57 protein-coding genes and 1 tRNA gene (2 of these 58 cut by a window edge) are annotated in these 55,908 nt (G+C 61.5%); 44 read left to right on the top strand and 14 right to left on the bottom strand.

What is annotated here, in order from left to right:
- From leuC to M8523_RS15270, 6 genes are all read left to right on the top strand, one after another.
- A protein-coding gene (gene leuC, locus M8523_RS15295) for a 3-isopropylmalate dehydratase large subunit (RefSeq protein WP_282585744.1) crosses the window boundary here: on the top strand, positions 1-918 show its 3' portion. 495 nt of this gene lie to the left of the window's left edge; 918 of the gene's 1,413 nt are visible here — the last part of the coding sequence; its start codon lies beyond the left edge, outside the window; the stop codon is at positions 916-918.
- 61 nt (positions 919-979) lie between these two features.
- Positions 980-2,014, top strand: coding sequence for an aspartate-semialdehyde dehydrogenase (locus M8523_RS15290; RefSeq protein ID WP_282585743.1), 1,035 nt, complete (start codon positions 980-982; stop codon positions 2,012-2,014).
- Positions 2,015-2,731, top strand: a complete 717-nt coding sequence (locus M8523_RS15285; protein ID WP_345894252.1) for an SIMPL domain-containing protein — start codon at positions 2,015-2,017, stop codon at positions 2,729-2,731.
- A 214-nt stretch (positions 2,732-2,945) separates the two neighbouring features.
- The gene (locus M8523_RS15280; protein WP_282585742.1) at positions 2,946-3,419 is read left to right on the top strand and encodes a hypothetical protein; all 474 of its coding nucleotides are present in this window, start codon (positions 2,946-2,948) and stop codon (positions 3,417-3,419) included.
- A gap of 206 nt (positions 3,420-3,625) precedes the next feature.
- Entirely contained in the window at positions 3,626-5,080 is a 1,455-nt protein-coding gene (locus tag M8523_RS15275; RefSeq protein ID WP_282585741.1) for a COG4223 family protein, read from the top strand.
- 109 nt (positions 5,081-5,189) lie between these two features.
- Positions 5,190-6,614: a heme biosynthesis protein HemY gene (locus tag M8523_RS15270; RefSeq protein ID WP_282585740.1), complete on the top strand. Its 1,425-nt coding sequence runs from the start codon at positions 5,190-5,192 to the stop codon at positions 6,612-6,614.
- A 94-nt stretch (positions 6,615-6,708) separates the two neighbouring features.
- On the opposite strand, the gene M8523_RS15265 is transcribed toward M8523_RS15270, so the two are convergent.
- Positions 6,709-7,323, bottom strand: coding sequence for a TetR/AcrR family transcriptional regulator (locus tag M8523_RS15265; protein WP_282585739.1), 615 nt, complete (start codon positions 7,321-7,323; stop codon positions 6,709-6,711).
- Positions 7,324-7,470: 147 nt separating this feature from the next.
- Here M8523_RS15265 and M8523_RS15260 point away from each other — a divergent pair, with 147 nt between their 5' ends.
- Genes M8523_RS15260 through M8523_RS15250 form a run of 3 tightly spaced genes read left to right on the top strand, consistent with a single transcriptional unit; the run spans position 7,471 to position 12,013 of the window.
- The gene (locus M8523_RS15260) at positions 7,471-7,692 is read left to right on the top strand and encodes a hypothetical protein (protein ID WP_282585738.1); all 222 of its coding nucleotides are present in this window, start codon (positions 7,471-7,473) and stop codon (positions 7,690-7,692) included.
- Positions 7,689-10,850: an efflux RND transporter permease subunit gene (locus M8523_RS15255; RefSeq protein WP_282585737.1), complete on the top strand. Its 3,162-nt coding sequence runs from the start codon at positions 7,689-7,691 to the stop codon at positions 10,848-10,850. The genes M8523_RS15260 and M8523_RS15255 overlap by 4 nt, the downstream gene beginning before the upstream one ends.
- An 11-nt stretch (positions 10,851-10,861) precedes the next feature.
- Positions 10,862-12,013, top strand: coding sequence for an efflux RND transporter periplasmic adaptor subunit (locus tag M8523_RS15250; protein WP_282585736.1), 1,152 nt, complete (start codon positions 10,862-10,864; stop codon positions 12,011-12,013).
- Between the two features lie 36 nt (positions 12,014-12,049).
- On the opposite strand, the gene M8523_RS15245 is transcribed toward M8523_RS15250, so the two are convergent.
- Entirely contained in the window at positions 12,050-13,528 is a 1,479-nt protein-coding gene (locus M8523_RS15245) for a mannitol dehydrogenase family protein (protein ID WP_282585735.1), read from the bottom strand.
- Positions 13,529-13,747: 219 nt separating this feature from the next.
- Here M8523_RS15245 and uxuA point away from each other — a divergent pair, with 219 nt between their 5' ends.
- Positions 13,748-14,935 (top strand): mannonate dehydratase, encoded by a 1,188-nt coding sequence (gene uxuA, locus M8523_RS15240; RefSeq protein WP_282585734.1) that lies wholly within the window; start codon positions 13,748-13,750, stop codon positions 14,933-14,935.
- A gap of 36 nt (positions 14,936-14,971) precedes the next feature.
- Here uxuA and M8523_RS15235 read toward each other — a convergent pair whose 3' ends face one another.
- A complete protein-coding gene (locus M8523_RS15235; RefSeq protein ID WP_282585733.1) occupies positions 14,972-15,859 on the bottom strand; it encodes a glucose 1-dehydrogenase in 888 nt (295 codons plus the stop codon).
- 379 nt (positions 15,860-16,238) lie between these two features.
- Between M8523_RS15235 and M8523_RS15230 the strand changes: the two genes are divergently transcribed.
- Positions 16,239-16,481 (top strand): GCG_CRPN prefix-to-repeats domain-containing protein, encoded by a 243-nt coding sequence (locus tag M8523_RS15230; RefSeq protein ID WP_282585732.1) that lies wholly within the window; start codon positions 16,239-16,241, stop codon positions 16,479-16,481.
- A gap of 48 nt (positions 16,482-16,529) precedes the next feature.
- Here the strand turns inward: M8523_RS15230 and M8523_RS15225 are convergent, their stop codons facing one another.
- Positions 16,530-18,353, bottom strand: coding sequence for a CHASE2 domain-containing protein (locus M8523_RS15225; protein WP_282585731.1), 1,824 nt, complete (start codon positions 18,351-18,353; stop codon positions 16,530-16,532).
- Between the two features lie 11 nt (positions 18,354-18,364).
- Positions 18,365-18,940: a FecR domain-containing protein gene (locus M8523_RS15220; protein WP_282585730.1), complete on the bottom strand. Its 576-nt coding sequence runs from the start codon at positions 18,938-18,940 to the stop codon at positions 18,365-18,367.
- 352 nt (positions 18,941-19,292) lie between these two features.
- Here M8523_RS15220 and M8523_RS15215 point away from each other — a divergent pair, with 352 nt between their 5' ends.
- The 6 genes from M8523_RS15215 to M8523_RS15190 all read left to right on the top strand — a co-directional run bounded on the left by M8523_RS15215 (position 19,293) and on the right by M8523_RS15190 (position 25,084).
- Positions 19,293-19,727: a c-type cytochrome gene (locus tag M8523_RS15215; protein ID WP_282585729.1), complete on the top strand. Its 435-nt coding sequence runs from the start codon at positions 19,293-19,295 to the stop codon at positions 19,725-19,727.
- Entirely contained in the window at positions 19,724-20,449 is a 726-nt protein-coding gene (locus M8523_RS15210) for a cytochrome b/b6 domain-containing protein (RefSeq protein ID WP_282585728.1), read from the top strand. The genes M8523_RS15215 and M8523_RS15210 overlap by 4 nt, the downstream gene beginning before the upstream one ends.
- Positions 20,450-20,648: 199 nt before the next feature.
- Complete coding sequence (locus M8523_RS15205; protein ID WP_282585727.1) at positions 20,649-21,614, top strand: OmpA family protein; 966 nt, start codon at positions 20,649-20,651, stop codon at positions 21,612-21,614.
- Positions 21,611-23,158 (top strand): caspase family protein, encoded by a 1,548-nt coding sequence (locus M8523_RS15200; protein ID WP_282585726.1) that lies wholly within the window; start codon positions 21,611-21,613, stop codon positions 23,156-23,158. Before M8523_RS15205 ends, M8523_RS15200 begins: the two co-directional genes overlap by 4 nt.
- 181 nt (positions 23,159-23,339) lie before the next feature.
- Positions 23,340-24,611, top strand: a complete 1,272-nt coding sequence (locus M8523_RS15195; RefSeq protein ID WP_282585725.1) for a caspase family protein — start codon at positions 23,340-23,342, stop codon at positions 24,609-24,611.
- A gap of 26 nt (positions 24,612-24,637) precedes the next feature.
- On the top strand, positions 24,638-25,084 hold the full coding sequence (locus tag M8523_RS15190) for a hypothetical protein (protein WP_282585724.1): 447 nt from the start codon (positions 24,638-24,640) through the stop codon (positions 25,082-25,084).
- A gap of 36 nt (positions 25,085-25,120) precedes the next feature.
- Here M8523_RS15190 and pncA read toward each other — a convergent pair whose 3' ends face one another.
- Positions 25,121-25,756, bottom strand: a complete 636-nt coding sequence (gene pncA, locus M8523_RS15185) for a bifunctional nicotinamidase/pyrazinamidase (protein ID WP_282585821.1) — start codon at positions 25,754-25,756, stop codon at positions 25,121-25,123.
- 179 nt (positions 25,757-25,935) lie between these two features.
- On the opposite strand from pncA, the gene M8523_RS15180 reads away from it, so the two are divergent.
- Positions 25,936-26,160 (top strand): hypothetical protein, encoded by a 225-nt coding sequence (locus M8523_RS15180; protein ID WP_282585723.1) that lies wholly within the window; start codon positions 25,936-25,938, stop codon positions 26,158-26,160.
- Positions 26,161-26,164: 4 nt separating this feature from the next.
- Here the strand turns inward: M8523_RS15180 and purB are convergent, their stop codons facing one another.
- A complete protein-coding gene (gene purB / locus M8523_RS15175; RefSeq protein ID WP_282585722.1) occupies positions 26,165-27,472 on the bottom strand; it encodes an adenylosuccinate lyase in 1,308 nt (435 codons plus the stop codon).
- 229 nt (positions 27,473-27,701) lie between these two features.
- Here purB and M8523_RS15170 point away from each other — a divergent pair, with 229 nt between their 5' ends.
- The 6 genes from M8523_RS15170 to M8523_RS15145 all read left to right on the top strand — a co-directional run bounded on the left by M8523_RS15170 (position 27,702) and on the right by M8523_RS15145 (position 33,330).
- Entirely contained in the window at positions 27,702-28,619 is a 918-nt protein-coding gene (locus M8523_RS15170; protein WP_282585721.1) for a branched-chain amino acid ABC transporter permease, read from the top strand.
- 4 nt (positions 28,620-28,623) lie between these two features.
- Entirely contained in the window at positions 28,624-30,015 is a 1,392-nt protein-coding gene (gene livM / locus M8523_RS15165; RefSeq protein WP_428350620.1) for a high-affinity branched-chain amino acid ABC transporter permease LivM, read from the top strand.
- Positions 30,015-30,941, top strand: coding sequence for an ABC transporter ATP-binding protein (locus tag M8523_RS15160; RefSeq protein WP_282585720.1), 927 nt, complete (start codon positions 30,015-30,017; stop codon positions 30,939-30,941). Before livM ends, M8523_RS15160 begins: the two co-directional genes overlap by 1 nt.
- Before the next feature lie 5 nt (positions 30,942-30,946).
- On the top strand, positions 30,947-31,705 hold the full coding sequence (locus M8523_RS15155) for an ABC transporter ATP-binding protein (protein WP_282585819.1): 759 nt from the start codon (positions 30,947-30,949) through the stop codon (positions 31,703-31,705).
- Positions 31,705-32,058, top strand: coding sequence for a DUF6867 family protein (locus tag M8523_RS15150; protein WP_282585719.1), 354 nt, complete (start codon positions 31,705-31,707; stop codon positions 32,056-32,058). The genes M8523_RS15155 and M8523_RS15150 overlap by 1 nt, the downstream gene beginning before the upstream one ends.
- A gap of 153 nt (positions 32,059-32,211) precedes the next feature.
- Positions 32,212-33,330 carry a branched-chain amino acid ABC transporter substrate-binding protein gene (locus M8523_RS15145; RefSeq protein ID WP_282585718.1) on the top strand — a complete coding sequence of 373 codons (1,119 nt, stop codon included), beginning with the start codon at positions 32,212-32,214 and terminating at the stop codon, positions 33,328-33,330.
- 105 nt (positions 33,331-33,435) lie between these two features.
- Here M8523_RS15145 and M8523_RS15140 read toward each other — a convergent pair whose 3' ends face one another.
- The gene (locus M8523_RS15140; RefSeq protein WP_282585717.1) at positions 33,436-34,167 is read right to left on the bottom strand and encodes a cytochrome c biogenesis CcdA family protein; all 732 of its coding nucleotides are present in this window, start codon (positions 34,165-34,167) and stop codon (positions 33,436-33,438) included.
- Positions 34,168-34,239: 72 nt separating this feature from the next.
- Here M8523_RS15140 and M8523_RS15135 point away from each other — a divergent pair, with 72 nt between their 5' ends.
- A complete protein-coding gene (locus M8523_RS15135) occupies positions 34,240-35,235 on the top strand; it encodes a P1 family peptidase (RefSeq protein WP_282585716.1) in 996 nt (331 codons plus the stop codon).
- A 58-nt stretch (positions 35,236-35,293) separates the two neighbouring features.
- On the opposite strand, the gene M8523_RS15130 is transcribed toward M8523_RS15135, so the two are convergent.
- Together M8523_RS15130 and M8523_RS15125 are read right to left on the bottom strand one after the other, a co-directional pair.
- A complete protein-coding gene (locus M8523_RS15130) occupies positions 35,294-36,361 on the bottom strand; it encodes a COG4705 family protein (protein WP_282585715.1) in 1,068 nt (355 codons plus the stop codon).
- 169 nt (positions 36,362-36,530) lie between these two features.
- Positions 36,531-37,775, bottom strand: a complete 1,245-nt coding sequence (locus M8523_RS15125; protein ID WP_282585714.1) for an NAD(P)/FAD-dependent oxidoreductase — start codon at positions 37,773-37,775, stop codon at positions 36,531-36,533.
- A gap of 149 nt (positions 37,776-37,924) precedes the next feature.
- Here M8523_RS15125 and M8523_RS15120 point away from each other — a divergent pair, with 149 nt between their 5' ends.
- The 8 genes from M8523_RS15120 (at position 37,925) to M8523_RS15085 (ending at position 43,201) form a co-directional block, all read left to right on the top strand.
- Positions 37,925-38,386: an SRPBCC family protein gene (locus tag M8523_RS15120; RefSeq protein WP_282585713.1), complete on the top strand. Its 462-nt coding sequence runs from the start codon at positions 37,925-37,927 to the stop codon at positions 38,384-38,386.
- 7 nt (positions 38,387-38,393) lie between these two features.
- On the top strand, positions 38,394-39,332 hold the full coding sequence (locus M8523_RS15115; protein ID WP_282585712.1) for an oxidoreductase: 939 nt from the start codon (positions 38,394-38,396) through the stop codon (positions 39,330-39,332).
- Between the two features lie 70 nt (positions 39,333-39,402).
- Positions 39,403-39,954: a CxxCxxCC domain-containing protein gene (locus tag M8523_RS15110; protein ID WP_282585711.1), complete on the top strand. Its 552-nt coding sequence runs from the start codon at positions 39,403-39,405 to the stop codon at positions 39,952-39,954.
- Positions 39,955-40,055: 101 nt separating this feature from the next.
- The gene (locus tag M8523_RS15105; RefSeq protein ID WP_282585710.1) at positions 40,056-40,379 is read left to right on the top strand and encodes an XdhC family protein; all 324 of its coding nucleotides are present in this window, start codon (positions 40,056-40,058) and stop codon (positions 40,377-40,379) included.
- 27 nt (positions 40,380-40,406) lie between these two features.
- The gene (locus M8523_RS15100; RefSeq protein ID WP_282585709.1) at positions 40,407-41,123 is read left to right on the top strand and encodes an XdhC family protein; all 717 of its coding nucleotides are present in this window, start codon (positions 40,407-40,409) and stop codon (positions 41,121-41,123) included.
- Entirely contained in the window at positions 41,120-42,184 is a 1,065-nt protein-coding gene (locus tag M8523_RS15095) for a molybdopterin-binding protein (protein WP_282585708.1), read from the top strand. The genes M8523_RS15100 and M8523_RS15095 overlap by 4 nt, the downstream gene beginning before the upstream one ends.
- A complete protein-coding gene (locus M8523_RS15090) occupies positions 42,181-42,816 on the top strand; it encodes a nucleotidyltransferase family protein (RefSeq protein ID WP_282585707.1) in 636 nt (211 codons plus the stop codon). Before M8523_RS15095 ends, M8523_RS15090 begins: the two co-directional genes overlap by 4 nt.
- A 100-nt stretch (positions 42,817-42,916) precedes the next feature.
- Complete coding sequence (locus tag M8523_RS15085) at positions 42,917-43,201, top strand: usg protein (RefSeq protein ID WP_282585706.1); 285 nt, start codon at positions 42,917-42,919, stop codon at positions 43,199-43,201.
- Positions 43,202-43,207: 6 nt separating this feature from the next.
- Here the strand turns inward: M8523_RS15085 and radC are convergent, their stop codons facing one another.
- Both radC and map read right to left on the bottom strand, forming a co-directional pair.
- A complete protein-coding gene (radC, locus tag M8523_RS15080) occupies positions 43,208-43,915 on the bottom strand; it encodes a RadC family protein (protein WP_282585818.1) in 708 nt (235 codons plus the stop codon).
- 84 nt (positions 43,916-43,999) lie between these two features.
- Complete coding sequence (gene map, locus M8523_RS15075) at positions 44,000-44,821, bottom strand: type I methionyl aminopeptidase (RefSeq protein ID WP_282585705.1); 822 nt, start codon at positions 44,819-44,821, stop codon at positions 44,000-44,002.
- A 367-nt stretch (positions 44,822-45,188) separates the two neighbouring features.
- Between map and M8523_RS15070 the strand changes: the two genes are divergently transcribed.
- The 11 genes from M8523_RS15070 to mazG all read left to right on the top strand — a co-directional run bounded on the left by M8523_RS15070 (position 45,189) and on the right by mazG (position 54,427).
- Positions 45,189-45,839, top strand: coding sequence for an FkbM family methyltransferase (locus tag M8523_RS15070; RefSeq protein WP_282585704.1), 651 nt, complete (start codon positions 45,189-45,191; stop codon positions 45,837-45,839).
- A 70-nt stretch (positions 45,840-45,909) separates the two neighbouring features.
- A complete protein-coding gene (locus M8523_RS15065) occupies positions 45,910-46,662 on the top strand; it encodes a competence/damage-inducible protein A (protein ID WP_282585703.1) in 753 nt (250 codons plus the stop codon).
- Between the two features lie 25 nt (positions 46,663-46,687).
- Entirely contained in the window at positions 46,688-47,191 is a 504-nt protein-coding gene (gpt, locus tag M8523_RS15060) for a xanthine phosphoribosyltransferase (RefSeq protein WP_282585702.1), read from the top strand.
- 58 nt (positions 47,192-47,249) lie between these two features.
- Positions 47,250-47,336 (top strand) — tRNA-Leu (locus M8523_RS15055).
- A 290-nt stretch (positions 47,337-47,626) separates the two neighbouring features.
- A complete protein-coding gene (locus M8523_RS15050) occupies positions 47,627-48,259 on the top strand; it encodes a DUF1275 family protein (protein ID WP_282585701.1) in 633 nt (210 codons plus the stop codon).
- A 303-nt stretch (positions 48,260-48,562) separates the two neighbouring features.
- Positions 48,563-48,874: a hypothetical protein gene (locus M8523_RS15045; RefSeq protein ID WP_282585700.1), complete on the top strand. Its 312-nt coding sequence runs from the start codon at positions 48,563-48,565 to the stop codon at positions 48,872-48,874.
- A gap of 136 nt (positions 48,875-49,010) precedes the next feature.
- Positions 49,011-50,393 (top strand): cysteine--tRNA ligase, encoded by a 1,383-nt coding sequence (cysS, locus tag M8523_RS15040; RefSeq protein ID WP_282585699.1) that lies wholly within the window; start codon positions 49,011-49,013, stop codon positions 50,391-50,393.
- 39 nt (positions 50,394-50,432) lie between these two features.
- Complete coding sequence (locus M8523_RS15035; RefSeq protein WP_282585817.1) at positions 50,433-50,903, top strand: GNAT family N-acetyltransferase; 471 nt, start codon at positions 50,433-50,435, stop codon at positions 50,901-50,903.
- Positions 50,903-52,492 (top strand): citramalate synthase, encoded by a 1,590-nt coding sequence (gene cimA, locus M8523_RS15030; protein ID WP_282585698.1) that lies wholly within the window; start codon positions 50,903-50,905, stop codon positions 52,490-52,492. The genes M8523_RS15035 and cimA overlap by 1 nt, the downstream gene beginning before the upstream one ends.
- Before the next feature lie 331 nt (positions 52,493-52,823).
- Positions 52,824-53,477 (top strand): cold-shock protein, encoded by a 654-nt coding sequence (locus M8523_RS15025; protein WP_282585697.1) that lies wholly within the window; start codon positions 52,824-52,826, stop codon positions 53,475-53,477.
- Between the two features lie 80 nt (positions 53,478-53,557).
- A complete protein-coding gene (gene mazG, locus M8523_RS15020) occupies positions 53,558-54,427 on the top strand; it encodes a nucleoside triphosphate pyrophosphohydrolase (RefSeq protein WP_282585696.1) in 870 nt (289 codons plus the stop codon).
- Here mazG and hflX read toward each other — a convergent pair.
- Both hflX and hfq read right to left on the bottom strand, forming a co-directional pair.
- Entirely contained in the window at positions 54,369-55,760 is a 1,392-nt protein-coding gene (gene hflX / locus M8523_RS15015) for a GTPase HflX (RefSeq protein WP_282585695.1), read from the bottom strand. The genes mazG and hflX overlap by 59 nt on opposite strands.
- 22 nt (positions 55,761-55,782) lie before the next feature.
- A protein-coding gene (gene hfq / locus M8523_RS15010) for an RNA chaperone Hfq (protein WP_282585694.1) crosses the window boundary here: on the bottom strand, positions 55,783-55,908 show its 3' end. 135 nt of this gene lie beyond the right edge of the window; 126 of the gene's 261 nt are visible here — the last part of the coding sequence; its start codon lies beyond the right edge, outside the window — the gene reads right to left on this strand; its stop codon occupies positions 55,783-55,785.

Genomic DNA, 55,908 nt, shown 5'->3' with positions numbered 1-55,908 from the left:
AAGGCCAAGAACATGCTGGTGCAGGTGGATAACACCTTGCCCCATGGTGTCACGGCCAAGGACATCATTCTGGCGATCATCGGCGAAATTGGAACGGCCGGTGGAACAGGCCATGTCATCGAATATGCCGGTGAAGCCATTCGCGCCTTGTCGATGGAAGGCCGCATGACGGTCTGCAACATGTCCATCGAAGGCGGCGCTCGTGCCGGCATGGTCGCCCCCGACGAGAAGACCTTTGCTTATCTCAAGGATCGTCCTCGCTCGCCGAAAGGCGACACCTGGGATCGGGCGGTTGCCTATTGGCAGACACTGCAGACAGATGAAGGCGCGCATTACGACAAGATCGTCCGGCTCGACGCGTCCCAACTCCCGCCGATCGTGAGTTGGGGGACCTCGCCGCAGGATGTCGTCTCCGTGACGGGACTGGTGCCACGCGTCGAAGATGCCGCAACTGAGGAGCGACGCGACACGATTGCCCGTGCGCTCGACTATATGGGTCTACGTGGCGGTGAGCGCATCCAAGATATCACGCTTGATCGCGTGTTTATCGGGTCTTGCACCAATGGCCGTATCGAGGATCTGCGCGCCGTCGCCAAGATCGTCGAGGGCCGTAAGGTCGCCTCCACGATCGGCGCCATGATTGTCCCAGGCTCAGGCCTCGTGAAGCTGCAAGCCGAAGCCGAAGGGCTCGACCGCATCTTCAAGGAAGCAGGCTTCGATTGGCGCGAACCCGGCTGCTCCATGTGCCTCGCCATGAACCCGGATAAGCTGAAGCCGGGTGAGCGTTGCGCCACGACCTCGAATCGCAATTTCGAAGGGCGACAGGGATATAAGGGTAGGAGCCATCTGGTGTCTCCGGCCATGGCGGCTGCGGCGGCGATCGCAGGCCATTTTGTGGACGTGCGCGAACTCGCCTGATTGATCAGGAGGTTCGTCGGGCGAGGGACGACAATTCGGGCATGCCCGAGCGGAGAAGACCATGGGTTTCAGGGTTGCAGTCGTGGGAGCGACCGGGAATGTTGGGCGCGAGATGCTCAATATCCTGGCCGAGCGCGCCTTCCCGGCCGACGAGGTCATCGCACTCGCGTCGTCGAGATCTATCGGAACGGAAGTCTCTTTCGGCGATAAAGTCCTGAAGTGCCGCAATCTCGAGCATCATGACTTCTCAACGACAGACATCTGTCTCATGTCGGCCGGCGGGGAGGTGTCGACCGCCTGGTCGCCAAAGATCGGCGCGCAGGGCTGCGTTGTCATCGACAATTCATCGGCCTTCCGCATGCACCACGACGTGCCGCTGATCGTTCCGGAGGTGAATGCCGATGCGATCGTTGGCTTCACCAAGCTGAACATCATCGCCAACCCGAATTGCTCGACGGCGCAACTCGTGGTGGCATTGAAGCCGCTGCATGACGTTGCGACAATCAAGCGGGTCGTGGTCGCGACCTACCAGTCTGTTTCCGGCGCCGGTAAGGATGCGATGGACGAACTATTCGCCCAGACGCGGGCCGTTTTCGTGTCGGACACGATGGAGATCAAGAAGTTTCCCAAGCGGATTGCATTCAATCTCATTCCGCAGATCGACGTCTTCATGGAAGATGGGTCGACCAAGGAAGAGTGGAAGATGATGGTCGAGACGAAAAAGATCCTCGACCCGAAGATCAAGCTGACCGCGACTTGCGTACGCGTCCCCGTCTTCATCAGTCACTCCGAGGCTGTGAATATCGAATTCGAAAATCCGATCTCGGCGGAAGAGGCGAAAAATATCCTGCGTGAGGCACCTGGCTGCCTTTTGATCGATAAGCATGAGCCGGGCGGTTACATCACCCCGCACGAGGCGACCGGTGAAGATGCCACGTATATTTCTCGTGTGCGCGAGGACCCGACGGTCGAGAACGGCTTGTCCCTCTGGTGCGTCTCCGACAACCTTCGCAAGGGTGCCGCTCTGAACGCCGTGCAGATCGCTGAGGTGCTCATCAATCGCAAGTTGATCGCTCCCAAGAAGCTAGCCGCCTAAATGCGCGGGCTGTTCAGTGGCCTCGTCTTTGGGCTGGTGGTCACTGTCGGTCTGAACAACATGGCGCTGGCGCAGGATGGATCGCCGTCGCGTGACACTCCCTCCATCATCGTGGACGGGAGTGCGTCCGCCGAGGTCACTCCGGATCTCGCCTTTGTGACGCTGGGCGTGTCCACTGCCCGGCCTCTTGCGGGCGACGCCGCTTCCGACAACAACGCTGCGGCGGCGGCGATGCTCGACCAGGTCCGATCCGAAGGAATTGCGGCTGCGGACATCCAGACCTCGCAGACCAGCCTCACGCCGGTCTTCGATCAGCGAGACGGGGCCAAGATAAAGGGATTCACGGCCAGCAATCGCATCATTCTCCGTCTGCGGGATCTTCCGAAAGTGGGTGGGATCATCGGTCGCCTTGTCGGGAAGGGTGCAAATAACCTGGAGGGGGTCGAGTTCGTCGTTGAACATCCCGAGGCGATGCTCGACAAGCTGCGGGCCGATGCAACGCGAGATGCGTTTTCGAAAGCGCGCGTTTATACCGGTGCGGCAGGCGTGAAGCTTGGCCGTATCCTCCAGATCATGCCCGAGTCCGCTTCTCCTGCGCCCGTTTTTCGCGCGATGAAATCAACTGCCGCCGCGTCCGATGCCGCATCGGTGCCACTCTCGCCCGGCACGCAGACACTTGAAGCGCGGGTGCGGATAAGTTGGGAAATCACTCCTTAAAACAACGATGCGTGCGCCAACAGTGCCCTTGCTGAAGGCGCAAGGACTGGGCGCAATAGTTGCTCGCCAGCTGCAGGGATCTAGGTACGCTGGCTTGGTGCGTCTAGCGCAGCGAGTTTGGCTCAGCCCAACGTCTCCCGGCCTTGCCGCGGGGGAATGACGCGTTAGATCCCTAGAAGGTGTGGGGGCACCGATCTGATTTTGGAGTGAAATCATGAATCGGCTAACCCTCGCTGCAGCTGCCCTTTCTTTCGTGCTGCCAATTTCCCCTGCCCCTGTAGAAGCCCGTCCGGATGTGTCCTCCGGATTCTGGTCCTCGCTCGATCGAAATGGAGCCTTGTCGGCCGGCTGGGTGCAAGTGCTCCCTGTCCTCGCATCCGCTTGCAACCTCAAGCTCGATAGTCGGGAGTTGAACGCGAAACTCGTCGATCTCAGCCAGGATACCGGCAACTCGTCTTACGCCACCAACCTCTATTGGACGCTCTACCTGATGGACAAACACCGGGCGACCAACAACTTCGTCAAGGCGTGGAATGCTAGGTTTATGGGCCGCCAAAAGGAGGCTTGCGAAACAGCCGAAGCACTTTGGGGGAGTTCAGGTCATCAATTCCCCGGTGTGCTCAAAAGGGAAGCTCTGCTCGACTCGACCGGCACGGTTCCTCCAAACGCCACAAATGGTTGCCACTGAAGACTCCTGATCTTACCCTTCAGCCCATGTTTCGAGGCTCCTTCATGCTGCCGCTTTTCGAAAACACTTTCCTGGGGCGCCGCGTGGGTGCATAGGGCCTAGGAAAGAATGGCGGCAGCGCTGGAAACGCGAGGCTGGCTTTTTGATCGGACCGCCCCAAGATCAGCTCTGGGCAGTCTTGGAAGTTCGAGAGGAGAAGAGTAGGCATGGGCGAGGAGGACGAACGTCGGGAGGAGCGCTCCAGGTCCGGCCGCCGAGATGCCACGCGTCAGATGCGGCGGGATGCGCCCGTGATCGAAGGCAAGGCGACCGAGGTGTCTTCTCCGCCCATCGAGACGGCCGAGACCCCGGCGTTCGACAGTTCAAAATCCCACTTGGATGTGCCGCCGACTGTTGTCGACGAGGTCATCACACCGCCAGTCACGGGCGAGTCGGAACCCTCCACACGCGCGGATGAGTTCCTGACCGGGGGTGGATCAGACCCCACTGCAGAATTTGATCGCCCGGCCGAAACAATGGCGTCCGACACGACGTCTATCGGAGGGTTGGGCGAACCTTCGTTGGGCGAGCAGGGGCGCCCATTGGTGCCTGCGCTCGCGACGGTGGCGTTCCTGGTGCTTCTGGCGGCGGTAATTTACCTGCTCTATCAGGTGTCGAATGATCGGTCCCAAGTTGCGGATCTCCAATCCAGACTGGCTGGGTTGGAGGCCCGTCCTTCTTCCGACATGACCGAGATCAGCCAGCGGATCTCGACCCTTGAGTCGGCGCAGGCGCAAGCTCATGAGACGCTGGGATCGCTCTCCAAGCGTGTCGATGGTTTTGAATCGACGCCCTTTGGCACCTCGGCCCAGCTCGACAAAGTCGAGGCACAAACCGGTGAGTTGAAATCTGCCGTCGCCGGTGTTCAGTCGGCTTTGGCAGCCTTGCCTAAGCCGGAGACCGACCGTATCGACGCTCAAATCGGCAAGATCGATGTACACCTGGGTGAGGTGGATCAGCGGGTGTCCGCCTTGCAGAATACGGTCAGCGCCATCCCGCGCGTCGATCTCGGGCCGTTGACTTCGAAGGTCGATGCATTGGAATCCCGTCTGAAGCCTGTCGAGGCGGAGGTAAACTCGTCCAAGTCGCCGCAGCGGGTAGCTGAGCGCCAAGCCGCACCGATGGCCGTAACGGCCCAGGCCATCGTGGCCGCGATCGAGACCGGCCAAGCCTTCCCTCAGGAATTCAAGGCTCTCCAGGTTCTTGGTGCCGATCCATCCAAGCTAGCTCCGTTGCAGACGGTAGCGGCGAGCGGGGCTCCCGGACTCCAGGATTTGCAGGCGGAACTCGCCGGACTTCGAGATCGAATTGTGGCCAAAGGCGCATCGCCGCCGACCGGTTCCTACCTCGATCGCATCATGTCAGGGGCGAGCCAGCTTGTGCAGGTGCGTCCGCTTGGCTCGATTGCCGGCGATACGCCTTCGGCGATCGTGGCCCGGATGAGCGACGATATTGGCCATGACGATTTGTCGATGGCCTTGGCCGAATTGCAGAAGTTGCCCGAGACCTCTCGAACCGTCGCCAATGGATTGGCTGACCGGATCAGGCTTCGCCTTGAAGCCGAGAATGCCGCGAAGGCCATTGCGGCCAATGCGATTGGAGCGATGGCGCCCCGCGGATGACGGTCTGCCGTCAGTCTCAGGTGGAAAGTGGACAGACGATCATTAGTCGGTTCCGCGTTATGAAACGGCACGGCCGCGTTGGGGCCATAGGGAAAAGGTGTTCCGGCCGATGATCCGTGTATTGATCTTCCTGGCGGTCATCCTCTTGCTCGCCTTTGGGGCGAGCTGGCTGGCCGATCATCCCGGTACGGTCGCCATAACGTTTGGTGGTCAGGAGTATGTTTTCTCGACCTTGTTCGGGCTTGTGGCTCTTCTGGCCGCCGCAGCCGTTCTGCTCGTTGTGTGGACTGTGCTTCGGTTTGTCCTGCGGGTTCCATCGCTGATGTCGATCGCTTCGGCGACTCGGCGCCGGCAGCGGGGCTATGCCGCCTTGTCGCGCGGCATGGTCGCGGTAGGCTCCGGCGACGCCGACAACGCGCGGCGGCATGCCAGCGAGGCGTCGCGGTTGCTTCGTGGCGATCCGATGGCTCTTCTTCTCAAGGCCCAGTCGGCCCAATTGTCTGGGGATCGGGAGCAGGCCGAACAAGTCTTCACGGCCATGTTGGAGCATCCGGAAACCCGGACGCTTGCCTTGCGGGGCCTTTACATGGAAGCCGTCCGGCGAAAAGACCCCTCAGCCGCCCTGGCGCATGCCGAGGCCGCTCAGAAGATCGCCACCCTTCCCTGGTCTGCGACGGCTGTGCTTCAAGCTCGGGCCGCGCAGGGCGATTGGGCAGCGGCGCTCCGGCTTGTCGATCGAAATGTCGGGGGCCGCATCACAGATCGGCTCACGGGAAATCGCCTCCGCGCGGTCTTGCTCGCAGCTTTGGCGATTGATGTGGCCGATCGCAACCCTGAGGAAGCACTCGATGCAGCCAAGGATGCGCTGAAACTCGCGCCCACCCTCGTTCCCGCCGCGGTGGTTGCAGGACGTCTGCTGGCGCGAAAAGGTGAGGTTCGAAAGGCGACCAAGATCATCGAGACCGCATACAGCGCGATCCAGCATCCTGATCTTGCCAATGTCTATCTGCAGGTGCGGCCCGGCGATTCCGCGGCCGATCGCTTGTCGCGAGCGGAGGCTTTGGCGCGTTGCGCGCCCCATGCGGTAGAGAGCCGCCTGGTTATGGCTCAAGCCGCGCTCGACGCTCGCGAAATTGCCATGGCTCGGGCCGTCATGGCTCCGCTTATTGACCCTGAAGCTGGGCGGCCAACACGCCGCACATGCCTCACGATGGCTGACATTGAAGAGGCGGAGAATGGCGAGACGGGCGCGCTGCTCGAATGGCTACAGCGCGCGTCCCGAGGTGCACGGGATCCCGCCTGGATTGCGGATGGTGTGGTGTCAAACACCTGGGCGCCGGTCTCGCCTGTGACAGGACGGATCGATGCCTTTGTGTGGGAGACGCCACAAGACCAGCTTTTTCTTGAGCAGGAGCATCGCCCCGTCTCGTTAGCGAGCAGGAGCACGCCCGCTTTGGCGGCCGAGAAGGTGACTGAGGAGCCTCGTTTAGAACAGGCCGAGCGCGCAGTGGAATCTGCAGGCGTGGAGGCCTAAGCCGCGGACGGCAAATCCTGGGGATGGCACGAAGCTTGTTCTGGACCAGCTTGAATCTGAGGAGTTGCTAAGCGTCGCCAGTGTGGCTGCGACTTCAGTGGGTCCGATCCGCAAAGGCGGAGATCACAGCTTCACTCATTCGCACGAAGCGGGCACTAGGCCCTTCCGCTCCGACACTCTGCCGGCTGACACGGGCGCCTTCGAACAGCAGAGACAATGCATCGGCAAGGAGTTCGGGCTGGGCGACACCCACGGCCCGACAAAGATCGACCAAATGGATATAGTACGTCCGTTTGACACCCTCGATCACTTTACGGGCCGGGTGGTCGGCCTCCGTCAGTTCGACGGCGGCATTGGCTAAATCGCAGCCGCGTCCATCGTTCACGACACATTCGGCGCTACGCCGCACCCATTCTTGCAACTGCGCACGCGGGTCGTTTGGGTTCGATGCCGTGATCTCGCCCCACATCGTTTCGACATCGCGCGCGACCTCCTGGAGGCACTCGCAGATGAGATCGTCCTTCGAGCCAAAGTGGCGGTACAGCGTCATCTTGTTGGTACCGGCGGCCTCGGCGATCGTGTCCACCCCGATGCTTCGGATGCCGAATTTGTGAAAGAGGTCGCGTGCGGTCGCTACTATTCGCTCACGGGGTCGCGAGATACGGCATGACTGAACTGGGGCATTAAGGACTGGAGATTTCTCGCTCATGGCTCTTGACGTTGATGTTACTGACCGGTAACTCTGGTCCCGTTACTGACCGGTAACATGCGTCTTCTGCTTGGTCAACGAGCGGAGTGCAGAGCCGGAAAGAACAGTGAAGATAGGGTGTCGCGAGACACTCGACGAGGAGGCACCATGAGCCCCGAGAGCCGAGACCTGACGATCGAAAGCGTGCTGGCAGATCCTATCATTCTTGCGGCCATGAAGGCCGATCGGGTGAACCCACGCGATTTGGAGACGCTGCTTCGCGCGACTGCGCGTCGGATCGAGCCCGCTCCGCAACGCAAGTGGGCTGCGATGACGGCCTTTCTACCGCGCCAGATCTGCGGCGCCGATCGGGATCCCTGCCTCGCATGATCGCCTTCTTTACGCAGCGCCCCATCTTCGCCTCAGCGGTCGCCATCATCATGGTGCTGGCTGGGGCGATCGCCTATGTGCTTCTGCCCGTCTCGCAATTTCCCGATGTCACCCCGCCCCAAGTGGTCGTGAGCGCGGTTTATCCCGGTGCCAGCGCGCAGGTTGTGGCTGATACAGTCACGACGCCGCTTGAGCAGCAGATCAATGGTGTCGCCGGGATGACCTACATGGCGTCGTCGAGCTCGAACGACGGCTCCTCGACAATCACGGTGACATTCGACGTTGGCTACCCTCTGGCCATAGCGGCGGTCGATGTTCAAAACAGGGTCGCTCAGGCAGCTTCGTCATTACCTCCGATCGTCAACCAGGCTGGTGTGACGATCAAAAAACAGAACCCGAACTTCGTTCTTATTGTGAACCTCACCTCGCCGGACGGGTCCGTCGATCCTGTGGCGCTGAGCAACTACGCCTATCTCCAGATCGTCGATCCGCTCAAGCGGCTCCCCGGGGTCGGCGACGTCAACATTTTCGGCGAGCGACGCTATTCGATGCGCGTCTGGCTCGACCCTGACAGGCTGTCCGATCTGGGTATTACGGCAACCGACGTGCAAAGCGCGATCGCCGAGCAGAACGTCCAGGTCGCGGCCGGCAAAATCGGCCAGTCGCCGGCCCCAAAGGGCACGGCCTTCGAGATGCAGGTCAATGCTGTCGGACGACTCAGCGATCCGGCTGAGTTCGGTGACATTGTGGTTCGGGCCAACCCCGCGAATGGGTCGGTGGTACGGCTCCGCGATGTCGCGCGCATTGAATTGGGCGCGCTGCAATATGCCTCCTCGGCCTTCTTCGGCAAGGATCCGACGGTGGTGCTGGCTGTGTATCAGACCCCCGGGTCGAACGCGTTGGCGCTGCAGGCGGGCGTGAAGGCCAAGATGGACGAACTGGCCAAGCGGTTTCCGAAAGGTATCGCCTATGCGATGCATTACGACACGACACGTTTCGTGTCGGCCTCCATGCACGATGTGGTGATCACGCTCGGCGAAGCGCTCATTCTCGTTGTTCTGGTCGTCTTCATCTTCCTGCAGAGCTGGCGCACCACAATCATTCCGACGATCGCGATACCGGTCTCCCTTGTGGCGACCTTGGCGGTCATGATGGCGATGGGATTCTCGCTCAACATGCTGAGCCTTCTCGGCATGGTGTTGGCGATCGGCCTTGTGGTCGACGACGCCATCGTGGTGGTGGAGAACGTCGAGCGCCAGCTCGAAGCCGGTCTGCCTCCATTGGAAGCCACCCGTAAGGCGATGGCGGAAGTCACGGGCCCGATCATAGCGACGACGGCGGTGCTGATGGCCGTTTTCGTTCCGGTCGCGTTCATTCCTGGAGTGGCCGGGCGTCTCTACAACCAGTTCGCATTGACAATCGCGATCTCGGTCGGAATTTCCGCCTTCAATTCGCTCACACTTAGTCCGGCGCTCAGCGCGGCTTTCCTGACACACCGGCACGGCAAGCCGTTCATTCTGTTCCGTTGGTTCAATGCCGGTTTCGACTGGATGTCGCATGCCTATTCCAGTCTCGTGCGGTTCTTTATCCGGATCCGTTGGGCCTTGCTGGTGCTCTTTGCCCTGGGCCTCTTCGGTACCTACTCGCTTTGGACGAGGCTGCCGAGCACATTCCTACCGGTCGAGGACCAAGGCTACTTCTTCGTCGTCGTGCAAGGGCCGGACGGTGCCTCGCTGGAACGCACCGATGAGGTGGCCAAACAGGTACGCGACGTTTTGCAGAACGAGCCCGGCGTCGACATTGTCGGCTCGATCAGTGGCCTCAACTTCCTCACCAATGCCGCGCAGTCGAATTCGGCCGTCGAGTTCGCGATCCTTAAACCCTGGGATGAGCGGCCACCGGAGCAGATGGCCTCCCGCATTGTGTCGGCCGTCCGCATGAAGCTCCTCGGCATCCCCGGCGCCTTCGTGTTGAGCTTCGATCCGCCCTCGATTCCTGGTCTTGGCACGACCGGCGGTTTCGAGTTCCAGGTCGAGGATCTGACAGGCCGTGGTCCGGTCGCATTGAACGACGCCACACAGGCCCTTCTGGCGGAAGCCCGAAAGCAACCGGAATTGAACCCGCAGGCCTTGTTCTCGTCCTTCAGCACGTCGACACCGCAGTTCAACTACGATCTCGACCGTAACAAAGCAAAGCTTCTGGGTCTCAGTCTGCCGGATGTCTTCAGCACCCTGCAGATCTATCTCGGTTCGCTCTATGTGAATGACTTCAACATGTTCGGGCGAACCTTCCGGGTGACCATCCAGGCCGACAAGGATGCGCGCGCCAATGCGACGGATATCTCCCGTCTCTATGTTCGCAATAGTACCGGTGGGATGGTGCCTCTGTCGACGTTGGGCTCCCTCAAGCCGATCGTGGGACCCGAGACCGTGCCGCATTACAACAGCTACGGTTCGGCGTTGATCAACGGCGCGCCGGCAGCGGGCTTCAGCTCAGGTCAGGCGGTCGCAGCGATGCAGCGCGTGGCGCAGAACGTTTTGCCGCGCGACTTTGCTTATGAATGGACCGGCATCACCTTCCAGGAGCTCAAGGCCGGGTCCGCCGCAAGCATCATCTTCAGGCTCGCGATCGTGTTCGTGTTCCTGATCCTGGCGGCCCAATACGAGAGTTGGTCCATGCCGTTCATGGTGCTGCTGGCCGTGCCGCTTGCGCTCGCGGGTGCGCTCGGCGCGCTGTACATCCGGCAGATGCAGATCGACGTCTATTCGCAGATCGGCTTCGTGATGCTGATCGGCCTCTCGGCCAAGAATGCGATTCTGATCGTCGAATTTGCCAAGCGCCGGCGCGAGGAGGGCTTGAGCATCGTGGAAGCCGCCATGGAAGCTGGACGACTTCGCCTGCGTCCGATCCTGATGACGGCCTTCGCGTTTATTCTCGGCGTGCTTCCGCTCATGATCGCGACCGGCGCCGGTGCAGCAAGCCGCCAGTCGATCGGCACCACCGTCTTCGGCGGCATGTTGGCCGCCACATTCCTTACCCTGATCTTCGTGCCGGTCTTCTATGCCGTCATCGAAGGGTTCCGCGAACGCGGATCCGCGCATGGCGCCACGGCTGAACCTGCCGCCGCCGCCGATCCTTATCGCGAAGCCGCCGAATAACGGAGCTCTTCATGCGTCCCCGCCACCTTCTGCTCGGCGTCGTCGCGGTAGCGGCGATCGCCATTCCGGCCATCGACCATTTCAATCTCGTCGTGAAACCCGAACCTGCGCGTGCCGCATCGGCTCAGGGGGCCCCGCCCGCAATGCCGGTTCCGGTGACCTCCGTCGTCAAAGCCACCGTGCCGGTTACTCTCGATTATGCGGCCCGCACGGAATCCATTCGTGCCATCACGCTACAAGCCAAGGTTTCGGCCTATTTAAAGGATCAACCGGTAGCCGATGGCGCGGACGTCAAAGCCGGAGACCTGCTCTATCACCTCGATCCGCGCGACTATCAGGTCGCGCTCGATCAAGCCAATGCGCAGATCGACCGCGATGCGGCATCGCTTGCCTATCAGCGCGCGAATTTCCAGCGGAGCGACTCACTGAGCAAGAGCGGCTGGCTCGCAAAGGACTCGCTCGACGAGCGGACCAGCAGCCTGCGGCAAGCCGAGGCCGCTTTGGCGGTTTCTCACGCCACGCTTCGAGGCGCACAGCTGAACCTCGACTACACAGACATCCGGGCGCCTTTTCCCGGCCGGCTCGGACGCAATCAGGCCGCCGTCGGCACCTTGGTCGGAGCAGGGACCACTGTGCTCAACACGCTGGTGCAACTCGACCCGATTTATGTGACGTTCAACCCGAGCGAGATCGACTTGCGGGCCATCACGACCGCGCGACAAGGGGGCACTGTCGAGGCGGTCGTCACGGTGCCGGGCCAGCCCGAAACGGCGGTGCACAAGGGCGAACTCACCTTCATCGACAATACGATCGACCGCGCCACCGGAACAGTCACGGCTCGCGCGACCATCGCCAATGCCGATTTCGGGCTGCTGCCCGGTCAGTACGTTCGCATCAGCCTGCATGTCCGAGACATGCATGACATGCTGCTCGTGCCTCAGGCCGCGGTCGGGTCAAGCCAGCTCGGCAAATACGTCTTCGTCGTCAGCCCGAGTGGGACGGTCGACCAGAAGCTCGTGTCGCTCGGGACGACGCAAGGCGATCGCGTCGCGGTCCTGACGGGGCTCCAAGGCGACGATCAAGTCATCACCGGCAATCTGCAGAAGATCGGTCCCGGCATGCCCGTGCAAGCGATGCCGCCGACGCCGCCCAAGGCGCCCTAACTCACCCTAGCGTGCCAGTGACGGCGGAAAGGTGAGTTACTGACGGGCGAGGCGCGCCACGGTTGCGGCCGCGCCTTCCGCGAGAAGTAGCGAGAGCGCTCGCTCCACGGTACTGCGGAAGATGGGCTCGCGTGGCAGATCGCGTCCAAAGACGGACTCGACGCCAATCACAGACTCCACCAGGGCGCCAGCCTCAATCATGCCGGCGGTGCGGCGCTTCAAATCTGCGGCCAAGGGATCGCGCACATCGATGGGAGCGCCTTTGTCGTCCACGCCGGTGACATACCGCAACCAGGCTGCGACCCCCAGGGCGAGGCGCTCAAACGGCGCCCCACGGACGATCCGCCCGCGGATGGTGCCAAGCAACCTTTGGGGCAGCTTCTGCGAGCCGTCCATCGCGATCTGCCAGGTTCGATGCCGAAGCGCTGGATTCTGGAAACGGGCGATCAGCGATGCCTTGTAGCCGTCGAGGTCGAAGCCGGCGAGCGGCGGGACCTCGGTCGTGATCTCCTCATCCATCATGCGACGGATCAAGGACGTGTAGCCGGGCGCCGCCATGGCCTCGGCCACTGTCTCGTGCCCGGCGAGATAACCCAGATAGGCCAACGTCGAATGGCTCCCGTTGAGCAGCCGCAGCTTCATCAGTTCGAACGGTGCCACATCACGTACGAAGGTGGCCCCGGCTTCGTCCCAGGCCGGACGGCCGGCGCCAAAGTCATCTTCGACCACCCATTGCGAAAATGGCTCAGTGACGATTGGCCAGCTGTCCTGCAGGCCTATCGCCGCCGCGACACTCGCTCGATCGGCTTCAGTCGTGGCAGGAACGATCCGATCCACCATGCTGGAGGGGCAATGGACCGTATCGGCGACAAAGCGCCCAAGATCGACGTCTCGCCGTGAGGCGAAGCGGGTGATGATCCGGTGCAATGTCGCGCCGTTGGCCGGGAGATTGTCACAGGATAGAAGCGTGAAAGGCGTTGCGCCGGCAAGGCGGCGGCGGTTCAGCGCCTCGGCGATGAAGCCGAGGGCTGAACGTGGCTTGTCGGGATGTGCGAGATCGTGGCGGACATCCGGATGCGACTCGTCCAGTTCGCCGCTCGCCGGATCGTGGCAATAGCCTTTCTCGGTGACGGTAAGCGACACGATGTGGGTCTCGGGGCGGACCAAAGCCTGCAGCAATGCCTCGGGGTCTTCGGGCGCCACCAAGACCTTGCCCACGCTGCCAACGACCTGGACCCGCTCTCCCGCCCCGTCCCGCACCGAAACAGTGTACAGCCCGTCCTGGGGCGAAAGCGCATCCCTGGTGTCGGAACTTCGAAGCGAGGCGCCCAGAATTCCCCAGCGAGTATCCCCGGCGCCGAGCGCGGCATCCGTATAGACGGCCTGATGGGCCCGATGAAACGCGCCGATTCCCAAATGGACGATGCCGGTCTTGACCGCGGCACGATCATAGGACGGCCGAACAACGGACGGCGGCAGGTCAGGAAGAGTTTCAGTGCTAAGACGCGCGTGCATGGTCGGGTTGGCCTCGCTGCAGGACCACTGCCAGATTTCCGGCTCGGTCTACCAAAGCGGTGGCATCCCTGGCGGCGACAGATCGCATGGAAGTGCCACAAGGCTCAGGATGCGTCGAGGCTCCTTTTGAGCGAGGACTGGCATCCGACATGGCATCACATCGCTTGGTGCTTGCGGACGAGCCGCTTATGTACCCATCACAAAAATAGGAGGTGACGCATGCGGCAGGGCTGGCGGTGGTTTGGGCAGCAGGATCCTGTAACCCTCGATCATGTGAGGCAGGCCGGTGCGACCGACGTGGTCACGGCTCTGCATGATGTTCCGATTGGTGATGTCTGGACGCGCGAAGCCGTACAGGCCCGCAAGGACTTGATCGAAGTAGCGCCAATGAGGCGGCAACCTCTGACGTGGTCGGTCGTCGAAAGCATTCCGATCCCGGACGTGGTGAAGCGTCAGGGTGCCGCCGCCAGGGCCGAGATCGCAACCTGGATCGCCAGCCTTGAAGCGGTCGCGGCCTGCGGCATTCGGCTCGTCTGCTACAATTTCATGCCGGTCGTCGATTGGACCCGCACGGATCTCGACTTCCCGCTGCCGACCGGCGCCACTGCGATGCGGTTCGGGCATGACCGTTTCGCGGCGTTCGACCTCTGTATCCTGGCGCGCCCCGGCGCGGAGGCCGACTATTCTGCGGATGATCAGGCCCGCGCGAGGGCTCTTTTCGAGTCCATGAGTGATGGAGAGACGGCGGAGCTGGCTCGAACCATCGTGAGCGGCCTTCCCGGATCCACAAGCGATGCCCTCACGCTACCGGCATTTCGCGAGCGCCTGCTCGCCTATCGCGACGTCGATGCGCGGCGCCTACGTCGGAATTTGATCGCGTTTCTCGAAAAGGTGACGCCTGCCGCGGAAGCCTGTGGCGTCACACTGACGCTTCATCCCGATGATCCACCACGACCGCTGCTCGGCCTGCCGCGCGTCGCTTCGACGGCGGAAGACTATGCGGCTCTGTTCGATGCGGTTCCGTCTGGGGCGAACGGCATGTGCTTCTGCACGGGCAGCCTTGGCGTTCGAGCCGACAACGACCTGCCCGCCATGGCGGCCCGTTTCGCGGGGCGCATCCACTTCGTGCATTTGCGGGCGACGCGTCGCGAACCTGATGGCCGCAGTTTCTACGAGGCCGATCACCTCGACGGAGATGTCGACATGGTCGGCGTCATGCGTGAACTTGTGGCCGAGGAGCGCAAGCGGCAGCCCTCGCGCTCCCTGGTCTTTCGACCCGACCACGGCCATCGCATGCTCGACGACCTCGATAAGCGCATCACGCCCGGCTATGCAGGCATCGGCCGCCTCAAGGGACTCGCGGAATTGCGTGGCATCTTGTACGGCCTTGGCGCGCCACCGAACTAACCGGAGATACTGCGGTATCTCGTTTTCGTTCCAGGCTCAGCCGCCCGTGGCGAAGCCGGGATAGAGCGTCATGCCGCCGTCGACGAACAGGGTCGTCCCCGTGACATAGTCCGAGGCGTCCGAGGCCAACCACACTGCGGCACGCGCAATATCATCGGGCTCGCCGATCCGTTTGTAAGGCACGAGCGTCATGAGGCTCTTATAGGCTTCGGGGGTGCTCCAGGCTTCGGTATTGATGGGCGTCCGGATCGCCCCCGGCGCGATGCTGTTCACGCGGATGTAAAATGGCGCCAGTTCCTGAGCCAGGCTCTGCATCATCATCATGATGCCGCCCTTGGACGACGCGTAGTTGACGTGCCCGGCCCAGGGGATCTGCTGGTGCACGGAACTCATGCAGATCAGCTTGCCGGCCGCCACCGACAGGGTTTTGTCGACGCCGCGTCGTCTGAACTCACGCGCGGCCGCCCGATTGCACAGGAACTGACCCGTGAGATTGATGTTGATGACCGTGTTCCATTGTTCGAGCGTCATCTCGTCGATGGTGGCATCGCGCTGCAGCCCGGCGTTGCTCACCGAGATATGCAGCGTCCCGAATTCCTTAATGGCGGCGGCGTACATCGCCTCGACCTGATCTTCCTGGCTGACATCGGCCTTCAACACGATGGCACGACGTCCGAAACCCTCGATCCGATGCGCCACATCCTCGGCCGTTTCGGGATGGGTGATGTAGTTGATTGCGACATCGGCACCGGCCTGGGCAAGCCCGAGCGCCACCGCCTCTCCGATGCCCGAATTGGCACCGGTCACAAGCGCGGGCTGGCCTGTCAGAACAGGATAGTAGGGGATCCGCGGCAGACGGTTGCCGTCTGGAAGCGCGGGTTCGCTAGGGGTTTTTGGTGTGCCGGGAGGCGGGGTGTCGACCATGTGGCTCTCGCTGGTTGGAGGTGGATGAGTTGCCCGGCGCTACTGCCGTCCGCCCAAGGTTGCAGCAGTGCAGCCTTGTTGAACTTGGGGACGCATGGCGACAAACGGCATTGTAGCAACTTCACCAAGAACAGTGCGGAGGCGATACCTCACGCCGAACATCGGCGCCGGATTGAAAGGTTGCCGGTACACCCGCCGGCAAACGACCGAATTCGGCCAATGTTCCGGGGCAGCCGGCGGATCTTCGATATCGCCACATTCCAGGGGGGCTCAGCTTGGATGGATGCTGCGGCGGCAGATGAACAAACTCGCGGCATCGCTGTTCAGCCCGCGTTCAAGGCGGTAGGTTCAAAGTCTCCCTCATCAATAGGAGGCAGACATGAAAGCATTTGTTCTTGCTGGCCTGAGCATCGCGGCTCTCGCCGTCACCGCAGTGGCGCCGGCGCAAGCCCAAGGGGGATGCGGGCCATATGGGCACCGCGGATGGGATGGTTATTGTCGCCCCGGTGGTTGGGCGCGGCCCCGCCCTTACGCATTTGGCTACGGCTATGGCTGGCACCGGCCACATCCCTACGGGTATGGCCGTGGCCCCTGGGGCTACCATCGTCACTGGGGGTATTGATTAGGTAAGACGCACAGGCGGACGTGGGATGAGGCAGCATCACTGTCCTCATCCCACGTCTTCCGACGATCGAGGAGCGGCCATCTCGGACCAAAGGCACACATCTAACGGATGGCCGCGCCCCCTGATGTCCGTGGATTTCGGGCGGCCGAAGTTCGCTCCTTCCCAACCTTGTGCATGTGCGGTGGAGAGGAGCAGCGCGCTGACCGCGATGGTGGAGTTGAACTCCGCCGCGACCTCCATCAGCCGCGCCGCGACATTCACGGTATCGCCGATAGCCGTGATGTGTTGATGCGTCCTGTGGCCGAGTCGCGACAGGATCGCGGGGCCATAGTGGCCGCCGAGCTTGATGCCGAGCGTTCCCGTTTGTGCGGCGACGGTTTCTAGCCACTGAAGCGTTCTCGCTTGCAGGATTGCGGCGGTTTGCAACGCCCGGGCAGCATCGTCGGCGCCGGATCCTGTCATGCCCCAAACGATCATCGCGCCATCGCCCATGAAGCTTGCGACGAGCCCACCACCTTCGGCAGCCGCCGTCTCGACGATCGCATGCCATTGCTCCAGCAGGTCACGCGCCTGCTGGTGCCCCAGGCGTTCACTGAGGCCGGTGAACCCCGACAGATCGATGAAGATCACCGCGATGTCCCGCTCCTCAGGTCGTGCGAGATAATCCGGATTGTCGGCGAGCTTCGCCCGCATGGCCGGTGCGTGGAAGACACTCAAGGCATCTTGCTGGCGTTGTAGCCGGCCTTGTGTCAAACGGTCGAGCATCAGCCGGCCCGCACCTGCCAGCACGGCGACGGGGGCCAGGGCGGCGAGTGGGATCGCCATCGCGAACCATATGCCGTGGCCGAAGCTGACGAAAACAAACACAAGCCACGTCGTCACCAGTGCGGCTAGCAAGACAAGGGCGACACCAATGTTGCCCATCGACAGACAAATTGCGCCGCCCAGAGCCAGCCCAGTTGCCACCCCGGCATCGATCCGGCGCGTCACTGTCGTTCGGACCAGCGTGTCGCCCGATTGAAGATTGGCAATGCTGGTGGCTAAAACCTCGACACCCGGGAGAACGGAGTCGAATGGGGTCGCATAGGTGTCACCGGCGCCGCTGGCTGTGACGCCGACAAGCACGATCTTGCCCCGGATGTCCGGGGTTGACGTTCCATCGAGAATGTCATTGGCAGACACTGTCGGGATCGACCCTTGCGGGCCATAGTACCGCAAGGCGATGTGCCGGCCCATGTCGAGGGCGCTTGAGACCCTGCCGATCGTAACGGCGTCCCGCTGGAAACTCGGGTCTGCCTGCGCTGCCAAACTTACGCTGCGCACAGCGAGCGAGGGCAGCAAGGTATCGCCACAGGAGAGCAAGGCCGGAGCGTATCTTACGACACCAGACCGATCGAGCGAGATATTCACGATGCCGGACGCGGAGGCTCGCGCCAACACAGCGATTGCTCTCTGACAGGCCGGCTTGCTTGGATCGGTAGAGTAATCGGCCATGGCCGCGACCACCGTTTTGCCTTGCCCGAGCACCTGCGCAAGGGCGTCATCGTCGGCAGGTGATCCGAGATCGAGGAACAGCATGTCGAGCGCGACGGCACTGGCCCCATGGGCAAGCGACCAACGCACGATCTCGGCCACCTGTGATCGCGGAACGGGAAAACGTCCGGCGCGACGCGCCATCGCGTCATCGATCGCGATGATCAACATCGAGCCGGGAGCGGGGCGTCGGCCGAACGCCAGAATGCGAAGGTCGAGCAGGCTCGATTCCAATCGGTCCAGAACTGTCGCCTGGCCGGCAAGATGACCCACGTCGAGGAAAGCCGACCAAGCCACGGCTAGCAAAACCGACGTGCCGAACAGAAGGCGCCTCAACCAGGATCCCGTCACCGCCCGAAACGGGCCAATAAAGCTGCCGCTCGCGAGGCCGGCCAGCGCGACACGTGCAAAGGCCGCCCGTCACCGAGGACGTCGACCCCTTCTCCCTTGTGCAAGGCAACCGCACGCGAGGTTCCGGTTTGCCGGACCAGAACCTCACCCCTCAGCACGAAAACCGATGTCTGCGCCGGGCTTACGTCCACGGCCCACGCTGTTCCCCGCACAGAGGCGATTGCACGCGGCGCCAAGATCTGAAAGCCTCCGGGATAGCCCGGGGGAACGTCGACCAGCACGGCACCGGCGCCGATCTTGGCCCCCGTCGGCTTCCCTTGGCTGCCGGGATCGATAACGTGAACATCGGCCGCCTTTTCAGCCTCGATCGTCGGTCCAGACGCACAGCGCAAGATCTGCCGCTCGGGGCCTGACTCGCTATCGAGAAGTCGACATCCGCCGTCCTGGGCCCGCACCGACCCCGGCTGCACAAGGGCTACAATCCCGACCTGAAGCGCAAAGGCAAAGGCGACAAAGCCCCGGCGGGGCCGGACCGCGCTCACCGCCACGAGCGTTTTGCTTCGCTCCATCATGCACATGCCGCCATGGGTCGACGAGCGAGTCACCACTCGATGAGACCAAACCTGAAACTCCGGATACTCATACCGGCCGTTTGTGGAATTCGGAACGATTTCCTTGGATCAAGCGATGGGCTGCCGCGAAGAGGTGCAGCCACCTCAGCATCGACATCAAAATCATCGAGCAATCTGGTGCAGATGCACCAAGCTTTTTGCGACAAGAAGATCTAGGTCAGGATTGCTGTCCTGGTGACAGGTTTGGAGTGACGAACCCTTAAGTGTGCTTTGACAAAGACTTGATCACCGCGCTAGGTTCGAGTTGCTCGGAAATTTCAACGAAGACCGATTCATCAGAGGAGCGCCTTTCTTGCGAAATTTGGCGGCAATTTGCCTACTCGTGTCCCTGACGACCGTCGTCGCAGCCCAAAACTTGGATGTGATCGACGCACGGCAAACAATCTATAAAGGGTTCGGCAAAGCCACGAAGCCGATCGGCGGCATGCTGAAAGGCGACACGCCGTTTGATGCGGCTGTCGTGAAGGCGGCGCTGACGACCTATGTCGAAGGTACCAAGAAGCTGCCGGCCTTGTTTCCCGATGACAGCAAGACGGGGCACGACACTGAAGCGCTGCCCGGCATCTGGGCCCACAAGGAGGACTTCAACGGTCGTCTCGGCAAATTGTCCGCCGATTCGGAGGCGGCCCTCGCCTCGATCACCGACAAGGCAAGTTTCATGGCGACAATGCCGAAGGTGCTCGGCCAGTGTGGCGCCTGTCATAAGGAATATCGCGCCAAGTCATGAGTGCTGCGTCACCCGCACCTGAAACGCAGTCCGATCCAGCTGCACAAGTGCCCGTCTGGGACGTAGCCACCCGGGCGTTTCACTGGTGTCTCGTCGGCCTGATAATTTCCGCCTATGTGACGCGCAACTACGTTCAGGACCCGACGCTCTACCTGCACCGGCTCAACGGCTACGCGATCCTTACCCTCCTGCTTTTCCGGCTACTGTGGGGCATGGTCGGATCGAGTACGTCGCGGTTCGCGGCTTTCTTCCCGATGCCGCTTCCTGCGATACGCTATGCCGTTTCGCTGATGAAGGGTCGGCGACTGCATTATCTCGGCCACAATCCGCTGGGCGCCGTCCTTATCTTCCTTATGCTGTTGGCGGTCGCGGCGCAGGCGCTCACAGGACTCTTCACGAGCGACGATACGCTGGCGCAGGGGCCGTTATACGATCACGTTTCGGAGGCTGTCAGCCACAAGGCCGGGAGCTATCATGCAAAGGGCTTCTGGATTATTCTCGGACTTGCTGCGCTCCACATCGCGGCAAACCTGATCTATCAATTCGTCTTCCGTGATCATCTCGTCACGGCAATGGTCCATGGTCGCAAGCCGGCTTCGACCTACGTGGATCAGCAGCACGCACGGTTCGCACCAATCTCTCGAGCGGCACTTTGTTTTCTGCTCTCTGCCTTCGTGGTGGGTTGCGGAGTCATCCTCTCGGGAGACAGTCTGCTTCACTGAGTTCTTCTGTCACTTTTCCAACATCGTTGTTTCAATGACGCCCTTTTTCAGGCTCTTTGTCAGATCTCTTTATCCAACTTCTCAGGCCGAGATTTTTCGGCCCGCGACCGTCATGGTTCAACCAACGCGGGGCTGGAAGCCTGTATCCAGCGCGGGAATAGTTGCTGACCGACGGTTAGCCCGATCGATCAAATGGTGGGTGACAGCGGCACTTCTGGGAGGATTGGCGTGTTCACCAGCCGTGGCCGAGAACAACGCCTTTTGTCGAGATGCGCAGCTCGACCAGGAGGTTCAGGCGCTCACGCGCGAGGAACTTCCCGCCGACCGGCTTGCGGCCCTGGCGGCACGGCTCGATGATGCCGGCCAACCCGACCAAGGCTGCGGACCGCAGACCGCCTATTGTGTCGGCCTCAGGGTGGCCCTCGCTGCAGTCGATGCCGCCTATGTGCAATTGCGGAGGCCTGCGCCGGATCTGGCTGCTGTCCGCGCCACCCTCGAGCAAGGGCATCGGCACGGCTCACCGTGGCAATTGCTGGTTGCACTCGGCGATGTGGAGGCCGCCCAAGCGCATGGGGCGGCCGGCGCGGAGGCGTTCCGTGACTCGGCCGTGAATCTTCAGGGCGCCCTCAATGCCATTAGCGAGCCTCCACTCTGCGTCGCGTTCGGCGAGATCCGGCCGGAGCCGGACGACATTCGCCGTATCCGCAAGCGCGCTGAAGAATCGGTCTTGTTGTCCCCGAGCTTCGACGTCACCCGTACGCGATCGGGCGAGTGTGGCGGCATTCTCCTCAGCAAGGTTCGGGGTATCGTCGTTGAAAGCACTCCTCTGCCGATCACTTTTGCGTCCGGCAAGGCGGACCTCACACCGGCCGGCCGGAAAGCCGCGGATGCACTGTTGCAATGCCTGAAGGAAAAAGGCCTGCCGGCCGTGACCCTGACCGGGCACACGGATGACCATGGACCCGATGGCTACAATATGCAGCTCTCCGCAACCCGTCTCGCAACAGTCGACTCCTATCTCAAAGCAGGAGGCTATGGCGGGTCGGTGCGGCTGATCCCCAAGGGCAAGCGCGAACCGTTCCAGCCGGATGATCCGAGCCAACATTCCACGGACGAGCTCGATCAGATGAACCGGCGTGTGGAATTACGGGACGCCGCACCTTGATTCGCGCCGCCGCCCTGTGGCTGGCAGCGTTGCTGTGCGGCACCGCACCAGCGGAAGCTGCAATCCATGCGCTTGTCATGGGATTCGACACCTACCGCTTCAAGATCTCTCTGGAGGGGTCGCGCAACGACGCGGCCGATCTGGCCAAGGTGCTGCGCCGGCATGGCGTCGAAGATCTCACAATGCTGGATGAACACTCGGGGCGGCGCTCCGATTTCGAGGCGGCCTGGGCCGCCATGATGAATCGAAGTGCGTCGGGAGACCTCGTGTTCATGTCCTTTTCGGGCCACGGCAACCGTTCCCCGGAACCAGGCGAGCCGAAACACACGCCGGACGGTATGGAAAAGGGTTTCCTTCTGCCGGCTTACGACGAGGCCAAGTTCCCTGAAGAACAGCTCCGGTTTGAGCATCTTTACGATCTCTTCGACGATGCGTCCAAAAAGGGCGTGAAGGTGGTCTTTGTGGCCGACGCTTGCCATGCCGGGGGCACGGTTCGAGCCGTGAGAGCCTCTTCGGTCGTGCCGAAATTCCAAACATTCCAAACGCACGGACAGAAGCTGCCGGATCCTCCGCTAGCGGGTGCCGTTGTGAGCCGGCCGCCGATCTCCAATCTCACGATCTTCTCCGCCGCGGACGAGCAACAGAGCATTCAGGAATTTACCATCGAGGGACAGCGTCGCGGTGCATTGAGCTATGTCGTGGCGCGGGGCCTAGACGGGGCCGCGGCCGCGAACGACGGACGACTGACGGCAGGCGCGCTCGCCCGCTACGTGCTCACCAATGTGAGGCTCAAGTCGGAGAACACGCAGGTTCCCGGCACTGTGACGCCCGAACCCAATCTCTCGATCTTACAGTCCGCGGCACCGCCTGACGCGGCTGGAATGCCGGGGCTCTCCACGACATCCGTGTTTGTCGACGGCGCCTCGTCGTCTCTTTTGGGCGCCGTTCTCGTTCAACGGCAATCCGCGGCGGTCTTGTCCTTGATCGGCAATCGCATCTTCGACGCACATGGGGATGCGATCACCGGACCTGTCTCGGCGAGCGGCTTACAGGATGCGGTCGATGCCCGTCGCGTTTTGGACGCGTTGACCAAGGTGGTCGGCGCGGCAGACCGTGGCCTGCAAACCAAGGTCGCAGCTTTAGGGCAGGGCGCCTCCGACCGTACCTACGTCCAAGGGGAGCGGGTTCGCATTGAAGCCGAACAAAGCCAGCTGCCTTTCCTCACTGTTGTCGATCTCGCGGCGGATGGGACGATCCAGTTTCTTTGGCCGCATGATGGCGATCCCATCGCCTGGACCGAACCGGAACCACCCCATTTCGACGTCCAGGTGACCCCGCCTTTTGGACAGGACACGCTGATCTTCATCGAAAGCGACAAGGCACTGCCGGACCTGCATGCCGCCCTGAAACTATTTGACGGCCGGGCAAAGCCCACGGCGTTTTATGACGCGCTGCGGATCTGGCTGCCCCAAACACGGTTTCGGCTCGGCCTTCAGGCTGTTTTCACCTGTGTTGCTGTGCGGAGCGACGGGACATGCGCCTGAGGATGTTGCCCATCACGGTCAAAGATCGCATTGCCGTGAAGCTGAGTGTGCGCCGGGACGGGTTTCCGCTCTGTTTCCGACATGGAGGGGATTGAGCGTGGGCACCTCGCGTATCACCCTCATGAGTCATTTGGTTGGGGCCTGTCAGATATGTCTGACCGTCGGATGGTTCCTCTGCGCCATGCCATATGCCTTGGCGCAGAACCGGGTCGCGTTGGTGATCGGCAACAATCACTACGGCCAGCTCGATGCCGATCATCAGTTGCAGAAAGCCATCAACGATGCCCAGGCGGTGGGCGACGCTCTCCTTAGAGACGGTTTCCAGGTACTGCGCGGGACCGATCTCACCAGAGCCGAGATGGTCGACAAGCTCTATGATCTAACCTCGCGTCTACAGCCGGGTGATACGGCCCTGTTCTATTTTGCGGGCCACGGCGTGGCGCTTGGCAGCGGCAATTATCTGCTGCCCACGGATGTCCCGGATGTTGCGCCGGGACAGGAAATGAGAATCGCCAGCCAGTCGATTGCTGAAGCCGACGTCATCTCCAGCATGCAGGACAAAGGCGCGCGCGTCTCGATCGTCATTCTGGACGCGTGTCGCGACAATCCGTTCAAGAAAACAGGGGCCCGTTCGGTCGGACTCGAACGTGGCTTTGGTCGCATGCCGGAGGCGAACGGGGTGTTCTCACTCTATTCCGCCGGCTATGGCCAATCTGCCCTCGACCGGTTGTCCGATGACGATCGAAATCCGAACTCGGTCTTTACGCGTGTGCTTGTGCCACTGCTCACGCGGCCCGGATTGAACCTCGACGATCTCGCCTACGAGATTCGAGAGGATGTGGCCAAGCTTGCTGCCACCACACCGGATCATCACGAGCAAATCCCTGCGGCCTATGATCAGATCATCGGGGGCCGGGTGTATCTCGTCCGGGACAGCGCCTCGGCCGACCAAGCCGTGTCGTCCCGCGCGACGTCGCTGCCGGTTCCTACCAGTGCGGCGCCAACACCGCCCACGACCCCGACCCCGGCGACGCTCGCTGCATTGGAGACCCCGAAGGCCGTCGAACCAGCGCGGTCCCCGCCATCCGAGGCGTCCCTGGCGGCAAAAGTCCAAGCTGAACTGAACAGGCTTGGATGCAATGCCGGTGCGGCCAACGGCGACTGGACCGTGCAATCCCGGATGGCGCTTCTGCAGTTCAGCTTGAAGGAAAAGCTCACGCTCAATGTGGATCAACCCGACCAGTCCATGCTGGACCGCTTGCAAACGCAGAAAAGCGCCGTCTGCCCGCCCCTGGTGAAAATCCCGCACAGCCCGGAACCCAAGCGTGCCGCCATTCCGCATCGTGCGCCCAGTCCGGTCGTCCGAAATTATGCACCGCACCCGCCGGCGGCGCGGGCTCCAGCAGCGGCAGGTAGCTGCTTCATGTTCAATGGGCAGCGGGTGTGCGAGTAAATGTCATATTCAAGAAGGTTATTGCGATGTCGTCACGCTTTCTGATTTCGGTTCTGGCCATGATTCTCGTCGGCGCGTCATCCGCGCGCGCAGATTCTCCCTACGGCAAAACGTTCATCGGCTCGTCCCAAATGTGCTCTGTTCGCTACGGCACCTGCACGGGCAACGTGCCGATCCATATCTACTTGGCTCGCTCGGGACGCCTGTATTCGTTCCTCCAGTCCGAGGGCGGTCAGATGTTTTCGCTTGGTCAATACATCTCTGTCGGGACTGCCCAGCAGCGATTTCTCGTCAGCGGCAACACGTTGGTGTTCGAGGACACCTATCCGTTCAACGGGTCCCGCGTGCTTCTCCGCGGCTATCTTCACACGCGAGGCGATGCGTGTTCCGTCACGGCGTCGGCCACGATGGACGGACAGCCTGAACCCATCACGTTTCAGGGGTCATGCCAAGTCTACGACGGCCAACGCTGACAGACGGACCGTGCAAGCGCTCGGGTAAGTCTTGTGTCACCCTGCCTTGATGTCGGCCATCTCCACCCAGGTCACGCCGGCGGCCGACATGTCGGTAAAGGCCCGAGCCATCGATCCGTCTATATCGATCCCACGGGTGGCGTCTGCCACAAGGATCGTCTCGAAACCGGCGCGCGCCGCGTCGATCGCGCTCCAACCGGCACAGAAATCGGTCGCCAGCCCGCAGACGATCACTCGGCGGAGATTGCGCTCGCGCAAATAACCCGCGAGCCCGGTCTGCGTCTGCCCGTCGGCCTCGACAAAGGCCGAATAACTATCGAGACCGATCCGGTATCCTTTTCGGATAATCAGTTCCGCATGAGGTGCCTCAAGGCTTGCCACAATCTCGGCACCCTTCGACCCTTGCAGACAGTGGTCGGGCCAAAGAAGTTGCGTCCGTCCGTCAGGTAGCATGACGGCGTCGAACGGCTTTTTGTCCCGATGACTAGACGCGAACGAGACATGGTCACGGGGATGCCAGTCCTGTGTAAGGATCACATGATCAAAGAGGGCGACCAATTGGTTGCAGGGCGCCACAACGGCCTCCCCGGCCGGCACCGCGAGGGGCCCACCGGGCAGGAAGTCGTTTTGCAGATCGACGACGATCAAGACGTCGGTTCGAGGATCAATCATCATCCACGGGCCCTCTTTCGTGCCAAAGTGCCGCTCATTTCGTCGACGTTAAGCTCCGTCGTCTTCAATGGTTGAGCAATTGGCGCCGCCATGACAAGCCCTGATCGCTTCGGGTAAGGCTTGGCGGCGGGCATAATCGCGTCCGGCCAGGAAGGCCGCCTTTGTCAGAAAGGTTTCCCATGCTCGCCTCGCCCGCTGCGACCGACCCCGAGATGAAACTCGAAGTCCTGCTCGACGCCCTCTTGTTTATGGTTCGACACAGTCCTGTGCCGAACCTCGGCGATGCGCTGATCGCAGACCTGCACCGGACCACCTTGGGCGATGCCAAGCGACGCAAGATCGTCGACGATCTCGCCTCCAGGCTGCGCGAGCGCGACGAGTTCATAGACGAGAACGACGCCTGAAATCTCATGCCGCTCCGAAGACACGGTCGAAGATCGTGTCGACATGCTTGGTGTGATAGCCGAGGTCGAATAGACTTTCCAATGTCTCCGGCGACAGCGCCGCCGTCACGTCAGGATCGGCCTTGAGCAGCGGGAGAAAGGCGCCTTCGCCGCGCCATACCGGCATCGCGTTGCGCTGCACAAGGCGATAGGCGTCTTCGCGTGAGACGCCGGCCTGCGTCAGGGCCAGCAGGACACGCTGCGAATGAACGAGGCCGCCGAGCCGGTCGAGGTTCTTCTGCATTGTCTCCGGGTAGACCAGGAGCTTGTCGATCACGCCCGCAAGCCTTGCCAGCGCGAAATCGAGCGTGATCGTGGCATCCGGTCCGATCATCCGCTCGACGGAGGAATGCGAGATGTCGCGCTCGTGCCAGAGCGCGACGTTTTCGAGGGCCGGCGTCACCATCCCGCGCACGAGTCGCGCGAGCCCGGTCAGGTTCTCGGTCAGCACGGGATTGCGCTTGTGCGGCATGGCGGACGAGCCCTTCTGCCCGGGCGAGAAATATTCCTCGGCCTCCAGCACTTCGGTGCGCTGCAGATGGCGGATCTCGATGGCGAGTCGCTCGACGCACGACGCCACGACCCCCAGGGTCGCGAAAAACATCGCATGTCGGTCGCGCGGGATGATCTGCGTCGACACTGGCTCGACCTTGAGCCCCATCTTGGCCGCCACATGCGCCTCCACTCGCGGGTCGATATTCGCGAATGTGCCGACAGCGCCCGACAGCGCGCAGGTGGCGATCTCCTCCCGGGCTCGCACGAGCCGGTTCCGGCAGCGGTCGAATTCCGCATACGCGAAGGCGAGCTTCAGACCGAACGTCACCGGCTCCGCGTGAATGCCGTGCGACCGACCGATGGTTGGCGTAAATTTATGCTCGAATGCCCGCTTCTTCAGCGCCTGCAGCAACGTATCGACATCGGCGATCAGCATGTCGGCCGCTCGACTGAGTTGCACCGCGAGGCACGTGTCGAGCACGTCCGATGAGGTCATTCCCTGATGCACGAAGCGGGACTCCGGGCCGAGAAAATCCGCAAGATGCGTCAGGAAGGCGATGACGTCGTGTTTGGTCTCGCGCTCGATGGCGTCGATCCGCTCGACGTCGAACGTCACATGACCGGCCTTGGCCCAGATCGCCGCGGCATCCGCCTTCGGGATCGTGCCGAGTTCCGCCATGGCATCGGCGGCGTGCGCCTCGATCTCGAACCAGATCCGGAAGCGGGTCTGGGGATCCCACAACTTGACCATATCGGGACGGGAATAGCGCGGGATCATGCCGGAACTCGGATCAGAATGAGATGAGCTGCCCTAGCACGGGGCACCTCGGGAAGACAGGGCGCCTTTCCGCAGTACGAAGGGCTGTGGTACCGCGGCACCGGTGCCTAAGATCCAGTTAACAATTGTGACCGTTTGAAGACGAGCAATTGCTCAGCGGCATATCGCTTGCTAGCCTTAAGATCATGGTGCGCTAGGCTGCGGATCTGAGGCGGAGCGATCGCGACGTATGGAAGTCTTTCTACAGCAGTTGATCAACGGGCTGACCTTGGGATCGATCTACGGCCTGATCGCCATTGGCTACACGATGGTTTTCGGGATTATCGGCATGGTCAATTTCGCGCATGGCGATGTTTTCATGTTGTCCGCTTTCATCGCCCTCATGCTGTTCGTCGTTCTGACGCAGTTGCTCGGAATGACCTCGATCCCGCTGGCCTTCGTGATCGTCCTGATCGGCGCCATGGTCCTGACGGCCCTCTGGAACTGGGCAATCGAAAGAGTGGCGTATCGACCCCTTCGCGGATCGTTTCGGCTGGCACCGCTGATCTCAGCGATCGGGATGTCGATCTTCCTGTCGAATTTTGTGCAAGTCGTGCAGGGACCACGCAATAAAACGATCCCGCCCATGTTCGACAAAGTGATCCACCTGACCACGGGGGGCACCTATGATGTAACACTTTCGCTCAAGCAGATCCTGATCGTCTTGGTCACGGCCGTGCTGCTGGCGGGCTTCTGGTATCTTGTTCAAAAGACCTCATTGGGTCGAGCGCAGCGGGCGTGCGAGCAGGATCGGCGGATGGCAGCGTTGCTTGGCATCGACGTGGATCGCACGATCTCCCTGACCTTCGTCATCGGTGCGGCCTTGGCGGCCGTGGCTGGCGTGCTCTACATGAGCTACTATGGTGTGGTGAACTTTTCAGACGGGTTCATTCCCGGCGTGAAGGCTTTCACGGCGGCCGTCCTGGGGGGTATTGGCTCGCTGCCAGGCGCCGTCCTTGGAGGTCTGCTGATCGGTCTGATCGAAGTGTTTTGGTCGGCTTATTTTTCGTCCGACTATAAGGATGTCGCCGCGTTTTCCATCCTGGCCCTGACGCTGATCTTCATGCCCTCCGGCCTGCTCGGGCGGCCTGAAATCGAAAAGGTCTGAGCTGATGCAGATCCAAGCGAGCAAACCCGTGGCTGCCGAGCCGGTGAGCGGTGGTTTCGACATCATGGCTGCCGTCAAGGACGCTGGCTTTGCCGCTCTTGTGACGCTCGGCTTGTCATTCCCGATCCTGGCCTTCAGGACACAAGAGGACATTTCGAACCATCTGATCGTCGTCCCGCGCTGGTCATGGCCGATCACAGCCGCGATCCTGGTTTTCGTCGGCCGGTTCGCGGCTATCTTGTTCCGGTCTCGACCACGGGCTACCCGTGCTCCGACGCTGCCAAAAGCGCCATCCGCCTCGGCGACCTTCCTGATCCGCTATGCAAGCTGGTTCGGGGTGGCGGCTCTGATCGCCTTCCCGATGGTGATGGTGGCGGCGCTTGGCGCCGGCGGCTCGCTGAAATGGATCAATAATTACGGTATCCAGATCCTCATCTATGTGATGCTCGGCTGGGGGTTGAACATCGTAGTGGGCCTCTCGGGGCTCCTCGATCTCGGTTATGTGGCCTTCTATGCGGTCGGTGCCTATTCTTACGCGCTGCTGTCCACCACCTTCGGGCTCAGCTTTTGGATTTGCTTGCCCCTAGCAGGCCTTCTTGCGGCATTCTGGGGTATCATCCTTGGCTTCCCAGTGCTGCGCCTCCGGGGGGATTACCTCGCGATCGTCACACTGGCGTTCGGTGAGATCATCCGGCTGGTGTTGATCAATTGGACAGACCTGACCAACGGCTACGCGGGCATCTCCTCGATCCCGCGCGCGACCTTCTTCGGAGTGCCGTTCACGGATGATGACGACGGGTTCGCGCATCTCTTCGGCATGGACTATTCGCCGATCCAACGCACCATTTTCCTGTTCTACCTGATTCTGGCTCTGGCCCTGCTCACCAATGCCGTGACGTTGCGGCTGCGCCGCCTACCGGTCGGACGCGCTTGGGAAGCCTTGCGCGAGGATGAGATCGCCTGCCGGTCGCTGGGCATCAACACCACGAACACCAAGCTGACGGCCTTCGCGCTTGGGGCCATGTTCGGGGGCTTCGCGGGATCGTTTTTCGCGGTGCGCCAGGGGTTCGTCAGCCCGGAGAGTTTCACCTTCATCGAATCGGCAACCATCCTGGCCATCGTGGTGCTGGGCGGCATGGGGTCGCAGATCGGCGTTGCTCTCGCCGCCGTGCTGATGATCGGCGGCACCGAGATCCTGCGTGAACTCGACTTCTTGAAGGCCGTGTTCGGGAGGGACTTTGATCCTGTGCAGTACCGGATGCTGATCTTTGGGGCCGGCATGGTCCTTATGATGATCCTGAAACCGCGCGGGATCATCTCGACCCGGACCCCCTCGATTTTCTACAAGGAGCAAAAGGCGATTTCCGGATCCCTCGTAAAGGAAGGGCACGGCTGATGTCCTCCTGGCAGACCGACCCCCTCCTCGTTGTCGAACACTTGACCATGAGGTTTGGCGGACTCGTGGCCGTCAACAACCTGAGCTTTTCGGTCGGTCGAACCGACATCACAGCCCTGATCGGCCCGAATGGCGCCGGCAAGACGACGGTCTTCAACTGTGTGACCGGCTTCTATAAACCCACCGAAGGCAGATTGGCTCTGGCGCGCCAGGGGATTGCCGCCGCGCCGGATGTCGAGCACCTGACCGGAACCGGCGCACGCCACGGTAAGAGCAATTCAGGGAATATCTATCTCCTCGAGCGGATGCCTGGGCACGAGATCGCCGACAAGGCGCGCGTGGCCCGAACCTTCCAGAATATTCGCCTCTTCACCGGTATGACGGTCCTGGAGAACCTGCTGGTCGCCCAGCATAATGCCTTGATGAAAGCATCCGGCTACACGGTCCTCGGCGTGCTGGGGATCGGCGGTTACAAGGCCAAGGAGAAAGCGGCGGTCGCCAAGGCGATCTCATGGCTCGACAAGATCGGTCTTCTGGACCGCGCCGACGATCCGGCGGGCGACCTTCCTTATGGCGATCAGCGCCGGCTGGAAATCGCGCGTGCCATGTGTACCGACCCGATCCTGCTGTGCCTGGACGAGCCGGCGGCGGGCCTCAACCCACGAGAATCGCTCGAGCTCAACGCCCTGCTGCGCTCCATCCGCAACGATCACAACACGGCCGTTCTGCTTATTGAGCATGACATGAGTGTCGTCATGGAAATCTCGGATCACGTTGTCGTGCTCGATTACGGCACCAAGATCGCGGACGGCACGCCTCAAGAAATCCGCAACGACCCCAGGGTCATCGCGGCTTATCTGGGTGTGGAGGACGAAGAGGTCGAAGAAGTCGAGGCCGAAATCGACATGGCGGAGAAAGCCTCGTGACTGCCATGACCCAGACGTTGGCGGAGCGCGCCGTCACCCGCAAGGCACCGCTTCTCGCGATCAGGGGCGTGAAGACTTATTACGGCAAGATCGTCGCCTTGAAGGGGGTCGACCTCGACGTGCAAGAGGGGGAGATCGTCACCCTGATCGGGGCCAACGGGGCCGGAAAATCGACCCTGATGATGACGATCTTCGGCAGTCCGCGGGCGCGCGAAGGTGTGATCTCGTTTGACGGACGAGACATCACGCGCTTGCCAACCCATGAGATCGCACGCCTGTCCATCGCCCAATCGCCCGAAGGCCGACGGATCTTTGCTCGCATGACGGTTTACGAGAACCTTCAGATGGGCGCGTCCATCAACAAGTTCGCCTATTTCGACCAGGATCTCGAACGCGTCTTCGCGCTATTCCCGCGGCTGAAGGAGCGCATCAACCAGCGTGGCGGCACGATGTCAGGCGGCGAGCAGCAGATGCTGGCCATCGCGCGCGCGCTCATGAGTCGACCGCGGCTGTTGTTGTTGGATGAGCCCTCCCTGGGACTGGCGCCTCTCATCGTGAAGCAGATCTTCGACGCGGTGAAACTCCTCAACAAATCAGAGGGTCTCACGGTGTTTCTCGTCGAGCAGAACGCATTCCATGCGCTGAAACTGGCCGATCGAGGCTATGTCATGGTGAACGGTGTCATCACGATGTCGGGAACGGGTCGGGAGCTTCTGGCCAAACCCGAAGTGCGGGCTGCGTACCTCGAAGGAGGTCACCACTGATGGGCGGCCTTCTCTACACCACGGATGACGGCGGTCTGTTTCACTTCATCGCTCTCACGGTCGTGATCGGCGGGATCCTCGCGTGGCAGGCCGGTCGAGCGATCTCAGGAACGTGGCGCGGGTTCTGGATCGTGCCCTTCTACATGCTGATCCTGGCGGCTGGGGTCCGGTTTCTTCATTACGCCTTGTTCGGCGAAGAACTGCTCAACCTGCAGTATTACATCGTGTCCTTTTTGGTCGCTATTCTAGCGGCGATCTACGGGTACCGGTCACGGCGCTCCGAGCAGATGAGCACCCAATATTCCTGGATCTACAGCCGGTCGGGTCCGATCGGCTGGACGATGAAATCTTGAACGTTCGATGCGTCCGGCATCGAGCGGGACAGACGGCGTAAGCTTGCCTGATTTCCACGTGACAACTTCCACGAAATCAGCAACATCTCCGGCGCGAGCCTGGAGGCTGCGCGCCGAACCTTGCGATACTCCATCTCACATCGGGGACAGCGTATGAAATATCTTGGACTAACGGGCTTCGTACTGGCGGCAGGTTTGGCCTACGCCGGTGCGGCCCAGGCCGAAATCAAGCTCGGCATCGCTGGCCCCATCACCGGCCCTAACGCGGCCTTCGGAGCGCAGTTGCAGAATGGCGCCCAGCAAGCGGTGGACGATCTTAACGCCAAGGGCGGCGTGCTCGGTCAGAAGATCTCGGTCGACGTCGGCGACGACGTGTCCGATCCTAAGCAGGGCGTCTCTGTCGCCAACAAGTTCGTGGGCGACGGCGTGAAATGGGTCGTCGGTCACTTTAACTCTGGCGTGACCATTCCGGCCTCCGATGTCTACCTCGAAAACAACATGCTGATGATCACGCCATCGGCCACCAATCCCACCCTCACCGAGAAGGGCAAGTGGGACGTGTTCCGCACCTGCGGTCGTGACGACCAGCAGGGCGCCGTCGCTGCGAAGTATATTGAAGAGCATCTCAAGGGCAAAAAGATCGCCGTTCTGCACGACAAGACCACCTATGGGAAGGGCCTTGCCGATGCCACCAAGGACGCGCTTGCAAAGGCCGGCCTGAAGCCCGTTCTTTACGAAGGCGTCAATGCCGGTGAGAAGGACTATTCGGCCATCGTGTCCAAGGTGAAGGCCTCCGGCGCCGATATCGTCTATTGGGGCGGCCTGCATCCGGAAGGTGGTTTGATCGTGCGGCAGATGCGCGACCAGGGGGTTCAAGCCACCATGATGTCCGGAGACGGCATCACTGACAACGAATTCGCGGCCATCGGTGGTCCTGGTGTTATCGGCACGTTGATGACCTTCGGTCCCGACCCGCGCAAGAAGGCGACCGCCGCTGCCGTCGTGAAGGAATTCGCGGCCAAGAACTTCGATCCGCAGGCCTATACGCTCTACAGCTACGCCGCGGTTCAGATCATGGCTGAAGCTGCCGAGCACGTGAAGTCGGTCGAGCCGAAGAAGATGGCCGAATACATGCACACCGGCGCGACCTTCCACACAGTGCTTGGCGATCTCTCGTTCGACAAGAAGGGCGACCTCAAGCAGGCGGCCTATGTGATGTACACATGGAAAAAAGGTCCGGACGACAAGATCACCTATTTCGAGAACGATTGATCGTCTGACTTCGGTACTCCACGCCGAGGCTTAGTTTAAAAACGCTCCCGGCCCAACCAGGCCGGGAGCGTTTAGTTTGAGGAGCGTCCAGGGGAAATGACCGCCTCAGCCGAGTGAGGCGAGGCCCGGGAATGTCTCGATCAGCCAATACGACAGGCTCTGCATGCCGCCCGTGAGGAACGCGATGCCGGTGACCACGAGAAGCGCGCCGGCGACCCTCTCGACCGTTTGAAAATGACGGCGGAACCCGCGCAGGAACCGGAGGAATCCCCCTACCGCGAAGGCCGCTGCCACGAAGGGCAGGCCTAGGCCGGCCGAGTAGACGCCGAGCAGGGCCGCGCCATGTGCCACCGTGCTTTCTGACCCGGCGATTGCCAAGATCGCGGCCAGGATCGGACCGATGCAGGGTGTCCAGCCGAACGCGAAGGCGAGGCCCATGACATAAGCGGCACCGAGTCCGCTGGAGCGTTCGACACTGACGCGCTTCTCCCGATAGAGCAGGGTGAGACGGAAGAGGCCGATGAAGTGCAGCCCCATCAATATGATTGCGAAGCCGGCCGCGATCGAAAAGGCTGTGTTGAATTGCCGGATCATTTGGCCGAACACCGAGGCGGTCGCCCCAAGTGCCACGAACACAGTGGTGAAGCCGGCTACGAAGAAGAGGCTTGCCAGCACCGCATCTCGCCGCGTGCGGGCTGCGTCGGTACTTTGCAATTCGTCGAGCGTCGATCCGGCGAGATAACAAAGGTAGGGCGGAACAAGCGGTAAGACGCAAGGGCTAAGAAACGAGATAAGACCCGCGATGAAGGCGGCGGTGACGCTGACGTTCGAAGACATGCCTTTTCCTACCTCAAGCCACAGGGTGCCGGTAGCGGAAAGCAGTGAGCGGGGCACAGAGAGGGCAGGGACATGCGAAACTTGATCACCGATATTCCCGGCCTGCGGGTTGGCCATGCGCAGGACGAACGACTTGCGTCCGGTGTCACGACGCTGATCTTTGACAGCCCGACGATCGCTTCGATCTCGATCCAGGGAGGGGCGCCCGGGGTCCGCGACGCGGCTTTGCTTGAGCCGGATATGACGGTGGAGGGGGTCGATGCCCTGGTATTGTCAGGCGGCTCCGCTTTTGGTCTCGACAGCATGGGCGGGGTCCAAGGCGCATTGCGTGAACAGGGCCGTGGTTTTGCGGTCGGCCAGTTCCTCATCCCAATCGTGCCCGGCGCAATCCTGTTCGATCTCGGCAACGGGGGCGACAAAGACTGGGGCCGCATGCCTCCCTACTGGGATCTAGGCTACGCGAGCGCGGTCGCCGCGTCGGTTGATTTTGCACTCGGCAGTGTCGGCGCCGGTCTCGGCGCCACGACCGCCGACCTCAAGGGAGGCCTCGGCTCGACGAGCGCGGTGACACCATCCGGCTTCACGGTCGGAGCCCTGGTGGTCGTCAACGCGCTCGGCCAAACCACTATCGGCGACGGTCCCTATTTTTGGGCTGCCACCTTTGAGCGCGAGGCCGAGTTCGGGGGCCTCGGTATGCCTGCATCCTGGCCTGCAAACGGCCATCTTCGGGTGAAAGGCCATACGCCGCAAAACACCACGATCGCCATCGTGGCGACGGATGCCGCAATGACAAAGGCGCAATGCAAGCGGCTTGCTGTCATGGCCCATGACGGAATGGCCCGCGCTATCCGGCCGAGCCATGCTGCCCTCGACGGCGATGTCGTGTTCGCCGCCGCGACCGGCGGGACCGCCAAAGAAGCCCCAACGCTCCATCAACTCACCGAGATTGGTGCGCTCGCAGCCGATTGCCTCGCCCGCGCTATCGCGCGCGCTGTTTTCGAGGCAACGTCGCTCCCGTTCGATAGGGCGCTGCCAAGCTGGCGCCAGAGATTCAGACAGGAAACCTGAGTCACGGAACAGCTTGACCGATCGCAGCGGTCATCTCCCGTCGAGGTGCGCTCGGCACTTAGCGGGTCCGATCGCGCAGTTCGACCTCTCTCGCCTGAGCCCATTGATCGAATTCATGACGCTTGACCGCGAACCACAGGGAAATCAGCCGCAAGCTGCGCGATGATCCCACTGAGCTCAGTTCCTGGCAGCAAAGATAGAAGGCGTTTATGGCAAGCCCAATTCCGTAGGACAGAACCAGGGATGGATCACCCGGCCGCTGCAGGACGTAGATCCGCATCATGAAAAAGCATCCGACCAGGGACAGACCGATGAGCGCGAGCCGGAGGGCGGGCAACAGAACGCGGATCGCCGAGCCAAAACCCACGCTCGCATCCGTCCTCTTAGGGCCGGCGCGCATTGAGAGCGCGATGAGGAGAACCGAGGTCGTGAGGACGATCGAGACGGGCAGACCTAAATTCAAGCCGCGGCTTTTCGCGAGCCAGTCGCCCATGGCGGTACCCGCCGCTCGCTCGGCGAGCACCACGCACCAATAACCGACCATCGCGGTCGGCGCGGCGAGATTGCGCACGCGGATGACCGCCAGCAAAAGCACCGTGAGCAGCGTCGCTGAGAGGAACAGACCGACGCTGTGCGAGACCATATCGCCGCCAACTGTTCCAAAAACACCGCCGACGAACATCGCTCCCCAGTAGCGGAGATCGATCCGAGGAGACCGGCCTTCGGCGGCTGGCAGCGTGTAATAACCGCACACCAACGTCATCGCGCCGAGGACGACCGTCGCGAGGAGATAGTTCATGCCCAATGCGTGGGTGAAGTAGTCGCCGACATTGGTCGCGACCGCCCGGAGGCAAATGATGGCAAGCCAATAGAAGAATTCGGTACGGCCCCCGTTCTCACGATCACCCCAGATCATCAGGGCGCAAATCACCGCCAGCGACGCGAAGGAAGTCTCCAGACCCAAGCCGAGGTAGTCGGCGCACAAGTCTCCGATATTAGCGCCGAGCGCGCTTGCGGCGAACATCGCGAGCCAAAACGCCGAAGTCGGCGCGAGGGCACGAGCGGGAAATGGGCGATCCTGCGCCGGGGTCGACGCCGAAACGGCGTCGAAAGTCTGATCGGTCATGGATTACGCCTCGTCACTGCGAGACTTTGGTACTTTTGAATTGCGACAGCGAGATAAAGACGACGAAGCGCCGCCTCATCATTGACACCGGCTATGCGGAAAAGCCTCGTTTTCGGCTACCAAAGCGCCCGCCAGGAGAGCGGGGGGCGACCCTTTAGGCCTCCTAATTCTAGAATCGGTCCGCTCGATAGGGGCTCGGATCGGTGAACGGCTCTTCTCCCGTGATCATCTCTGCTAGAAGTCGGCCTGTGACCGGGCCCAGCGTCAAGCCATGATGCTGGTGGCCGAAGTCAAACCAGAGGCCCTTATGCTTGTCACCCTTGTCAATCACCGGCAGCATGTCCGGGAAGCAGGGGCGGGCGCCCATCCAGGGCTTGTCTTCGACAGCATCACCGAGTGGAAATAGCTTCCGGGCCTTCGGAATAGCGCGCTCGACCTGCACAGGAGAGGGAGCCGCGTCGCGGTCGGCGAATTCGGCGCCTGTCGTCAGGCGAATGCCGCGCATCATCGGGGCGAGCAGGAAGCCGCCATCGACATCGAGCACGGGGCGATTAAGCACCGCATTGCCGTTCGGATGGAAGTGCTGGTGATAGCCACGTTTGATACCGAGTGGCATCGCATATCCGAGCTTTTCGTAGATCGTGTTCGACCAAGGCCCTAGCGCCACGACGACATCGCGCGACTGAACCGGCCCCGCTTCGGTCTCGACCTGCCATCCCGCGGGATGTTCTTCCAGCGTTTGCGCGTCACCTTGAACGAAACGGCCGCCCAGCGTCGTGAAGTAGTCCGCATAGGCCTTGACCAGCCCGCCGGGATCGGAAATCGCGCCGGGGTCACGGAAATGAAGGGCGCCGATGAGGCCCTCGCCGAGAAACGGTTCGCGCTCGGCGATCCCCGCCGTATCGAGCGTATCGATCGACAGCCCATAGGGCTTGAGCTTCTCCAGTTCCGCCATGCCTTTTTCCAGGCTTTCCTCGGCCCGAAAAGCTTTGATCCAGCCGACCTTCCGCAGGAAGTGGCTGGCCTGTGCGGCCTCCATGAAATCCTCATGCTCGTCGAGCGAGCGCTGGATCAGCGGCCAGGCGCCCGACACCGTCTTGGCAACGCCCTCGGGCGAGGAGGCCATGAAGTAGCGGCCGAGCCAGGGCATGACGGTCGGGAGTGCGGAGAAGTGATAATGGGCGTCGGTCGACGTGTTCTGCGCGTAACGGATCAGCGTTCCGAGTTCTCGTGGAAACGCATAGGGAAACACCGAGGCACGCTCGATCAGGCCGGCATTCCCGTAACTCGTTTCTTCGCCGGCGCCGCGCCGGTCCACGAGCACGACGGCCCGCCCCCGGCGCTGCAGATGGATCGCTGCCGAGACGCCGACGATGCCGGCTCCGAGCACAAGCACATCCGTCTTGCCATCCATTGGCCGCACCTTTCTTCGAACCACCGGTTTCCGAGGTCCACTTGCCAGATTCCGGTCTGGAACGCATCCCATGCAAGGAATGTTCTCACAGGCTGGTTTGCGGGTTCCACCCTTTACCCTAGGATGCCGCTGACCAATGAGGACAGGCGATGGCCATAACTTTGGAAGGCGCGTTCACGATTCCCGCCGACAAGCGGATCGTCTGGTCGGGCTTGAACGACCCGGATGTCCTTCGCGCCTGCATTCCCGGGTGTCATACGCTGGAAAAGGCGAGCGACAATGAGTTTTTCGCGATCGCGAAGGTCAAGATCGGGCCGATGAACACCTCGATCAAAGGCAAGGTCGAATTGCGGGACGTCGATGCGCCGAACAGCTGTCGGTTACTGGGCGAGGGATTGGGCGGCATCGCGGGTTTCGCCAAGGGCGAAGCAGACATCCGCCTGACCGACGTGCCGGAAGGAACCAGCGTGACCTACGCGGTCGAAGCCAATGTGGGCGGCAAGCTCGCCCATCTCGGAGGCCGCTTTTTCGACGGAATGGCGAAGCGAATGGTGGATCGGTTTTTTGCGCGGTTCGTGGCGGTGATCGCTCCAGACCAGTCGGCGGCATAGGCGAGACATGGCCTTTCGGCGCGATGTACCCCTGCCGTCGCAGCAGGGCAGGGTGGCGATCGTCACCGGGGGAACAGGGGGGCTCGGTCTCGAGACCGCGAAGGTGCTTGCAGGGGCGGGCGCGGAAGTGATCGTGGCCGGCCGCAACGCGGGCAAAGGCCAGCAGGCGGTCGCCGAGATCCGGCAAAAGCATCCGGCGGCGAAAGTTCGCTTCGGTCTCCTCGATCTGGCGAGCCTCGACTCCATTCGAAGCTTCGCGACCTCCATCATGTCGACGCATCCGGCTCTCGATCTTCTGATCAACAATGCCGGGGTCATGGCGGTGCCGGCCCGCCACGAGACTCGCGACGGGTTCGAGCTTCAGTTCGGCACCAATTACCTGGGACATTTCGCACTGACGGGCTTGCTCCTCCCCGCTCTGCGCAGGGGTAAGGCGTCCCGCGTCGTCAATCTTGCTAGCCTCGCCCATCTGCGCGGACGTATCGACTTCGCCGACCCTCAAGCTCGGCGGGGCTACAACGCCTGGAAGGCCTACTGCCAGTCGAAACTCGCTATGCTGATGTTCGGCTTGGAATTCCAGCGCCGGAGTGCGGCCCTCGGCTGGGGCGTGACGGGTGTGTCGGCCCATCCGGGTTGGGCCATGACCGACATCTTCAAGAACGGACCGACAATCGGCGGCGGCATGGGGATGAAGGAGCGCTTGGGGCTCCTGCTGTTTCCATTGTTCGGTCAGTCTGCCGCCGCTGGCGCGTGGCCGATCCTCTTCGCCGCCACCGCGCCGAAGATCCAGGCCGGTGGCTACTATGGGCCGGACGGTTTCTACGAACTTAAAGGGCGCCCGAAAGCCTCGCGAATCGCGCCGCAGGCACGAAACGTGGATGCGGCTGCGCGCCTCTGGGATCTCTCGGTGGATCTGACCGGCGTTGACCCGACGAGGGCGATTTGACACGCCATCCATCCCTCACCTGTCGCTCGAAAGATGGCGTGCCTCGAAGGGCTCGCGTAGAATGGGCTGGATGTCCTCCGAATTAACCTCCAGCGCCGCTCCGCCCGTCGGCCTCGTTCCTGGCCGCACGTGCGGCTCATGTGCCATGTGCTGCAAGGTCTTCGCTATTCCCGAACTCGACAAGGGAGTCCAGCAATGGTGCCGGCATGTGGCTCAGGGACATGGCTGCGGAATTCATGCGACCCGCCCCGACACCTGCCGGTTGTTTTTCTGTCATTGGCTGCGAAACCCGCACCTCGGTCCGGAATGGAAGCCGGACCGGGCGAAGTTCCTCATCTACACCGAGGCCGGAGGCCGGCGCATGGTGGTCGCTCCAGATTCAGGTGCACCCGCGGCTTGGCGTCGCGAGCCCTATTATGCCCAGTTCAAGCGCTGGGCTCTGGTGGGAGCGCCCTCCAATCACCAAATCCTTGTCTTCAACCATAAACGAGCGACCGCGATCCTTCCGGATCGCGATGTCGATCTCGGAACTGTCGAGGTCGGCGACGAGGTCGTCTATCGCATGACAGGTCACCGCATCGAGGTCGATCACCGGAAGGCTTCGACCGATGCCGTCCGTTAGACAGTTGAAGCGTTGGCTTCCGGGGAGTCTTCGCTTCGACACGAACCCGCGAACATCCGCCGGCCTCGGCTATTTCGCTTGATTGCATGAGGAGTTCAACGATGCTGACGACCGATGACGACATCCTGGTTCATGCCGAAACATGGAAGCGGAGCGGCAAAGGGGTGGCGGTTGCAACGGTCGTCGACACCTGGGGATCAGCGCCGCGTCCGGTTGGCAGTCAACTTGTGGTCGATCAGGACGGGAATTTCCTCGGATCGGTTTCGGGCGGGTGTGTCGAAGGCGACGTCATTACGGAAGGGCTCGACATTATCGAGGCCGGGGGCTCCAAGCTGCTCGAATTTGGCGTTGCCGACGAGACGGCATGGCGGGTCGGTCTGTCGTGCGGCGGCAAGATCAGAATTTTGGTCCAAAGGATCGACTGAAACCTTCTCGCAATCGAAGGCGACATCATGCGGCTCGAACATCTAGCGGTTTTGAACCAGGAGCGCGCTGCTCGTCGGGCCGTGCTGTTGGTGACCGACCTCGCCTCGGGACAGCAGAGGCTCGTCAAGGGCGACGATGTGGCCGCAGATCCTTTGGCCGACATTCTTGCCGATCGTCTGCGCCTGGGAAAAAGCGGGACGGTAGAGCAGGAAGGGCGATCCCTCTTCATCAACGTCCATGTCCCACCGGTGCGCCTTGTGGTGATTGGAGCCGTCCATGTCAGCCAGGCTCTTGCCGAATTGGCGAGGACAGTTGGCATCGACGTCATCATCATCGATCCACGTACCGCCTTTGCGACTTCCGAGCGGTTTCCCTCGACCAGAGTCATCGCGGCATGGCCCGAGGAGGTGCTGCCGGACCTCAACCTCGATCGCTTCAGTGCCTTGGCGGTGCTGACCCATGATCCGAAGATCGACGATCCGGCGCTGATCGCGGGTCTCAGGAGCGCTTGCTTCTATATAGGGGCTCTCGGATCGCGGAAGACACATGCGGCGCGATGCGGGCGCCTGGCGGCACGCCAATTTTCTGATGATGATCTGGCGCGCATCCATGCGCCCATCGGCCTCGACATCGGCGCCGTCAGTCCCGCCGAGATCGCGGTCTCGATCTTAGGCGAAATCATCCTTGCGCTCCGGCGCAAGCCCACCCGCGCAGAGGCCACACAATCGGAGCCTGTAGGATGAAATTTGGCCCTGTTCCGCTGAACGGGGCGATTGGCGCCACCGTGGCCCATGCGCTCCATGTCGGATCCGTGACCCTGAAGAAGGGGGAGGTGGTCACCGGGGACCATGTTGCCGCACTCGCTTCGCTCGGCGTTGCAGAGTTGATGGTGGCCCGCATGGAAGTGGACGATGTCGGCGAAAACGAAGCGGCCCAACGACTCGCACAAACTATCGGAGGCGTTCATCTTTCGACCGATCGTGCCTTTACCGGACGGGCAAATCTGTTTGCCAGGACGAGTGGGGTTCTGAGTCTCGATGTCGAGGCCGTCAACCGCCTGAATGCAATCGATGAATCCTTGACGTTAGCGACCCTGCCGCCGTTCCGCGCGGTCGTCGCTGGCGAGATGGTGGCCACGGTGAAGATCATTCCTTTCGCCGTCTCACGTCAGTCGTTGAACGAGGCCCTACGTCTCGCCGGTCAGCCCATCGTCGATCTAAAGCCGTTCCAGGCTCTTCAAGTGGGCGTGCTTTCGACTGTTCTGCCAGGTCTGAAACCCTCTGTGATCCGCAAAACGGTTCAGCACCTTGCCGACAGGCTGGCCATTGCGGGCGCCCCTATTGTGGCGGACGAGACCCTTCCCCATGACACACGCGCGCTGTCAGAGAGGCTTATCGGACTTTCCCGGAAATGCGACCTCGTGGTCGTGTTCGGCGCCTCCGCAATTACGGACCGCCGTGACGTCATCCCTGCAGCGCTCACCGAGGCCGGAGGAACGATCGAACAATTCGGCATGCCGGTCGATCCGGGAAACCTCCTCCTCCTCGGTCGACTTGGTCGGGCTTGGGTGATCGGCGCTCCGGGCTGTGCCCGCAGTCCCAAGGAGAACGGCTTCGACTGGATTCTCCAGCGCCTGCTCGCCGGCATCGAAGTCACTCGCGACGATATTCGGCGTCTCGGTGCGGGCGGCCTTTTGATGGAAATCGTCTCCCGTCCACAGCCGCGCCTCGATACGGTTCTTCCATTGGGCAGCAAAAGGCCGATTGGAGTCGAGGTCGCGGCGGACAACGATGCGCTCCTATGACCTCCTACGCGGCTGTGATCCTCGCTGCGGGGCAGGCTTCCCGGTATCGCCAGGCCGGCGGGGCTGAACCAACGAAGCTCATCGCCCCGCTTGATGGAGAGCCGCTTGTCCGCCATGTCGTCCGATCGGCATTGGCGTCGATGGCGCGGCCCGTCATCGTCGTGACCGGCCATGCAGCATCGGATCTGGTGGACGCTCTCATCGACCTCCCAGTCGTTTGCACGCACAATCCTGATTTCGCGCAAGGCTTATCGACCTCATTGCAAGTCGGGGTCTCCGCGGTCCCACCCCAGTGTGCTGGTGCGATCGTTCTTCTGGCTGACATGCCTGACATCGACAGCGGCACAATCGATGCCATGATCGAAGCCGCTCATGTTCGTCCCTCGGCCGATGCGGTGGTTCCGGTTCATGGCCGGCAGAGAGGCAATCCGGTTCTGCTCTCACGGTCCATTTTTGTGCGTGTCGCGGCCTTACAAGGAGATGTTGGAGCTCGTCGCCTCCTGAATGAAACCGACATTTCCGTCGAAGAAGTCGAGCGGACCGCGGCCATTCTCCACGACGTCGACCTGCCCGAGGATCTCGCTCCGTTACGCTGTCGCACAAGATCGCATCCGGGTACCAGTGCGCCTTAATCGTTTGGTGATGTTCGCGGCGTGCAATCGAATTGGCGAGGATCTTGCTGGTCCGAGTCGGAAACCAGGACATGTAATCGATCGAACGAAAGGTGGGTCCATGACACTGACGCCCAACGCCGTCGCTGACCGTCTGGCTCTTTTATCGGGCTACGGGCTGACCACCGCCGAGATACTTTACCGGCTTCCGGACCACCCACGTATCCTGCAAACCTACATCTGGCAGGACTACGACATCACCCCCTCGTTTCCGGCCCTCAACAAATTCCTGAATTTTTGGCGCGAGACCCTCGAAGGCGCGCTCTACACGGTGCGGGTTGACCACGCCAAGATGCTGCGCCGCTCGGAACTGCGCATGGTCGGCGCAGAGTTCAGGCTCAATTGATTTCGGTTACATCAGCTTGAGCTTACGCAGGCTTGCATAGCCATTACGGCCAACGATGATGTGGTCGTGTACCTCTATCTCCATGGTCCGCGCTAGGCTCACGATCTGCTTGGTCATGGAGATGTCCGCCTGGGAAGGCGAGGGGTCTCCCGAAGGATGATTGTGGACAAGGATCAGGGCTGTCGCGCCGAGTTCGAGGGCACGTTTGATGATCTCACGCGGATAGACAGGCGTGTGGTCGATTGTCCCGGTTCCCTGGACTTCATCTATGATCAGCACGTTGCGTTTATCGAGAAACAGGATGCGAAATTCTTCCCGTTCAACGAACGCCATGGCCACGCGACAATAATCAATTACCGCGGCCCAAGAACCGAGTACCGTTCGATCTGCCACCGACCCTTTTACCAGTTGCTGAGCAGCCGCTGCTACGATTTTCAGTTCGACGATCGCCGCATCACCGAGTCCTTTGATCTTTTTCAGGCGCTGTGGCGATGCCGCAATGACTTCGGCTATAGATCCAAAATGCTCGATTAAGGCTTTTGCGAGTGGCTTCAGGTCACGGCGCGGGATGGCTCGAAACAGGATCAATTCGAGCAATTCGTAGGAGCCGATACCTTTTGCGCCTGCGGCCAAGAAGCGCTGCCGGAGCCTGTCACGATGCCCCTCGCGATGGTCTCGCGACTTCTCTTCGGGTTCCACCACGGGACACGGCAGCTCCGAAGCCGTCGTCTCTGCTCCCTCTGAAAGCGGCCTGTCGGCGAAAAGCGGAGCTTCGTCGAGGCCGCTCACGCCGCGGCTCTATTTGTAGGTTGGTTGATGCAGCCCGGCCGGCGACAAAGTGAACACTTCGACGCCGGACTCGGTGACACCGATCGTATGCTCGAACTGCGCCGAAAGCGACCGATCACGCGTGACAGCCGTCCAGCCGTCGCTCAACACTTTGACATGCGGACGTCCGAGATTGACCATCGGCTCGATCGTGAAGAACATGCCAGGTTTAAGGACCGCGCCCTCACCGCGATACCCGTAATGAAGAATGTTGGGCTCGTCGTGGAACAGGCGCCCGAGGCCGTGGCCACAAAATTCCCGCACGATCGAGCAGCGCTCGCCTTCGGCATACTCCTGGATGGCGGCGCCGATATCCCCCGTCGTGGCACCTGGCTTGACCGCCGCGATGCCGCGCATCAGGGATTCGTAGGTGACTTGAACCAGCCGCTCCGCACGCCGGGGAACGTCCCCCACGAGATACATGCGGCTCGAATCTCCGTGCCAGCCATCGACGATCAACGTGACGTCGATATTGACGATATCGCCGTCACGCAGCGGCTTGTCGTCCGGGATCCCGTGGCAGACAACGTGATTGATGGACGTGCAGATCGACTTGCGAAACCCTCGATAATCCAGAGACGCCGGATAGGCGCCATGATCCATGGCGAACTCGAACGCGAGCTTGTCGAGCGACTCTGTCGTGACCCCCGGTCGAACCGCCTCGGTCAGCAGGTCAAGCGCCTCGGCTGTAAGGCGTCCGGCCTTTCGCATCGGCTCGAAATCGGAAGCGCCGTGCAGCTTGATCTGGCCCGTTTTCCGAATCGGAGCCGATATTGCGTCAACGAAAGTCATGGTGCTCGGGAATTGGGCTAACGGGGACTGTCTCGTTCAATGTAAGCAAAAATGAAAGATTCACAACGGCGCGAACCTTCTCCTGGCCGCAACGCTGAGGTGCTGTCCCAGAACACGGCGGTCTCGCCCCTTGTGCCGCAAGGGATTGGGGGCTTACACAATGTCTCGACGGAGAAGAATGTCAGCTTACAACGACCTTTCGCCCTTTGGACTTCACGCGCCGCACGGGCTTGTCGCCAGGGTGCTGCGCGTCACGCGAAGACGGCCGGTATCATGGTTGGGCCGTCGCCTGGGCTTTATCTGCCGGACAGCCGGGATCGCGCTTTTGCGTGGGAAACCGCAGGATGTCGATGCCCTAGGTGCGCGGATGCGATTGTACCCGGCCCACAATGTTTCCGAGAAGAACCTCCTGTTCACGCCGCACCTGTTCGACCCCGAGGAACGCACGGTTTTGGCGGCGCACTTGCGGGACGGGTTCACCTTCATCGACGTCGGCGCCAACGTGGGCGGTTATAGCCTGTTCGTCGCGGCCATGGCGGGGCCTCATGCACGGATTCTCGCCATCGAGCCTCAACCTGAAATCTTCGAGCGGCTGACCTACAACGTCAGCCAAAATCCATTCGCCAGCATCAAGGCGCTCGAGTGCGCCGTTACAGACCAGGACGGTGATATCACGCTGTTCTTGGATGCGGCCAACAGCGGGGAGAGCTCGACGCGCTTCGTCAGCCCGCAAGGTCGGCGGAACTCCGTTCGTGTGCCCAGCAAGGCGCTGAGCACGATCATCAAGGATGAACAATTCGACGTTCTCGACGCGCTCAAGGTCGATGTCGAAGGAGCCGAGGATTTGGTTCTCGACCCCTTCTTTCAAACGGTCGAACCCCGGCTCTGGCCGAAGCTCCTTATCGTGGATAACGGATCGGGCCCGGCGACGCGCAAGATCGCTGCGCTCGGAGGCGGGAGAGCTTATCGGCTCATGTTGCAAACTCGCAGCAACAACGTCTACCAGCGGGCGACCTGAGCCTCATCCGCTGAGATCGCTTGTTCGTGCTCGGGATCGAGCGCTAGAACACGTGGGTCCGGAGACTGTCATGACGTCGAATTCCAGTGTCACCGCTTCTATTCTCGTCATTGGCGACGAGATCCTGTCGGGCCGAACCAAAGACAAGAACATCGGCTACATCGCCGAGCACCTGATGACGATGGGCATCGAGGTTCGGGAGGTCCGCATCGTGCCGGATGTCGAGGCCGAGATCGTTGCCGGCGTCGATGCTTTGCGGCATCGCTACGACTACGTCTTCACGACGGGCGGCATCGGGCCCACGCATGATGACATCACGGCGGACAGCATCGCCAAGGCGTTCGGCGTACCGATCGCCGAGGATCCGCGCGCCATCGAACTGCTCCTGCAACGGATCAAGCCCGAGGATCTCAACGAGGCGCGCCGCCGAATGGCTCGGATCCCGGACGGCGCCGAGCTTGTCCAGAACCCGGTTTCCAAGGCGCCGGGCTTCATGATCGGCAATGTGATCGTGATGGCCGGTGTGCCTAGCATCATGCAGGCGATGCTCGACGACGTGACGCCGCGCCTCAAAACCGGCACGCCGTTGACGATCGAGACCGTTGATGCTCTCGGGCTTCCCGAGGGTGCCTATGCGACACCGCTCGCGACCGTGGCGCAAGCATTTCCCGGCGCCTCGATCGGGTCATATCCATCCTTCCGGGACGGCACATTCCACAATCAGATCGTCGTTCGGGCGCGAGACCCGCAACAAGCGGCCGCCGCCAAGCAGCAGATCCTGGCGGCCCTCGCCGAACTGCCCGGCGCCCGCGCGATCTCCTGATATCCCGACCTCCGGATCCGATGCCATGAGCGAGCCCCTATCCCCCAAAGCTTTCCCGGTGTCCTGGGATCAATTTCATCGCGATGCGCGCGCCTTGGCGTGGCGCCTCAGCGCAAACGGGCCCTTTGACGCGATGGTGTGTATCACCCGCGGGGGTCTGGTGCCGGCCGCGATCGTCTCGCGCGAGCTCGGCATCCGCCTGATCGAGACCGTTTGCATCGCCAGCTACCACGATTATCAGACCCAGGGCGGCTTGCAGGTCATCAAGACGATCGCAGACAGCGTGAGGGCGCTCGGCGACGGCAGGAAGGTGCTGGTCGTCGACGATCTCGTGGATACGGGCAAGACTGTTCAGGTGGTGCGCGACATGCTGCCGGCCGCCCATTATGCCACCGTCTACGCCAAGCCGTTGGGCCGTCCGTTGGTGGACACTTTCGTGACGGAGGTGTCACAAGACACCTGGATCTACTTTCCTTGGGATCTTGGCTATTCATTCCAGCCACCGATCGCCAAGGATGCAAAGGGGTAGTTCCGGACCCCTTGCGACGGGTCGGGTCGGGTGACATAAGCGGCCGCTCCAGGTCGTCGCGGACGTGGTGGAATTGGTAGACACATGGGACTTAAAATCCCCCGCCTTTACCGGTGTACGGGTTCGAGTCCCGTCGTCCGCACCAACTCGTTCATGCGCGTGAGCCTGGAACGATCCAAATCCTAATCGAGATGACAGACACGGTCGGTCGTGACACGGCTTAGGCGTCGTGGTTCATACGCTGACAGCGGTTGCAATGTCGGCTCGAAGGACCGTCACCCTTCGGAACACCTGCGTGTTTGATCGTTCTTCCCGCCCCCGATATTTCCCAACCGCTTTCCCACCGATTGAAGCGCGGAGACCCTCGGGACTGACCGCCGCCAAAGACGTGACGTCGCTTGGCAGTGCGCCGGCGGCCCTGAAGCAATCGCTTGCATGATCGAAGAGCGCCGCTGGGTTCAAGCCCTCCTGATCCTCACAGTCGCGATGGGCATGCTCGATGCCATCAGCTTGCTGCATCTAGGCACGTTCACCGGCTACATGACCGGGACGGTGATCTTGATCGGGATCAACGTGTCGCAGGGCGCGTCTTTGGCCGCGCCGTCCCTCGTGGCGCTTGTCGCCCTCTTGCTCGGCGGCGTCGTCGGCGGCCGACTGGTCCGGCGGCGACATTCGCCACCCAGGCTGGTTGCCGATATCGTTCTCGGCGTGGCTGCGCTCGTCGCGCTTGCTGCCGGCCTTGCGGTCGAGGCAAGCGTGTCAGATCACATGCTCGTCGTCGCGATCCTCGGCTTCTCCATGGGGTTGCAAACCTCTGCCACGCGCCACGCTGGTGTCGCCGACATGGCGATGCCAGCCGCGACCATGGTGCTCCACGGCCTCGCGCACGACAGCCGTCTTGCCGGCGGAACGTCCCATCGCACATGGCGCCGCGCCGGAATTCTATTCGGCCTGCTCGGGGGCGCGGCGCTCGGCGCTATATTGTCAAGGGACCACATATGGGTCGGCCTTGGCGCAGCTTCCCTGGTGCTGAGTGCTGCCGGCTTTGTACTGCGAAGAGATCGCTAATTTTTGATCACCCGGTTCAAACCGTATTGAGGCAGCCTCGAAGCTCCTCCATCAGGTTGACGACCAAGTGGAAAACACTGGCCGAGCTCGTGAATTGCCGCCCTAGGTTTCTTGGTTGCCATCCAGAAACCTAAACTTGGCATGCCGTTCAAAGCCGCTGGTTTTCAGCCGCACGCTGTGTCATCTTTATGTCTCGGTCAACGTCTAACTTGATTCGGGCACAACTAAAAGCCTGCGGCTGCATTGGGCCGGGACGGAGATGCCAAAAGGCGCGTATTGGCCGTATGAAACGGGGAGAACAGCATGCTCGTGACCGACATTCTTCACTCCTGTGCTCATCGGCATGTCGCCGAAGCGGCGATTGCCTCGATTGGTGGTGAGTTTGCGGCGACCGTACGACGTCGCGCCGACGGGGAAGGTCGCTCCGTCGGAGATTTTACCTCTCACCAGGTCAAGCAATTTTCGGTGCGTGCGAGTGAGCGGGACTGGCGGTCGGTTGCGGCGCAGATGCGTGGTGACGATCTTGCTCTGCTGTCCGGTCTTCGCGTCGTCATGACGCGAATGATGAATGATGACGCTTCGGGCTCTTACGAACGATCGGCCGAGCGGGCGTAACATCGGTCCTTGGTTGTGGTGGTTTGACCTTCATGGCATAGCGTGCCTGTGGACGGTCTTGGCCACCTGATCGGAGAGCCTGGAGAGACCGGCTCATGTTCATCGGGGTTCGACCGAGGCATGATATGGGTCACCGATGGTGTTGCGCTTCTATGATACGCTAAGGCGGCACAAAAGCGATTTTGTGCCGATCGACTCTAGCAATGTGCGTGTCTACGTGTGTGGCCCGACGGTTTACGATCGCGCGCATGTCGGTAACGCGCGTCCGCTCATCGTCTTCGACGTGCTCTATCGCCTGCTCCGTCACGTCTACGGGGCCGGGCACGTGACTTATGTCCGCAATATCACCGACGTCGACGACAAGATCATCGCGCGCGCGGCCGAGCGCGGTATCAGCATCGAAAGTTTGACAGAAGAGACCGCGCGCGAATTTGAAGAAGACGTCGGACGTCTCGGTTGCCTGCCGCCCTCGGTCGAGCCGCGCGCCACGGCTCATATTCCGGAGATGATCACGATCATCGAGCGTCTGCTCGCCGCGCATCATGCCTACGAGGCTGAGGGGCACGTGCTGTTCGACGTGGCGTCCATGCCGTCTTATGGCGGCTTGTCGCATCGCAGCCTCGACGACATGCTGGCCGGCGCCCGGGTGGAGGTCGCTTCGTACAAGCGCGGTGACGCGGATTTCGTGCTGTGGAAGCCCGCGAAGGCAGGCGAGCCCGGCTGGGAAAGTCCATTCGGCTACGGACGCCCCGGCTGGCATATCGAGTGCTCGGCCATGAGCTGGCGATATCTCGGCGAGACATTCGACATACACGGCGGAGGTCTCGATCTGATCTTCCCGCATCATGAGAACGAGATCGCCCAATCGTGCTGCGCCTTCGATCGTCCCGCGATGGCCCGAACCTGGATGCACAACGGCTTCCTGCAGGTCGAAGGCGAGAAGATGTCGAAATCGCTCGGCAACTTCATCACGATCCATGACCTCCTGGAAACCGATACGTTCGGGGGCCGCCGCTGGTCCGGTGAAGTCTTGCGCCTTGCCATGCTGCGCACCCATTACCGACAGCCGATCGATTGGACCGTGCGAGCGCTTGAAGAAGCTGAGCAGACATTGGATCGCTGGTACACGGTCCTCGAAGGGCAGGGGGCACCTGAAGCAGTTCCGACGACCTCGCGCTTCGTCGAAATGCTGGGCGATGATCTCAACACACCGGCCGCACTGAGTGAGCTCCATGGCTTGTTCTCGGCCGGTCGATTGGCCGAAGCGTTCGCCTGCGGTAAATTGCTCGGTGTCTTTGGTCACTCAGCGGCGGAGTGGCGAGCCCTCACTGAGGTCGAGGCATCCTTGGACGATGCCACGATCGAGGGCTTGATCGCGGACCGTCTTGAGGCGCGCCGGAACCGGGACTGGGCAGAGTCGGATCGCATTCGCGATGACCTAGCGCGGCGAGGAATCATTCTGAAGGACGGCAAGGATGGCGTCACCACGTGGAGCCTGGCACGCAAGGGAGCCGCTTAGGTGAATGCGACGGAGACGCCGCGCATCGCACTCCGCCCGATGCTTCCCGGCGATGTGCCGGTACTGGCCGCTCTCTTCGTGGCCAGTATCGAGGAACTGACGGAGGATGATTATTCGCCGGCCCAACAAGCGGCGTGGGCCGCTTCTGCGGACGACGAGCCGGCCTTCGCGGCACGCCTCAACGGCCTGCTGACGATCGTCGCAACACTCGATGGCGAACTGGTGGGCTTCGCTGCGTTGAAGGCGCCGGACCATGTCGACATGCTCTATGTCCGTCCGGACGCGGCTGGGCGAGGGATCGGAACCAGCCTCTGTGAGGCGCTCGAGAAAATCGGCCAGGGCAGGGGGGCAAAGGCCTTCACGGTTGACGCAAGTGACACGGCGCAGCCCTTCTTCGCCAAGCGAGGCTACGCATCGGTGCGACGCGAGACCGTCTCGCTCGGCGATGAATGGCTGGGACGCACCGCCATGCGCAAGACACTCGCACCGACAGACGAAACGCGACACTGATGCGGGAACGGCTTTATCTGTTCGACACCACGCTGCGCGACGGTGGGCAGACCACAGGTATCGATTATTCGGTCGAAGACAAACGCCAAGTCGCCGAGCTGATCGATAGTCTCGGCATCGACTATATCGAGGGCGGCTACCCGGGCGCAAATCTCACCGACACGCAGTTTTTTGCCCACCGGCCAGGTCTCCGAGCCCGATTCGCGGCGTTCGGCATGACAAAGCGGGCAGGGCGGTCGGCTGCGAACGATCCGGGCCTAGCTGCCCTGCTGGCGGCCGATGCGGACGCCATCGTGCTTGTCGCTAAGGCATGGGATTATCACGTCGAACTCGCGCTTGGGATTTCCCTGGATGAGAACCTTGCCGGGATCAGAGACTCCGTCGCCGCATGCCGGGCGGCCGGGCGGGAAGTCATGCTCGATGCCGAACATTTCTTCGACGGCTACAAGGCAAATCCAAGCTACGCGCTAGACTGCATCAAGGCTGGTTACGATGCCGGCGCCCGCTGGCTCGTGCTGTGCGATACCAACGGCGGAACGCTGCCTCACGATGTCACGGAGATCGTCACCGCGGTCTGTTCTGTGATGCCCGGCTCGCATGTGGGGATCCATGCACACAACGACACCGACAATGCGGTCGCGAATTCCCTGGCGGCCGTGCGGGCGGGCGCGCGGCAGATTCAGGGTACGCTGAACGGCATCGGTGAGCGCTGCGGCAATGCCAATCTCGTGTCGTTGATCCCATCGCTCGTCCTGAAACCCGAATTCGCTGCGCGCTTCGAGCTTGGCGTCTCGGAGCGACAGCTCGCCTCACTGACCAAGGTTTCGCACGCGTTCGATGAACTCCTAAACCGGGCGCCGTACCGGCATGCGCCCTATGTGGGCGCCAGCGCCTTCGCCACCAAGGCAGGCATTCATGCATCGGCCGTCGCCAAAGACCCACGAACCTACGAGCACGTTCCGCCGGAGACCGTAGGGAACACCCGTAAGATTCTGGTGTCGGACCAGGCTGGCCGCTCGAACATCCTGGCCGAATTGGAGCGCCTGGGCGTACCCGTGCAAAGAGACGATCCCCGGATCGCCCGGCTTCTGGACGAGGTGAAGGAGAAAGAGGCGCTTGGCTACGCCTACGAGGGCGCCGACGCGTCCTTTGCGCTCCTGGCACGCCGGGTGCTCGGCAAGGTGCCGGAGTTCTTTGATGTTGAGCGCTTCAGCGTTTCGGTGGAACGCCGGTACAATGCCGCGGGCGAGCGCGTGACCGTTTCCGAGGCGATCGTCAAAGTGACGGTGGATGGCGAGAGCCTGATCTCGGCCGCCGAAGGGAATGGGCCGGTCCATGCACTAGACCTCGCACTGCGCAAGGACCTCGGTAAATACCAGCGCTATATCGGCGATCTCCAACTGCTCGACTACCGGGTGCGGATCTTCCAGGGTGGGTCGGATGCGGTGACACGCGTGTTGATCGAATGCGGCGACTCGGAAGGACGGCGTTGGTCGACCGTCGGTGTCTCAGCAAACATTATCGATGCCTCGTTTCAAGCGCTGGTCGATTCGATGACCTACAAACTTCTTTTAGCGGGAGCCGAGTGAAGCCAGCCTGCATCGCACTCCCAGGACTTCACTCCTCATGTTCCATAATATATCTTATGCGAATAGGATCATAATTGAGGTGGGTGTTCCTGCCTATCCTGCATGGACCAACTGGTCAGAAATAGCGTCGCAACCGCCGGTAAGCCGCTAGGAATTCGTCCCGCTTTATGCCACAAATGGTGTGATCGTTCCGGGGTGTGCTCAGAGTAGGCTTTGAGCACGGTCAGGTGGGGTCGAAACGGGTCAAGCCAGCTGATTTTCGACACGCGAGCATTGGTTTCAGTGGCGATTAGGACGGGGCCTCGTATTTTGGTGAAGACGAGCGGATAGCATGAGCAAAGGTAGAGATTTTCGAGGCCCCCGGAAGCGCGGCTTCGATGACGACGGTCCCGCCCCGTATGAACCTCGTCCCGCCAGGCCCGCACGTGGTTTCGGTGGTGGCGGTTTCGGTGGTGGCCCAGACATGATGGCCGCGCCCCCCTCGGCACCTGCTGTGGATGCGGTCGTTAAGTGGTTCAAGGGCGACAAGGGTTTCGGCTTTGTCGAGCTTTCGAACGGCGCTGGCGACGCTTTTCTGCACATCGGCGCACTGCAATCGGCGGGCTACGAGACGGTTCCACCTGGGGCTCGCCTCAAGGTGCAGGTTGGCAGCGGAGCCAAGGGCGCTCAGGTGACGCGCGTGCTGGAGGTCGATACGGCCGGCGCGGCCGAGCGTGCCCCCCAGCGTTCCATGGATGCCCCACGCGGTCCACGCCGGGCGCCCGACCCGTCCACCGCGGTCCAGGTGTCCGGCAAGGTCAAGTGGTTCGACGACACGAAGGGCTTCGGCTTCGTGTCGAGCAACGACGGCGGCAAGGACGTCTTCGTTCACATCTCGATCCTTGGTCCGGCTGGGCTATCGCATCTTGCGGAAGGCCAAGCCGTGTCGATGCGAGTTGTCGATACTCCTAAGGGTCGCGAAGCTCTGTCGATCTCGCTCGGTTGATAAAGTGGGAGCCGTCGCGGCTCCCACTTGGCTTTGATGGGTGAGCTCGTCTCCACTTTCTGCAATGCAAGGTGATGTTCATGGATCGATCCAGGGACATCTCTGCGCTATTGGCTATCATGGTGCGGCTGCGACATCCGAGCGAGGGCTGCGCTTGGGATATCGACCAGACATTTGAGTCGATCGTCCCATATACCCTGGAAGAAGCCTATGAGGTCGCCGACGCGATTGAGCGTCGGGACTATGAAGACCTTCGGGATGAACTCGGCGACCTGCTGCTCCAGGTCGTCTTTCATGCTCGCATCGCGGAAGAGCAGGGTACGTTCGACTTCGGCGACGTGGTTGATGCGATCACGGCCAAACTGATCCGGCGACATCCTCATGTCTTTGGCACAGTCCGCAATCTGTCACCCGCAGACGTCAAGGCACTTTGGGGCGAGATCAAAGCCAAGGAAAAGCGGGAGCGTGGGGAACGCCGAGGTCTGGGTCCGATAGGGTTGCTCGACGATGTGTCGACCAACCACCCTGCCCTCACCCAAGCTCTGAAGCTGCAAGACAAAGCGGCCTCCGTCGGTTTCGATTGGAACGATGTCGGGCTTGTGATCGAGAAGATCCAGGAGGAACTCGCCGAAGTCACGGACGCGCTCGAGCAGCGCGATCATTCGGCGATTGAAGATGAAATCGGAGACCTCCTGTTCTCGGTCGTCAATCTGGCGCGGCACGCTGGAGTCGATCCGGAATCGGCCCTGCGATCAGGTAATAGAAAATTTCGACGCCGGTTTGGTCACGTTGAACGTGGACTGGCTGCCCAAGGTCGCAGGCCCGCCGAAGCCTCTCTCGATGAGATGGAGTCACTTTGGCGCCGCGCCAAACTGGACGAGCCGCCGCGTCTCAACGACGCTCCTGGTCAGAAACCGCCGCCATCCTCGCCTGAGGGAACCGGTGCTTGAAACGGTCCAATATCACTGAGGCAACACGGATGTTCAAGGTGATCACAGCGTCTTGATCTTCTCGTCCCAGAACCTCGCAATGCTCGTAGAGCCAGTGCAGGCCCGCGCCGTCGCTCGCATCCAGCACCAGATCAAAGGTGGACTTCTCAGTCGCAAGGTGTTCCTCGATACGGTCGAGGAGAGCCGCACAGCCCTCTCCGGTCAGAGCTGAGATCAGGACTGGGCGATCGACAGCCGCGACTGAGTCGAGAACCGAAAGGCGTTCTTGCCGTTGCTGCTCATCGAGCAGATCGAGCTTGTTCCACACTTCGATGATACGGCCATGATCATTGGCATTGATCCCGAGCTCAAGCAGGATGGCTCCGACATCCTCGCTTTGTGCCCGCGTGTCGGGATGCGAGATATCTCGGACATGCAGGATGACGCTGGCTGACACAACCTCTTCGAGGGTCGCCCGGAAGGCCGACACCAACATCGTAGGCAGGTCGGAAATAAACCCAACGGTGTCGGACAGCACCGCCTTGCTCCGATGTGGCAGTTCCAGCAGCCGTACAGTGGGATCGAGCGTGGCGAACAGCATATCGTCCGCCAGGACCGTCGCTTGCGTCAGGCGATTGAAGACCGTGGATTTCCCAGCATTCGTATAGCCCACGAGAGCGATGACAGGGAATGGAACATCTTCCCTCTGTTTCCTATTGATCGCCCGTGTCCGCCGCACCTGATCCAGGTCGCGCTCAATCCGGCCGATCCGCTCTTGAATGAGCCGCCGATCGGTCTCGATCTGTGTTTCGCCGGGTCCACCCAGAAAGCCGAAACCGCCGCGCTGCCGTTCCAGATGGGTCCAGGATCGGACCAAACGCGACTTCTGGTACTCCAAATGAGCCAATTCGACCTGGAGAGACCCTTCGCGGGTTCGCGCCCGACGGCCAAAGATCTCCAATATGAGACCCGTACGATCGATGATCTTGCACGAGAACGCGCGTTCGAGATTGCGTTGCTGGACTGGCGATAAAGCGCAATCCATGATGACCAGCGACACGCCTTCGTTTGTTATCTCTTCAGCGAGCTCAGAGATTTTGCCGGTTCCAATGTAGGTCGCGGGCCGGATCTCGGACAAGGTCACGATTTTTCCGGCCAGGACGTCAAGGTCGATTGCCCGAGCCAGGCCGACAGCCTCATCGATCCGTGCAGTCGCAGAACGCTCCGAGGCCCCTCGCCCGGTTTCGCCGCTGCGGCGACGCTCGTTGAGATAAGGCCCGACCACAATTGCCCGGGTTGCGGAAGCCGTTGCGCGTGCCGCGTCGGCAAAATGGACGAGTCCTTGATCACTCAAGCGGAAGTACGTCCTACCATGCTCAATGCTTGTCGCTCTGGGTCACGTCCTCGGCGGCCTCGAACATCTGAATTGGATGTCCCGGCATGACGGTCGAAATGGCATGTTTGTAGACGAGTTGCGCGTGACCGTCGCGGCGCAGGAGAAC

This window comes from Lichenifustis flavocetrariae, from assembly GCF_026130545.1.
Classification (GTDB): Bacteria; Pseudomonadota; Alphaproteobacteria; order Rhizobiales; family Beijerinckiaceae; genus Lichenihabitans; species Lichenihabitans flavocetrariae.
This window is presented reverse-complemented; position numbering and strand designations above follow the sequence as displayed.

What these genes read in the sequence shown, in the direction of transcription:
- M8523_RS15290 (WP_282585743.1), top strand. Translation starts at nt 980, where the DNA reads ATGGGTTTCAGGGTTGCAGTCGTGGGAGCGACCGGGAATGTTGGGCGC.
- M8523_RS15285 (WP_345894252.1), top strand. Translation starts at nt 2,015, where the DNA reads ATGCGCGGGCTGTTCAGTGGCCTCGTCTTTGGGCTGGTGGTCACTGTC.
- M8523_RS15280 (WP_282585742.1), top strand. Translation starts at nt 2,946, where the DNA reads ATGAATCGGCTAACCCTCGCTGCAGCTGCCCTTTCTTTCGTGCTGCCA.
- M8523_RS15275 (WP_282585741.1), top strand. Translation starts at nt 3,626, where the DNA reads ATGGGCGAGGAGGACGAACGTCGGGAGGAGCGCTCCAGGTCCGGCCGC.
- M8523_RS15270 (WP_282585740.1), top strand. Translation starts at nt 5,190, where the DNA reads ATGATCCGTGTATTGATCTTCCTGGCGGTCATCCTCTTGCTCGCCTTT.
- M8523_RS15265 (WP_282585739.1), bottom strand. Translation starts at nt 7,323, where the DNA reads ATGAGCGAGAAATCTCCAGTCCTTAATGCCCCAGTTCAGTCATGCCGT.
- M8523_RS15260 (WP_282585738.1), top strand. Translation starts at nt 7,471, where the DNA reads ATGAGCCCCGAGAGCCGAGACCTGACGATCGAAAGCGTGCTGGCAGAT.
- M8523_RS15255 (WP_282585737.1), top strand. Translation starts at nt 7,689, where the DNA reads ATGATCGCCTTCTTTACGCAGCGCCCCATCTTCGCCTCAGCGGTCGCC.
- M8523_RS15250 (WP_282585736.1), top strand. Translation starts at nt 10,862, where the DNA reads ATGCGTCCCCGCCACCTTCTGCTCGGCGTCGTCGCGGTAGCGGCGATC.
- M8523_RS15245 (WP_282585735.1), bottom strand. Translation starts at nt 13,528, where the DNA reads ATGCACGCGCGTCTTAGCACTGAAACTCTTCCTGACCTGCCGCCGTCC.
- uxuA (WP_282585734.1), top strand. Translation starts at nt 13,748, where the DNA reads ATGCGGCAGGGCTGGCGGTGGTTTGGGCAGCAGGATCCTGTAACCCTC.
- M8523_RS15235 (WP_282585733.1), bottom strand. Translation starts at nt 15,859, where the DNA reads ATGGTCGACACCCCGCCTCCCGGCACACCAAAAACCCCTAGCGAACCC.
- M8523_RS15230 (WP_282585732.1), top strand. Translation starts at nt 16,239, where the DNA reads ATGAAAGCATTTGTTCTTGCTGGCCTGAGCATCGCGGCTCTCGCCGTC.
- M8523_RS15220 (WP_282585730.1), bottom strand. Translation starts at nt 18,940, where the DNA reads ATGATGGAGCGAAGCAAAACGCTCGTGGCGGTGAGCGCGGTCCGGCCC.
- M8523_RS15210 (WP_282585728.1), top strand. Translation starts at nt 19,724, where the DNA reads ATGAGTGCTGCGTCACCCGCACCTGAAACGCAGTCCGATCCAGCTGCA.
- M8523_RS15195 (WP_282585725.1), top strand. Translation starts at nt 23,340, where the DNA reads ATGCCATATGCCTTGGCGCAGAACCGGGTCGCGTTGGTGATCGGCAAC.
- M8523_RS15190 (WP_282585724.1), top strand. Translation starts at nt 24,638, where the DNA reads ATGTCGTCACGCTTTCTGATTTCGGTTCTGGCCATGATTCTCGTCGGC.
- pncA (WP_282585821.1), bottom strand. Translation starts at nt 25,756, where the DNA reads ATGATTGATCCTCGAACCGACGTCTTGATCGTCGTCGATCTGCAAAAC.
- M8523_RS15180 (WP_282585723.1), top strand. Translation starts at nt 25,936, where the DNA reads ATGCTCGCCTCGCCCGCTGCGACCGACCCCGAGATGAAACTCGAAGTC.
- purB (WP_282585722.1), bottom strand. Translation starts at nt 27,472, where the DNA reads ATGATCCCGCGCTATTCCCGTCCCGATATGGTCAAGTTGTGGGATCCC.
- M8523_RS15170 (WP_282585721.1), top strand. Translation starts at nt 27,702, where the DNA reads ATGGAAGTCTTTCTACAGCAGTTGATCAACGGGCTGACCTTGGGATCG.
- livM (WP_428350620.1), top strand. Translation starts at nt 28,624, where the DNA reads ATGCAGATCCAAGCGAGCAAACCCGTGGCTGCCGAGCCGGTGAGCGGT.
- M8523_RS15160 (WP_282585720.1), top strand. Translation starts at nt 30,015, where the DNA reads ATGTCCTCCTGGCAGACCGACCCCCTCCTCGTTGTCGAACACTTGACC.
- M8523_RS15155 (WP_282585819.1), top strand. Translation starts at nt 30,947, where the DNA reads ATGACCCAGACGTTGGCGGAGCGCGCCGTCACCCGCAAGGCACCGCTT.
- M8523_RS15150 (WP_282585719.1), top strand. Translation starts at nt 31,705, where the DNA reads ATGGGCGGCCTTCTCTACACCACGGATGACGGCGGTCTGTTTCACTTC.
- M8523_RS15145 (WP_282585718.1), top strand. Translation starts at nt 32,212, where the DNA reads ATGAAATATCTTGGACTAACGGGCTTCGTACTGGCGGCAGGTTTGGCC.
- M8523_RS15140 (WP_282585717.1), bottom strand. Translation starts at nt 34,167, where the DNA reads ATGTCTTCGAACGTCAGCGTCACCGCCGCCTTCATCGCGGGTCTTATC.
- M8523_RS15135 (WP_282585716.1), top strand. Translation starts at nt 34,240, where the DNA reads ATGCGAAACTTGATCACCGATATTCCCGGCCTGCGGGTTGGCCATGCG.
- M8523_RS15130 (WP_282585715.1), bottom strand. Translation starts at nt 36,361, where the DNA reads ATGACCGATCAGACTTTCGACGCCGTTTCGGCGTCGACCCCGGCGCAG.
- M8523_RS15125 (WP_282585714.1), bottom strand. Translation starts at nt 37,775, where the DNA reads ATGGATGGCAAGACGGATGTGCTTGTGCTCGGAGCCGGCATCGTCGGC.
- M8523_RS15120 (WP_282585713.1), top strand. Translation starts at nt 37,925, where the DNA reads ATGGCCATAACTTTGGAAGGCGCGTTCACGATTCCCGCCGACAAGCGG.
- M8523_RS15115 (WP_282585712.1), top strand. Translation starts at nt 38,394, where the DNA reads ATGGCCTTTCGGCGCGATGTACCCCTGCCGTCGCAGCAGGGCAGGGTG.
- M8523_RS15110 (WP_282585711.1), top strand. Translation starts at nt 39,403, where the DNA reads ATGTCCTCCGAATTAACCTCCAGCGCCGCTCCGCCCGTCGGCCTCGTT.
- M8523_RS15105 (WP_282585710.1), top strand. Translation starts at nt 40,056, where the DNA reads ATGCTGACGACCGATGACGACATCCTGGTTCATGCCGAAACATGGAAG.
- M8523_RS15100 (WP_282585709.1), top strand. Translation starts at nt 40,407, where the DNA reads ATGCGGCTCGAACATCTAGCGGTTTTGAACCAGGAGCGCGCTGCTCGT.
- M8523_RS15095 (WP_282585708.1), top strand. Translation starts at nt 41,120, where the DNA reads ATGAAATTTGGCCCTGTTCCGCTGAACGGGGCGATTGGCGCCACCGTG.
- M8523_RS15090 (WP_282585707.1), top strand. Translation starts at nt 42,181, where the DNA reads ATGACCTCCTACGCGGCTGTGATCCTCGCTGCGGGGCAGGCTTCCCGG.
- M8523_RS15085 (WP_282585706.1), top strand. Translation starts at nt 42,917, where the DNA reads ATGACACTGACGCCCAACGCCGTCGCTGACCGTCTGGCTCTTTTATCG.
- map (WP_282585705.1), bottom strand. Translation starts at nt 44,821, where the DNA reads ATGACTTTCGTTGACGCAATATCGGCTCCGATTCGGAAAACGGGCCAG.
- M8523_RS15070 (WP_282585704.1), top strand. Translation starts at nt 45,189, where the DNA reads ATGCGATTGTACCCGGCCCACAATGTTTCCGAGAAGAACCTCCTGTTC.
- M8523_RS15065 (WP_282585703.1), top strand. Translation starts at nt 45,910, where the DNA reads ATGACGTCGAATTCCAGTGTCACCGCTTCTATTCTCGTCATTGGCGAC.
- gpt (WP_282585702.1), top strand. Translation starts at nt 46,688, where the DNA reads ATGAGCGAGCCCCTATCCCCCAAAGCTTTCCCGGTGTCCTGGGATCAA.
- M8523_RS15050 (WP_282585701.1), top strand. Translation starts at nt 47,627, where the DNA reads ATGATCGAAGAGCGCCGCTGGGTTCAAGCCCTCCTGATCCTCACAGTC.
- M8523_RS15045 (WP_282585700.1), top strand. Translation starts at nt 48,563, where the DNA reads ATGCTCGTGACCGACATTCTTCACTCCTGTGCTCATCGGCATGTCGCC.
- cysS (WP_282585699.1), top strand. Translation starts at nt 49,011, where the DNA reads ATGGTGTTGCGCTTCTATGATACGCTAAGGCGGCACAAAAGCGATTTT.
- M8523_RS15035 (WP_282585817.1), top strand. Translation starts at nt 50,433, where the DNA reads ATGCTTCCCGGCGATGTGCCGGTACTGGCCGCTCTCTTCGTGGCCAGT.
- cimA (WP_282585698.1), top strand. Translation starts at nt 50,903, where the DNA reads ATGCGGGAACGGCTTTATCTGTTCGACACCACGCTGCGCGACGGTGGG.
- M8523_RS15025 (WP_282585697.1), top strand. Translation starts at nt 52,824, where the DNA reads ATGAGCAAAGGTAGAGATTTTCGAGGCCCCCGGAAGCGCGGCTTCGAT.
- mazG (WP_282585696.1), top strand. Translation starts at nt 53,558, where the DNA reads ATGGATCGATCCAGGGACATCTCTGCGCTATTGGCTATCATGGTGCGG.